General features: G+C 32.3%; 76 protein-coding genes and 2 pseudogenes. 67 read left to right on the forward strand and 11 right to left on the reverse strand.

All coding sequences use genetic code 11. The annotated features are described in order from the left end of the window. Positions 1 to 1,021: 1,021 nt before the first annotated feature. A complete protein-coding gene (locus HF969_RS00005; RefSeq protein ID WP_143406533.1) occupies positions 1,022 to 1,366 on the forward strand; it encodes a hypothetical protein in 345 nt (114 codons plus the stop codon). A gap of 140 nt (positions 1,367 to 1,506) precedes the next feature. Beyond that, positions 1,507 to 1,725 carry a hypothetical protein gene (locus tag HF969_RS00010; RefSeq protein WP_090288716.1) on the forward strand — a complete coding sequence of 73 codons (219 nt, stop codon included), beginning with the start codon at positions 1,507 to 1,509 and terminating at the stop codon, positions 1,723 to 1,725. Positions 1,726 to 1,944: 219 nt separating this feature from the next. On the opposite strand, the gene HF969_RS00015 is transcribed toward HF969_RS00010, so the two are convergent. Beyond that, entirely contained in the window at positions 1,945 to 2,145 is a 201-nt protein-coding gene (locus HF969_RS00015) for a hypothetical protein (RefSeq protein ID WP_143406534.1), read from the reverse strand. 362 nt (positions 2,146 to 2,507) lie between these two features. Then, positions 2,508 to 3,236: a DUF5067 domain-containing protein gene (locus tag HF969_RS00020; RefSeq protein WP_090288718.1), complete on the reverse strand. Its 729-nt coding sequence runs from the start codon at positions 3,234 to 3,236 to the stop codon at positions 2,508 to 2,510. Between the two features lie 30 nt (positions 3,237 to 3,266). On the opposite strand from HF969_RS00020, the gene HF969_RS00025 reads away from it, so the two are divergent. Then, positions 3,267 to 4,202, forward strand: a complete 936-nt coding sequence (locus tag HF969_RS00025) for an MFS transporter (protein ID WP_245694789.1) — start codon at positions 3,267 to 3,269, stop codon at positions 4,200 to 4,202. A gap of 323 nt (positions 4,203 to 4,525) precedes the next feature. Here HF969_RS00025 and HF969_RS00030 read toward each other — a convergent pair whose 3' ends face one another. Next, positions 4,526 to 5,137, reverse strand: coding sequence for an IS30 family transposase (locus HF969_RS00030; RefSeq protein ID WP_090288720.1), 612 nt, complete (start codon positions 5,135 to 5,137; stop codon positions 4,526 to 4,528). Here HF969_RS00030 and HF969_RS09715 point away from each other — a divergent pair. The 26 genes and pseudogenes from HF969_RS09715 to HF969_RS00160 all read left to right on the forward strand — a co-directional run. Continuing rightward, positions 5,092 to 5,339 (forward strand): annotated as a pseudogene (locus HF969_RS09715) (transposase); the annotation flags it as partial. The gene HF969_RS00030 and the pseudogene HF969_RS09715 overlap by 46 nt on opposite strands. A 45-nt stretch (positions 5,340 to 5,384) precedes the next feature. Further along, on the forward strand, positions 5,385 to 5,789 hold the full coding sequence (locus tag HF969_RS00040) for a hypothetical protein (protein ID WP_090288721.1): 405 nt from the start codon (positions 5,385 to 5,387) through the stop codon (positions 5,787 to 5,789). Positions 5,790 to 6,149: 360 nt separating this feature from the next. Beyond that, on the forward strand, positions 6,150 to 6,800 hold the full coding sequence (locus HF969_RS00045) for a response regulator transcription factor (protein ID WP_090288722.1): 651 nt from the start codon (positions 6,150 to 6,152) through the stop codon (positions 6,798 to 6,800). Continuing rightward, complete coding sequence (locus tag HF969_RS00050) at positions 6,801 to 7,661, forward strand: sensor histidine kinase (protein ID WP_090288723.1); 861 nt, start codon at positions 6,801 to 6,803, stop codon at positions 7,659 to 7,661. 50 nt (positions 7,662 to 7,711) lie between these two features. Continuing rightward, on the forward strand, positions 7,712 to 8,392 hold the full coding sequence (locus HF969_RS00055; RefSeq protein WP_090288724.1) for an ABC transporter ATP-binding protein: 681 nt from the start codon (positions 7,712 to 7,714) through the stop codon (positions 8,390 to 8,392). Next, the gene (locus HF969_RS00060) at positions 8,385 to 10,817 is read left to right on the forward strand and encodes an ABC transporter permease (RefSeq protein WP_090288725.1); all 2,433 of its coding nucleotides are present in this window, start codon (positions 8,385 to 8,387) and stop codon (positions 10,815 to 10,817) included. Before HF969_RS00055 ends, HF969_RS00060 begins: the two co-directional genes overlap by 8 nt. A gap of 298 nt (positions 10,818 to 11,115) precedes the next feature. Next, positions 11,116 to 11,748 (forward strand): TVP38/TMEM64 family protein, encoded by a 633-nt coding sequence (locus tag HF969_RS00065; protein WP_168427115.1) that lies wholly within the window; start codon positions 11,116 to 11,118, stop codon positions 11,746 to 11,748. A gap of 125 nt (positions 11,749 to 11,873) precedes the next feature. After that, a complete protein-coding gene (locus HF969_RS00070; RefSeq protein ID WP_090288727.1) occupies positions 11,874 to 12,650 on the forward strand; it encodes an alpha/beta fold hydrolase in 777 nt (258 codons plus the stop codon). 112 nt (positions 12,651 to 12,762) lie between these two features. After that, positions 12,763 to 13,278, forward strand: a complete 516-nt coding sequence (locus HF969_RS00075; RefSeq protein ID WP_090288728.1) for an ATP-binding cassette domain-containing protein — start codon at positions 12,763 to 12,765, stop codon at positions 13,276 to 13,278. Between the two features lie 26 nt (positions 13,279 to 13,304). After that, complete coding sequence (locus tag HF969_RS00080; RefSeq protein ID WP_090288729.1) at positions 13,305 to 13,634, forward strand: S41 family peptidase; 330 nt, start codon at positions 13,305 to 13,307, stop codon at positions 13,632 to 13,634. A 762-nt stretch (positions 13,635 to 14,396) separates the two neighbouring features. Continuing rightward, complete coding sequence (locus HF969_RS00085) at positions 14,397 to 15,350, forward strand: 3-hydroxyacyl-CoA dehydrogenase family protein (protein ID WP_090288730.1); 954 nt, start codon at positions 14,397 to 14,399, stop codon at positions 15,348 to 15,350. Positions 15,351 to 15,751: 401 nt separating this feature from the next. Next, positions 15,752 to 15,949 carry a hypothetical protein gene (locus HF969_RS00090; protein WP_090288731.1) on the forward strand — a complete coding sequence of 66 codons (198 nt, stop codon included), beginning with the start codon at positions 15,752 to 15,754 and terminating at the stop codon, positions 15,947 to 15,949. A 203-nt stretch (positions 15,950 to 16,152) separates the two neighbouring features. Then, positions 16,153 to 16,308: a hypothetical protein gene (locus HF969_RS00095; RefSeq protein WP_168427116.1), complete on the forward strand. Its 156-nt coding sequence runs from the start codon at positions 16,153 to 16,155 to the stop codon at positions 16,306 to 16,308. Between the two features lie 350 nt (positions 16,309 to 16,658). Then, positions 16,659 to 16,958: a DUF2089 family protein gene (locus HF969_RS00100; protein ID WP_090288732.1), complete on the forward strand. Its 300-nt coding sequence runs from the start codon at positions 16,659 to 16,661 to the stop codon at positions 16,956 to 16,958. A gap of 1 nt (position 16,959) precedes the next feature. Further along, positions 16,960 to 17,277: a hypothetical protein gene (locus HF969_RS00105; protein WP_090288733.1), complete on the forward strand. Its 318-nt coding sequence runs from the start codon at positions 16,960 to 16,962 to the stop codon at positions 17,275 to 17,277. 326 nt (positions 17,278 to 17,603) lie between these two features. Further along, a complete protein-coding gene (locus HF969_RS00110) occupies positions 17,604 to 17,957 on the forward strand; it encodes a helix-turn-helix transcriptional regulator (RefSeq protein WP_090288734.1) in 354 nt (117 codons plus the stop codon). A 90-nt stretch (positions 17,958 to 18,047) separates the two neighbouring features. Next, positions 18,048 to 18,620 (forward strand): hypothetical protein, encoded by a 573-nt coding sequence (locus tag HF969_RS00115; RefSeq protein ID WP_090288735.1) that lies wholly within the window; start codon positions 18,048 to 18,050, stop codon positions 18,618 to 18,620. 212 nt (positions 18,621 to 18,832) lie between these two features. Then, entirely contained in the window at positions 18,833 to 19,123 is a 291-nt protein-coding gene (locus HF969_RS00120; RefSeq protein WP_090288736.1) for a hypothetical protein, read from the forward strand. 475 nt (positions 19,124 to 19,598) lie between these two features. Beyond that, entirely contained in the window at positions 19,599 to 19,916 is a 318-nt protein-coding gene (locus HF969_RS00125) for a DUF6442 family protein (protein WP_090288737.1), read from the forward strand. Positions 19,917 to 20,115: 199 nt separating this feature from the next. Beyond that, positions 20,116 to 20,433, forward strand: a complete 318-nt coding sequence (locus tag HF969_RS00130) for a DUF6442 family protein (protein WP_090288738.1) — start codon at positions 20,116 to 20,118, stop codon at positions 20,431 to 20,433. Positions 20,434 to 20,435: 2 nt separating this feature from the next. Continuing rightward, the gene (locus HF969_RS00135) at positions 20,436 to 20,651 is read left to right on the forward strand and encodes a helix-turn-helix transcriptional regulator (RefSeq protein ID WP_090288739.1); all 216 of its coding nucleotides are present in this window, start codon (positions 20,436 to 20,438) and stop codon (positions 20,649 to 20,651) included. 311 nt (positions 20,652 to 20,962) lie between these two features. Next, positions 20,963 to 21,145, forward strand: coding sequence for a 50S ribosomal protein L32 (gene rpmF, locus HF969_RS00140; protein ID WP_090288740.1), 183 nt, complete (start codon positions 20,963 to 20,965; stop codon positions 21,143 to 21,145). Beyond that, positions 21,129 to 21,548, forward strand: coding sequence for a hypothetical protein (locus HF969_RS00145; RefSeq protein WP_090288741.1), 420 nt, complete (start codon positions 21,129 to 21,131; stop codon positions 21,546 to 21,548). The genes rpmF and HF969_RS00145 overlap by 17 nt, the downstream gene beginning before the upstream one ends. Continuing rightward, on the forward strand, positions 21,539 to 21,691 hold the full coding sequence (gene rpmG / locus HF969_RS00150) for a 50S ribosomal protein L33 (protein WP_090288742.1): 153 nt from the start codon (positions 21,539 to 21,541) through the stop codon (positions 21,689 to 21,691). Before HF969_RS00145 ends, rpmG begins: the two co-directional genes overlap by 10 nt. A gap of 9 nt (positions 21,692 to 21,700) precedes the next feature. Next, positions 21,701 to 21,970, forward strand: a complete 270-nt coding sequence (rpsN, locus tag HF969_RS00155) for a 30S ribosomal protein S14 (protein WP_090288743.1) — start codon at positions 21,701 to 21,703, stop codon at positions 21,968 to 21,970. A gap of 420 nt (positions 21,971 to 22,390) precedes the next feature. Next, complete coding sequence (locus tag HF969_RS00160; RefSeq protein WP_483863930.1) at positions 22,391 to 23,266, forward strand: ZinT/AdcA family metal-binding protein; 876 nt, start codon at positions 22,391 to 22,393, stop codon at positions 23,264 to 23,266. 557 nt (positions 23,267 to 23,823) lie between these two features. On the opposite strand, the gene HF969_RS00165 is transcribed toward HF969_RS00160, so the two are convergent. After that, the gene (locus HF969_RS00165; RefSeq protein WP_090288744.1) at positions 23,824 to 24,021 is read right to left on the reverse strand and encodes a hypothetical protein; all 198 of its coding nucleotides are present in this window, start codon (positions 24,019 to 24,021) and stop codon (positions 23,824 to 23,826) included. Between the two features lie 225 nt (positions 24,022 to 24,246). Here HF969_RS00165 and HF969_RS00170 point away from each other — a divergent pair, with 225 nt between their 5' ends. From HF969_RS00170 to rplS, 8 genes are all read left to right on the forward strand, one after another. Then, on the forward strand, positions 24,247 to 24,699 hold the full coding sequence (locus tag HF969_RS00170; protein WP_090288745.1) for a GNAT family N-acetyltransferase: 453 nt from the start codon (positions 24,247 to 24,249) through the stop codon (positions 24,697 to 24,699). 150 nt (positions 24,700 to 24,849) lie between these two features. Further along, positions 24,850 to 25,176, forward strand: a complete 327-nt coding sequence (ylxM, locus tag HF969_RS00175) for a YlxM family DNA-binding protein (RefSeq protein ID WP_090288746.1) — start codon at positions 24,850 to 24,852, stop codon at positions 25,174 to 25,176. Between the two features lie 14 nt (positions 25,177 to 25,190). Continuing rightward, entirely contained in the window at positions 25,191 to 26,666 is a 1,476-nt protein-coding gene (gene ffh, locus HF969_RS00180; protein WP_090288747.1) for a signal recognition particle protein, read from the forward strand. A gap of 91 nt (positions 26,667 to 26,757) precedes the next feature. Continuing rightward, positions 26,758 to 27,030, forward strand: coding sequence for a 30S ribosomal protein S16 (gene rpsP, locus HF969_RS00185; protein ID WP_090288748.1), 273 nt, complete (start codon positions 26,758 to 26,760; stop codon positions 27,028 to 27,030). Between the two features lie 38 nt (positions 27,031 to 27,068). Next, positions 27,069 to 27,341 (forward strand): KH domain-containing protein, encoded by a 273-nt coding sequence (locus tag HF969_RS00190; RefSeq protein ID WP_090288749.1) that lies wholly within the window; start codon positions 27,069 to 27,071, stop codon positions 27,339 to 27,341. Positions 27,342 to 27,509: 168 nt separating this feature from the next. Then, positions 27,510 to 28,034 carry a ribosome maturation factor RimM gene (gene rimM / locus HF969_RS00195; RefSeq protein ID WP_090288750.1) on the forward strand — a complete coding sequence of 175 codons (525 nt, stop codon included), beginning with the start codon at positions 27,510 to 27,512 and terminating at the stop codon, positions 28,032 to 28,034. Beyond that, entirely contained in the window at positions 28,024 to 28,752 is a 729-nt protein-coding gene (trmD, locus tag HF969_RS00200) for a tRNA (guanosine(37)-N1)-methyltransferase TrmD (protein WP_090288751.1), read from the forward strand. The genes rimM and trmD overlap by 11 nt, the downstream gene beginning before the upstream one ends. Before the next feature lie 125 nt (positions 28,753 to 28,877). Next, positions 28,878 to 29,225 carry a 50S ribosomal protein L19 gene (rplS, locus tag HF969_RS00205; protein WP_090288752.1) on the forward strand — a complete coding sequence of 116 codons (348 nt, stop codon included), beginning with the start codon at positions 28,878 to 28,880 and terminating at the stop codon, positions 29,223 to 29,225. 107 nt (positions 29,226 to 29,332) lie between these two features. On the opposite strand, the gene HF969_RS00210 is transcribed toward rplS, so the two are convergent. Then, complete coding sequence (locus HF969_RS00210; RefSeq protein ID WP_090288753.1) at positions 29,333 to 30,454, reverse strand: tyrosine-type recombinase/integrase; 1,122 nt, start codon at positions 30,452 to 30,454, stop codon at positions 29,333 to 29,335. 183 nt (positions 30,455 to 30,637) lie between these two features. On the opposite strand from HF969_RS00210, the gene HF969_RS00215 reads away from it, so the two are divergent. Then, complete coding sequence (locus HF969_RS00215) at positions 30,638 to 31,429, forward strand: hypothetical protein (RefSeq protein WP_090288754.1); 792 nt, start codon at positions 30,638 to 30,640, stop codon at positions 31,427 to 31,429. Here HF969_RS00215 and HF969_RS00220 read toward each other — a convergent pair. The 4 genes from HF969_RS00220 to HF969_RS00235 form a co-directional block, all read right to left on the reverse strand. Beyond that, on the reverse strand, positions 31,418 to 32,098 hold the full coding sequence (locus tag HF969_RS00220; protein ID WP_090288755.1) for a hypothetical protein: 681 nt from the start codon (positions 32,096 to 32,098) through the stop codon (positions 31,418 to 31,420). The two genes, HF969_RS00215 and HF969_RS00220, sit on opposite strands and share 12 nt — an antisense overlap. A 215-nt stretch (positions 32,099 to 32,313) precedes the next feature. Continuing rightward, on the reverse strand, positions 32,314 to 33,723 hold the full coding sequence (locus tag HF969_RS00225; RefSeq protein WP_090288756.1) for an SNIPE associated domain-containing protein: 1,410 nt from the start codon (positions 33,721 to 33,723) through the stop codon (positions 32,314 to 32,316). 95 nt (positions 33,724 to 33,818) lie between these two features. Further along, positions 33,819 to 34,226, reverse strand: coding sequence for an ImmA/IrrE family metallo-endopeptidase (locus HF969_RS00230; RefSeq protein ID WP_090288757.1), 408 nt, complete (start codon positions 34,224 to 34,226; stop codon positions 33,819 to 33,821). Positions 34,227 to 34,238: 12 nt separating this feature from the next. Next, positions 34,239 to 34,556: a helix-turn-helix domain-containing protein gene (locus HF969_RS00235; RefSeq protein WP_090288758.1), complete on the reverse strand. Its 318-nt coding sequence runs from the start codon at positions 34,554 to 34,556 to the stop codon at positions 34,239 to 34,241. Between the two features lie 310 nt (positions 34,557 to 34,866). Here HF969_RS00235 and HF969_RS00240 point away from each other — a divergent pair, with 310 nt between their 5' ends. Continuing rightward, the gene (locus tag HF969_RS00240; RefSeq protein WP_090288759.1) at positions 34,867 to 35,112 is read left to right on the forward strand and encodes a hypothetical protein; all 246 of its coding nucleotides are present in this window, start codon (positions 34,867 to 34,869) and stop codon (positions 35,110 to 35,112) included. On the opposite strand, the gene HF969_RS00245 is transcribed toward HF969_RS00240, so the two are convergent. Next, the gene (locus HF969_RS00245; RefSeq protein ID WP_090288760.1) at positions 35,070 to 35,381 is read right to left on the reverse strand and encodes a hypothetical protein; all 312 of its coding nucleotides are present in this window, start codon (positions 35,379 to 35,381) and stop codon (positions 35,070 to 35,072) included. The two genes, HF969_RS00240 and HF969_RS00245, sit on opposite strands and share 43 nt — an antisense overlap. Before the next feature lie 64 nt (positions 35,382 to 35,445). On the opposite strand from HF969_RS00245, the gene HF969_RS00250 reads away from it, so the two are divergent. The 3 genes from HF969_RS00250 to HF969_RS00260 all read left to right on the forward strand — a co-directional run bounded on the left by HF969_RS00250 (position 35,446) and on the right by HF969_RS00260 (position 36,251). Further along, positions 35,446 to 35,637, forward strand: coding sequence for a hypothetical protein (locus HF969_RS00250; protein WP_090288761.1), 192 nt, complete (start codon positions 35,446 to 35,448; stop codon positions 35,635 to 35,637). 132 nt (positions 35,638 to 35,769) lie between these two features. Then, positions 35,770 to 36,069: a hypothetical protein gene (locus HF969_RS00255; protein ID WP_090288762.1), complete on the forward strand. Its 300-nt coding sequence runs from the start codon at positions 35,770 to 35,772 to the stop codon at positions 36,067 to 36,069. Then, complete coding sequence (locus HF969_RS00260; protein WP_090288763.1) at positions 36,069 to 36,251, forward strand: hypothetical protein; 183 nt, start codon at positions 36,069 to 36,071, stop codon at positions 36,249 to 36,251. Before HF969_RS00255 ends, HF969_RS00260 begins: the two co-directional genes overlap by 1 nt. Here the strand turns inward: HF969_RS00260 and HF969_RS00265 are convergent. After that, positions 36,240 to 36,590 (reverse strand): hypothetical protein, encoded by a 351-nt coding sequence (locus HF969_RS00265; protein WP_090288764.1) that lies wholly within the window; start codon positions 36,588 to 36,590, stop codon positions 36,240 to 36,242. The two genes, HF969_RS00260 and HF969_RS00265, sit on opposite strands and share 12 nt — an antisense overlap. A 184-nt stretch (positions 36,591 to 36,774) precedes the next feature. Here HF969_RS00265 and HF969_RS00270 point away from each other — a divergent pair, with 184 nt between their 5' ends. The 25 genes and pseudogenes from HF969_RS00270 to HF969_RS00385 all read left to right on the forward strand — a co-directional run. Further along, positions 36,775 to 36,978, forward strand: a complete 204-nt coding sequence (locus HF969_RS00270; protein ID WP_168427117.1) for a helix-turn-helix domain-containing protein — start codon at positions 36,775 to 36,777, stop codon at positions 36,976 to 36,978. 99 nt (positions 36,979 to 37,077) lie between these two features. Beyond that, the gene (locus HF969_RS00275; protein ID WP_090288766.1) at positions 37,078 to 37,293 is read left to right on the forward strand and encodes a hypothetical protein; all 216 of its coding nucleotides are present in this window, start codon (positions 37,078 to 37,080) and stop codon (positions 37,291 to 37,293) included. Positions 37,294 to 37,343: 50 nt separating this feature from the next. Further along, a complete protein-coding gene (locus tag HF969_RS00280) occupies positions 37,344 to 39,344 on the forward strand; it encodes an AAA family ATPase (protein ID WP_090288767.1) in 2,001 nt (666 codons plus the stop codon). 4 nt (positions 39,345 to 39,348) lie between these two features. Then, positions 39,349 to 40,242 (forward strand): recombinase RecT, encoded by an 894-nt coding sequence (locus tag HF969_RS00285; protein WP_090288768.1) that lies wholly within the window; start codon positions 39,349 to 39,351, stop codon positions 40,240 to 40,242. Positions 40,243 to 40,244: 2 nt separating this feature from the next. Continuing rightward, the gene (locus tag HF969_RS00290) at positions 40,245 to 40,949 is read left to right on the forward strand and encodes an MBL fold metallo-hydrolase (RefSeq protein WP_090288769.1); all 705 of its coding nucleotides are present in this window, start codon (positions 40,245 to 40,247) and stop codon (positions 40,947 to 40,949) included. Continuing rightward, on the forward strand, positions 40,950 to 41,915 hold the full coding sequence (locus HF969_RS00295) for a phage replisome organizer N-terminal domain-containing protein (RefSeq protein WP_090288770.1): 966 nt from the start codon (positions 40,950 to 40,952) through the stop codon (positions 41,913 to 41,915). Positions 41,916 to 41,928: 13 nt separating this feature from the next. After that, positions 41,929 to 42,324, forward strand: a complete 396-nt coding sequence (locus HF969_RS00300; protein ID WP_090288771.1) for a DUF1064 domain-containing protein — start codon at positions 41,929 to 41,931, stop codon at positions 42,322 to 42,324. 8 nt (positions 42,325 to 42,332) lie between these two features. Further along, positions 42,333 to 42,863, forward strand: coding sequence for a single-stranded DNA-binding protein (gene ssb / locus HF969_RS00305; protein WP_090288772.1), 531 nt, complete (start codon positions 42,333 to 42,335; stop codon positions 42,861 to 42,863). Between the two features lie 131 nt (positions 42,864 to 42,994). Next, entirely contained in the window at positions 42,995 to 43,123 is a 129-nt protein-coding gene (locus HF969_RS10015; RefSeq protein ID WP_281241357.1) for a hypothetical protein, read from the forward strand. Between the two features lie 10 nt (positions 43,124 to 43,133). After that, the gene (locus HF969_RS00310) at positions 43,134 to 43,550 is read left to right on the forward strand and encodes a DUF722 domain-containing protein (RefSeq protein ID WP_090288773.1); all 417 of its coding nucleotides are present in this window, start codon (positions 43,134 to 43,136) and stop codon (positions 43,548 to 43,550) included. Positions 43,551 to 43,935: 385 nt separating this feature from the next. Continuing rightward, the gene (locus tag HF969_RS00315) at positions 43,936 to 44,172 is read left to right on the forward strand and encodes a hypothetical protein (protein ID WP_090288774.1); all 237 of its coding nucleotides are present in this window, start codon (positions 43,936 to 43,938) and stop codon (positions 44,170 to 44,172) included. Positions 44,173 to 44,337: 165 nt separating this feature from the next. Then, a complete protein-coding gene (locus HF969_RS09795) occupies positions 44,338 to 44,553 on the forward strand; it encodes an HNH endonuclease signature motif containing protein (protein ID WP_281241367.1) in 216 nt (71 codons plus the stop codon). Positions 44,554 to 44,656: 103 nt separating this feature from the next. After that, positions 44,657 to 44,986, forward strand: coding sequence for a P27 family phage terminase small subunit (locus HF969_RS00325; protein WP_090288776.1), 330 nt, complete (start codon positions 44,657 to 44,659; stop codon positions 44,984 to 44,986). Continuing rightward, entirely contained in the window at positions 44,970 to 46,619 is a 1,650-nt protein-coding gene (locus HF969_RS00330) for a terminase TerL endonuclease subunit (protein ID WP_168427118.1), read from the forward strand. Before HF969_RS00325 ends, HF969_RS00330 begins: the two co-directional genes overlap by 17 nt. Before the next feature lie 14 nt (positions 46,620 to 46,633). Further along, positions 46,634 to 47,833, forward strand: a complete 1,200-nt coding sequence (locus tag HF969_RS00335; protein ID WP_090288778.1) for a phage portal protein — start codon at positions 46,634 to 46,636, stop codon at positions 47,831 to 47,833. Positions 47,834 to 47,965: 132 nt separating this feature from the next. Beyond that, on the forward strand, positions 47,966 to 48,772 hold the full coding sequence (locus tag HF969_RS00340) for a head maturation protease, ClpP-related (RefSeq protein ID WP_090288779.1): 807 nt from the start codon (positions 47,966 to 47,968) through the stop codon (positions 48,770 to 48,772). Next, entirely contained in the window at positions 48,772 to 49,977 is a 1,206-nt protein-coding gene (locus tag HF969_RS00345) for a phage major capsid protein (RefSeq protein ID WP_090288780.1), read from the forward strand. Before HF969_RS00340 ends, HF969_RS00345 begins: the two co-directional genes overlap by 1 nt. Before the next feature lie 11 nt (positions 49,978 to 49,988). Continuing rightward, positions 49,989 to 50,249: a hypothetical protein gene (locus HF969_RS00350; protein WP_090288781.1), complete on the forward strand. Its 261-nt coding sequence runs from the start codon at positions 49,989 to 49,991 to the stop codon at positions 50,247 to 50,249. Positions 50,250 to 50,264: 15 nt separating this feature from the next. Then, on the forward strand, positions 50,265 to 50,543 hold the full coding sequence (locus HF969_RS00355; RefSeq protein WP_090288782.1) for a hypothetical protein: 279 nt from the start codon (positions 50,265 to 50,267) through the stop codon (positions 50,541 to 50,543). Then, positions 50,533 to 50,895, forward strand: coding sequence for a hypothetical protein (locus HF969_RS00360; protein WP_090288783.1), 363 nt, complete (start codon positions 50,533 to 50,535; stop codon positions 50,893 to 50,895). The genes HF969_RS00355 and HF969_RS00360 overlap by 11 nt, the downstream gene beginning before the upstream one ends. Further along, positions 50,867 to 51,238, forward strand: a complete 372-nt coding sequence (locus tag HF969_RS00365; RefSeq protein ID WP_090288784.1) for a hypothetical protein — start codon at positions 50,867 to 50,869, stop codon at positions 51,236 to 51,238. Before HF969_RS00360 ends, HF969_RS00365 begins: the two co-directional genes overlap by 29 nt. Beyond that, a complete protein-coding gene (locus tag HF969_RS00370; RefSeq protein WP_090288785.1) occupies positions 51,238 to 51,624 on the forward strand; it encodes a hypothetical protein in 387 nt (128 codons plus the stop codon). The genes HF969_RS00365 and HF969_RS00370 overlap by 1 nt, the downstream gene beginning before the upstream one ends. A gap of 19 nt (positions 51,625 to 51,643) precedes the next feature. Then, complete coding sequence (locus HF969_RS00375; protein ID WP_090288786.1) at positions 51,644 to 52,222, forward strand: hypothetical protein; 579 nt, start codon at positions 51,644 to 51,646, stop codon at positions 52,220 to 52,222. 20 nt (positions 52,223 to 52,242) lie between these two features. After that, positions 52,243 to 52,605, forward strand: coding sequence for a hypothetical protein (locus tag HF969_RS00380; protein WP_090288787.1), 363 nt, complete (start codon positions 52,243 to 52,245; stop codon positions 52,603 to 52,605). Between the two features lie 204 nt (positions 52,606 to 52,809). Further along, positions 52,810 to 54,753, forward strand: a pseudogene (locus HF969_RS00385) (phage tail tape measure protein); the annotation flags it as partial. Positions 54,754 to 55,363: the final 610 nt, after the last annotated feature.

A 55,363-nucleotide genomic window follows, 5' to 3' on the forward strand; every position in this document is an offset into this window, starting at 1 on the left:
GGGCCTCAATGGTCACTGAAGAAGTGGGAGGTCTTAAACGCTATTGATCAAGAGCTGGAGAGAAGGGGATCTTATCAGGGGATGCGGAGTTAATCCATTAAATTAAGGCAGCATGAGGTTAGATAGTAAACCTTATGGTGCTTTAATTATTAAAGGTTTGAAGATTATATTTAAGGGTACAGTATACACCATTTATGTTTGGCAAATCCTATTTACCATTCTTACTATACTCATATAAACTGATATACCTACTGTTGCTAAAATAATCACTAAACCTATGACAAAATCATCTGAAAATAGTGTAATGATAAAACCTATACCTAAACATAAAATAGCAGTTTTATAGGTATCTTTTGTTATTATCTCACCTTTATATTTTTTTATAAAACACCTTTCTTTACTTTTCAATATTACTATAAGTATAGTATACCAAATTTAAAGTAAAATTTCAGAGTATTTGATACATATATTGGTAGTAGGAATCAAAGAAATGGGTATTTAAAGATAATACATCTGATAAAGTGGATGTAACATTAATATATATAGATCCAATAACTAATTTAATAAAATTAAACCTAATATAAGAAGAGGAGTAAAATGGATGAGATGGAATTTAATGAGAAAGTTTTGTCCAAAATATATTGAATATTACAAACACTTATTAGTATCAAATCAAAAGTTTATAGATAAAAACATATAAACTCAAGTGGGATATTTCCGTGAAAGGACGATAGAAATAAAATCTATCGTTTTTTTGTATCTAAATAAAGAGGTAAAAATTAATAGGATAAAAAGTTTTACTAGATAAAACTAAACGGATAAGCCGTGTTTATAACTAATACGTGTCTTGTATGCATTTAATTGAAAAATACCCGTTTAAATGATAAGATTAATATAATATAAATTTTAGAAGGTGAATTTTTTGTTAAAAATACTGTTGATAATTATATTCATAATAGGTAGTATTCATAATTTTTATATTGCTAAGGAGAATGATGTCTATATTTCGAGGAAAAAGATTTTGACAACGCTATTAATTATCTTTGGACTTGTATCTTTCTATCTTTGTTATACATTAGACAATACAATTCTAGGCTATATCACTGTAGCATCAGCAATAACTTACTTAATTTCTTTTACTTTTACTCCAGGAATAGGGAAAGATGGGGTGACTATCATGATGGGATCTACAACATTAATAAAAAATGCTAAGTTTAATGATATTAAGAATATAAAATATAAGGAAACTGATAATGAGGATTTTAAAGTAATAATCAATGTTTTTGGAAATGAATATCATCAATTTTATAAAAACAGAGATAAAAATAAAGTAGTTGAATTACTCAAAAATGTAAAACGAATCTAATTTTTTAAAAGCTAATTTTATGAATCATTAATAAGAGGATAGAAGAAAATCATGATATATTTTCAGGTTTTTAAAAACAGCTTACTATAAACGTTAAATTCCAGTTTGTTGCGTATTTAATTAAAGGAGATAATATATATATGAAAAACACAGGTAAATGTCCAAAGTGCGGTAGTGAAGATATTTTTATGGTCCCTGGAGCTTCTGGAGCGTATGGTAGAGGCAACAATATTCCTATTGGATCTACTGTCTTCTCGGCTGTTTTAGTAGACAGATACGTATGCGGTAATTGTGGTTTTACAGAAGAGTGGATTGATACGAAGGATATTGAGAAATTACAAAAGAAGTATAGAAGATAATGTTTCTAATTTAATAAAAAAACTATCAAACAAAATTTTGAGCACTTATCAAAAAGATAGGTGCTTTTTGGTAAGCAATTTATTGAATAGTATAGTCGCAGCAGCCTCCTATGGTAGTGGCAAAAGATAGATTTAATTTAAAATAATCTTTTCGAAGTTTAAAATATAAGAGATGATAGCTATTTTTAACAACGACTTTAAAAAGAATTAAAACTAACATCATTTCTCATCTTTTTTTTCATATTTCTTTTTCTCCTGACGCCATACAGCATATTGAGTGCCTAAAATAGCACCTATATAAACAGGTATCGCACCTCCTATTTCACCTTTAAAAAAATAAAATACACATTTACCTAAGAGATAACCTAAAGTCGCCCCTAAAAAAGATTTTAAATGAGGTTTAAAATCATATTTATTCATAAACATTTTCCCCTCCATCAACTTAATTATTTATATTTTAACACAGTATAAAAACGTTTTCAAAAATCTTATATCTTTGAATAAAAAGTTTAAAATTAAATTTAGAACGATTGGAAAATACTCAAAAAAGAAAAGAGCGGTGACAGTATCGGTTTATCATTAGAAAAAAATTTATGCACCACGTGAACAAGTATTCGGACTTCAATGGTCATTGAAAAAGTGAGAGGTCTTAAACGCTATTTATCAGAAGTTAGAAGAAGAGGCGACTATCAGGGGATGCGGAGTTAATCCATTCAACTAAGGCACCATGAGGTTAGATAGTGAACCTTATGGTGCCTTAGTTATATTATTTAAATGATAAATTATTCAACAATTTGATACATTTGACCGTTAAGGTCTTCAAAATCATTCCAATTCGATTGAGATTCCAGTGTCAGTATGACTTCTTCGTATTCATTGATGACTTCAATTTGTTCTTCTTCAGTTACTTGGTAATTGATGTTTTCTAATTTAATTGCTTCAACATCATTTTCATTGAGCTTTTCTAATTGAACATTTGCTTCTTTAGATAATTCAAAATCAGATGGATTTTGAATTTCAAGGTCTAATTGATTCACTAAATCTTGGCTTGGGTTTAATACATAAAGGGTATTAAAGTCAAAAAGGTATCCTTGGTTACTATCATTTAAATAAAGAGCGCTTGGGTTAGGTAACTTCAGTAAATCTTCGATTTTGAGATCGAAATCAGAAATCGTTTCATTTTCTGCAATTGATAGGGTCAAAGGCGATTCGGTGTCCATCAATTGATAGTAAGCTGTGACTGTTGTTTGTTCGCCAGAATCTACTTCTTCATACTTAGGAAAAACTTCTTGATCAGGATCTAATTGGTAGTTGGCTGGTTCTAGTTTATTCATTGAATCTTCTTTAAATTGAGAGAAGAAGACTTGTTGATCCCAAGCGTGAGCATAATCCATTACTTTTTGATCAGAAGTATTTTCGAATTCATATTTGACAACCAGCATTGGTAATACTTGGTCTTGATTGCCAGCAGTAGCAGGTGCTAATAATGAAACATATTTAATAGAAAACATTTACTTATTTTCTCTGACTTAATTAGTTTTATATCGTGTCTTGTCTGTGCTTTTTTACTTAATGACTATGTCGAAGACAAGTTAATTTTAATCACTACAAGTTCAGTCTTGAGTTTGTCTATGGCAATAAATTCACCTTCAGCTAAAGCTGTTGTACCTAATGTTATCTCTTCTGAAAATATTGAGTCTTTCAATTCTTTGCAAAACACGTTATCAAGTGCTATTAAAGTTGTTTCGCCATTAGTTGGAGCATTATTATTATCTGTATTTAACAACTTTAATGTTTTTATTCTTATTAATTCTCTTTCTTTTTTAATTTCAGCGATTCTCATATCAACAGTTCCTTACAATAATATCAAACAAGACTCTAATAAACAGAATTTTGTGAAAAGATTGGTTTCAGGGTTAAAATATGTAATAAATAAAAGAAAGATATTAGGAATCCTAATATTTATTTCTTTTTTAAATTTTATTATGATCTCATATGATCTAGCTTTACCATATATAATAAATGTAATTTTAAATAAATCTGAAGATTTTTATAGTCTTACAATAAGTTTGGAAGCGATTGGCGGGATTATTGGTGGAATTGTTTTAACTTATGTGAGTAAAAGAAGGAAAGACAGTAATTTTGTTTCAGATATTAAGTATCTATGTATGATATTGTTAATAGCTGGTATTTTTAAAAACATCTATTTTATTTTTGGATGTGCTCTTATAAATGGTTATTTTTTAGTTCAAATAAATGCTAAAGTATTTACGATAATTCAAAAGGAGACGAGTCAGGAATATTTAGGCCGTGTTTTTTCAATTCTATTTATTTTCAGTTCTTTATTAGTATCTCCTTCTAATATTATTTTTGGTAAATTAGTCCCAGTTTTAAGTTGGAATATTTTTATTTTTTGCTCTTTTAGTATTTTTGTGATGTCATATATTGTGAATAAAAACTTTATTAAGGATAATTAACACGAAAATATAATACGCACTATTGACTTCAAAATAAGCTAACAAATCAGTTTTTAATATTTTGTTTTAGTTTTTTATAATTACACAAAGTAATTAAAGTCAAAGTTATTATTAATTTATAAATTGCAAATAGAACTTAGCCACCTAGAACAAAGTAGGCCTCGCTCATGAGAAGTGTGAGTTCAATGATCCATGTAGCTGTTTAATCTTTCTGTGAGGGCTTTATAAGGAGCTGAGCCATGGTAGCCTGATGGGCTGAGCGGTTTATCTGGCGTTTACGCTAGGAAACCATGGCGAAGGAGGCTCCTTGTCAAGCCCTCACGTCAAGCTGTTTTCTGTTCATTCTTCCATGCCTTAACAAACACTTCGTGAGCCGTGGCGTAACCTAATAGCTTCCGTGGCCTATCATTCATCCATTGTTGAATGCGATCAATATCTACTTGTGTATACCTAGCTAAAGACTCCCCTTTCGGTATATAACGTCGAACGAGACGGTGTTGATTTTCACTGGTGCCACGCTCCCAAGATGAGTAAGGGTGAGCGAAGTTGACCTCAGCTACAGAGGAGACAGCTTTTGTGAGTGAACTGAACTCTGAACCGTTATCACTTGTGAGAGTCTTAAAGAGTCGCTCAGCTTTATCTCCTAGGGAGTTCATGAGGTGAGTGATCGCTTGATGAACGGCCTGACTGGTCTGATTCTTAATCAAAATAAGCCACTCAAACCGTGAGTGACGCTCAACTAACGTCAATAAGGTAGGTTCCTCTTCACCATGCGGACCTACCACAGTATCGATTTCCCAGTGTCCCCATTCCTCACGATCTTCCACTTTCTGGGGGCGTTCTTCAACCGATTTGCCCAGGATTTTGCGGCGTCTGGGTCCATGTTCAAAAGCCTTGCGAGATTCAGGATAATGGCTTCGAAGATGCTTTTCAATACACCGTAGTGGGTAAAAGTCACAATCGTTAAATAGAACTAAACTTTTGGAACGATTGAACCAAGAAGTGCGCCGAAGAGAAAAGATTATTCGCATTTTCCCTAATCGTGCGTCAGCCAATCGATTAATTGGTGCCGTCCTGATGGACACGTATGACGAATGGCTCAGTTCCTCAAGAAAGTATATCAAATTTAATCAATAAGTGAGCGTAGAAATATTGTAGAGTATTTTACACAAGATTTTGGACTTGACTAGTTGGAAGGAAACTTCAAATAAAATACAAAGTTTAATAGATATATTTAATATTAAAGAATTAAACAAAGGACTTGTAATTACATTTTATCTCTCAGCTGCTAAAAGGTATTTAGAAGATCATGATATTGAAAATGGTTCGGAGTATGCAGAGCGAGTTTTAAATGAGTTAATTTTAATGAAGGAGAAAGACTTTGTATTAAAGGGAGATGATTATTTTAATCTCGTTGATGATTGGATGGATCAAAATATTATTGTAGGTAAGAAGGCTAATAGAAGTGATAAAATGATTGTACAATCTGTTCTTAATATTTTTTCTAATGACGAAATATTTGAGCAAATTAGAAAAAATAGTAATTTAAAGGATTTACACGAAAAGCTAAAAAAGAAATACGAATGAGAATATAAGAAAAATTAGGACTTAGGACGATAGAAATATACTGGCCCCTAAACTCGAACAATAATTAGAAACACTTTGCGGAGAAAATGGTGAGAATCTATCAATTAGTCAAAATAAAGATTATCTATTGATCGAGCACTCATTCGAAAACGACCTATTTTATTATTGACTCTTAAAACAAAATATCATAGTAGTAATATTATGATATTTTTAAAAAAAATATGAAAAACTATATCAAATAGCCCTAAAAGTGTGTTTATTAACTTACACTTTTGAGGGTTATTTCATTCTAAAAAGATAGGGTATCTTTATGATTTATAATTTGTATAATTATTTATGAAAAGATGGGGGGATTTAGCAGTGAATAAAGTCTTGATTATTGAAGACAATATAGAAATAGCAAATCAAATTCAAAATTATCTACTGAGCCATGACTATCTTGCAGACATCGCTCATTCCTATTATGAAGCCTTGGAAAAAATAAATATTACTTATGATGTTGCTTTATTAGATATCAATTTACCAGACAAAGAGGGGCATCATTTAGTTGAACAGTTAAAAGTTAAAGATATTCGTGTCATTATTACAAGTGTGAAGAATGATGAGGATTTTATTATACGATTGTTAGATAGTGGGGGGGATGATTACTTGATTAAGCCTTTTTCTTTGGCCATACTTCGGGCAAGACTGGATGCCGTTTTAAGAACGATTCCTTTGACCGAAAGTAAAACTTTAGCATACAAAGACATTGAAATTGACCTTACAAGATCGCAAGTTCATTATCATCACCAGTCCGTTAATCTAACAGCGCTTGAATACGAGATTCTTCTATTGTTTTTGAAAAATCCACACAGGGTTTATACAAGAAGTCATCTGATGCAAATGTTTTGGGAGGATAGGGATAAATACGTTAATGACAATACATTGACATCGACCATTAAGAGAATCAGAGAAAAGCTTGATAAGGATGTAATTACTACAATTAGAGGCATAGGATATAGGATGGATTAAATGATATATATACTTTGGATTTTCAGTCTACTAGGCCTATATTTTTGGCTTGAATATAGAAAGAAGCAAAGAATCAATGAATTGCTTCAATTAATCGAAAATATGAACAAAAAAAATTATACCATGCCTATGAAGCAAGATGATTTTTCGATGTTAGAAGATGCTCTATACAAATTATTTATTGCTTTGGTGGAAGCTCGGGAACAGACTGTCGATAACGCTCAAAGGCAGATAGAATACCTTGAAGATATTGCCCATCAAATTAAAACACCTATAACAAGTATGCAGTTTTCTTTGGAAACCATAGAAGTCCAAGAAGCCAGTAAGTCGGAACTTTTAATTTTAAAAAGACAATTGTTAAGACTGAATACACTTTCAGATATTTTATTAAAGCTTTCGAGTCTGGATGCAAAAGAAGACCCCATGAAAAAAGAAACGATAAATTTAGCAGAATTAGTGGAATATGCTTCAGAAACAGTTGATTTTAGAAGGAATGTTCATTTTGAAGTGAGTGATTCTCTCGAAACTCTCTTTATAGAGGGTGATTTTTACTGGCTGGCTGAAGCCGTGACGAATATTTTGAAAAATGCCTATAATCGTCCCCTATGTAATCATATAAAGGTTGATTCAAGGAGAAATCCTTTATTTACCTCGCTTACTATTCAAGATAATGGCGGTGGGATAGCTAGAGAGAACTTGAAAAAAATCTTTAGAAGATTTTATAAGACCCCTGATTCCAATGGGTTTGGAATTGGATTGGCCATGGCTAAGAGTATCGTTGAAAAGAATAAAGGAGAAATAAATGTCTCAAATATTGAGAATGGGGCAAAATTTGAAATTAAATTCTATAATGTCACCTAATTATCACATTGCCAGACTATTATTAATTTACTAACTAATAGGAGGCTATTATGGAGATCTTAAAAGTAGAAAACTTGAAAAAAGAATACGGAAATGGAGATAATCTTGTTCAAGCTTTAAAAGGGGTCAATCTAACCATTGACAAAGGAGAATTTGTGGCGATAGTTGGTCCTAGTGGTTCAGGCAAGTCTACTTTACTCCATATTGTGGGTGGCGTCGATTTTCCAAGTGAGGGCAAAGTTTATATAGAGGGAAATGATATCGCTAATTACAGCGCGAAAGAATTAGCCTTGTTCAGACGGAGAAAAGTTGGTTTAATCTATCAGTTTTATAATCTCATACCCAATATTTCAGTCAGACATAATATAGAACTCCCCTTAAAATTAGACGGAAAAGCAATTGACAAGGGGGGTTTTAAGGATATAGTTCAAAAATTGGGAATTGAAAATAAGTTAGACAGTTTCCCTAGTGAGCTCTCAGGTGGCCAGCAACAAAGAGTCGCTATTGCTAGAAGCTTAATTTATAAACCTTCGATTATACTTGCAGATGAACCAACAGGTAATTTAGACCGTAAAAATTCGCAAGAGATTATCGATATTTTAAAATTCTTTAACAAAAGTTTAAAACAAACGATCATAGTCATTACCCATGATGAGGAAATCGCTCTTCAAACCAATAGAGTGATTACAGTTGTCGATGGTAAAATTGAGGGGGATGAGCGCAATGAATAAAAGAAATTTCCCTATTTTTATTTCGCTGTTTATTGTGAGTCTATTTTTTTCGGTGGTCATCTATTATGGCTACAACAATCTCTTAATTCATTATAAGTCTACTATGGCTCAGAATTACGCCGATGCTGTGATTAAACAAGAATTAAACAGTCAAGAAATTAAGCAACTTCAATCGATAGAAACAGTAAAATTAGCTGGTGGAACATCAGTTCAACCAGATTCAGGCTTATATGAAAAGGATATTTTAGCTATCAATTATCAAGATGAATCAATCAATCAAATGCGAAGCTATTCAGAGATGATTGAAGGACACTTTCCTGAAAATGATTCACAAATAGTCCTTTCCAAATCCTTTATTGATAAGCATCAGCTTAAATTAGGGAATAGACTATCAATTAAACTGGGTAGTCGAGTGGTTAATCAAAAAGAAGTAGGTCCGTTAAGTACGGTAACTAATGAAGAAACATTTAATGTAATAAATACTAAAGAGTATGAAATCGTAGGTGTTTATGAAGATGTCTATAATAAATATAGTAAAATTACCTATGCATTGACCTATGCCATTAGTGATCAACCACTGCAAGCTTCAATTAAATTTGATTCTTTTGAAGAGGCTTATAAAAATAGAGAGACTCTACAAGAACAAATGAGTCAAACATTAGATCGCGCTCTAGATTTAGAGTTTAATGAAAGACTGATTGCATATTTCGGGGTTGAAAATGATCCGATACAACAATTTATGTCAAAAGCTATGATCATTTTTTCCTTAATTGTCTGTTTGGCTCTATTTATCTTTTTCATCAAAAATATATTCTGGGTATGGGGACTTAGAAAAATAAAAGAGCTTTCAGTGTATAAGTCGATTGGAACTACCAATTTACAAATATATAAGCTGTTAGTGAAGGAAGCTATTTGGCTATCTATCATCCCAATTTTAATTGGGCATTTCCTGGGATTTGCAATCTTATCTGATTTATTTATTAATATTCAAAAAGCACAAGAAGTGACAAAAATAGAATTAATCCAAATTAATCCTCTTTTAAGTCTGGTCATCTTATTGATTACTTTTTCAGTGGTCTTATTTGCAGTCATAACTCCAACAAGAAAAATCACTCAAATCAGTATTATTGACGGAATAAAGGGTAATATTAGCTTGGGTAAAACAAGTAAAAAAAAAGCTGATAATCTTTGGCAAGAGCTAAGATTGAATAACCTAGCAAGTATAAAATCGCAGACATATATTTCAGCTATAGGTATTATAATCATTTCTTTATTCATTTTGGTTGTGTCAATTTCGCGTTATTATACTAATTTTGGCTACTTTGATGAAGGGTATAATATTATCGTTGATTATTATAGTAAAGATAATGAAATTCCTGTAGTCTTAAAAGATATCTTAAAAGAAATACCGCATAATAAAGGGTATATTTCGAAAGCGAAGTACTTATCTATTGAAAATAATTTAGCCTTATCCAACCAGGCAGAGGAAGTTGGTTTAGGCAAAAAACTAAAACAAGAACTAGAAAAAATGGACTCAGATTATCTTGAAGGCTTCTTGATTGCTTTAGAAGAAAAAGATTTAAAAAAGATGGGAGGAGAGAAGGGGCAATTCATTTTAGACAATCGGGTTCAAGAGGATCCTCAAACACCAATTGCCAAGGCAAAAAAAATCCCTTATTTCAAAAATGTTGAAAAAATGGATATATTCATTGGTGAAAACTATCGGTCAAAAATTAAAATCGCTACCACCATTAATGATCCTGGTATGTATGAGTCGCGGACGCTGCCCTTTCAAGTTAAGCTTTATACTGATTTTGCTAATTATCATCGCTTGATGGAGGATGCTAATTCGGAAGTCGCTCGCTATCCCTATAAATTAAAAATAAATGTCGCTGAAGCAGAAGTGAATGATGTGAAGCATTATATTGAAGCGATGATTAATCAACAGGTAGCTTATGATGATCAATACGAGATCATCTCAGGAGAAGAAGTCAAAATAAATCGAGCTCAGAGTCTAAACTCCTTAATAAAAATTATTGTGGCGATAGGTTTGATTATATTTATCTTAAATTTAACCAATGGCTATTCATCCATTAATATGAGTTTAATGAATAGGAAAAAAGAAATTGGCATGCTTTATTCTTGTGGAATGGATTCAAAAGAATTAAAAAAACTCTATCTAAAGGAATTTTTCTTCGAACAAATAAAATCGTTTATGCTTTCAATTTTTGTGACGCTTAGCGTTATGATTTGTATTTCATTATTATCTTCCACTCTAAGTCTGGGGATTCTGATTAAAAACTATTACTATTTACCATTTTTAGGATTTTCCTTGGTTATATATCTAATTAATTTACTGATCTATTACCTCTCATTAAAAAGAATTTTAGATAGACCCATTATTGATTTAATTAGAACGATCTAAGTTTAACATTATATAGATGTGCTAGACATCCGCATGGTTTTCTAGCACATCTTTTGTTGTGTCTAAAAATAGCAAAAATACTCAAATAAAAAATAAACGATTGAAAACTTCATCTATAAAAGTTAGGAAATTAGCCTATTTTAATGAATTTTAAGACTAATAAATAAATTTAAATCTCCTTAAATACATTATTCCCACTCAAAAATGTCACTTTCTTATCACTTTGGAACTCTATACTAGCTTTAAGTAATCAGTTGGATCATATAATAAATATAGAAGCAAGGAGGGTTTATTATTTATGCTAGAGTCAGATTTACGCTCACGATTAAAAAAGTATCGGAAAATAGTTCAGATAATTACCCTTGTCGGTTTAATTCTTTCAATGATTATTATTTATTTTATTTTTTGTGGCACGTATTTTAAGCCTGAAAATCAAGGTGGAATGTTTACCGTTCACCTGCGTCAATTAGGTTTTTGGGGGCCGCTCTTCTTCATTGGAGTCCAAATTTTTCAAGTAGTTATACCAATCATACCAGGTGGGATGACTTCAGTAGCAGGAAATTTTGTCTTTGGAACTTTAATTGGTTTTATTTATAATTATATAGGGATTACCATTGGATCGATTATTGCTTTCTTTCTGGCACGTAAGTACGGCAAATTTTTTATACTCTGCTTTATTTCGGAAAAGTGTTATAAGAGATATATGGCTTGGACATCAAATGTTAATCGTTTTGCTTGGATATTAGGAACATTATTCTTCTTACCAGCCGCGCCTGATGATATTCTATGTATGATTGCTGGGCTGACTTCTTTGTCTTTTAAAAAGTTTATTTTAATTTTTATCCCAACGAAAGCTGTTTCTACTTTTGTGTTTACTTGGCTAATGCATGAGGGAATCTTATATTCTATCGATTGGCTGACACACTTATAAAATTATATTAATTAAAACGGTACAAGGAGAAAATAAGGTGAAAGTCTCTACTAATTTAATAAGATTTAGTTTAAAATCTAAATGATATACTTCCTACAAAATAGAAGTAAAGAGGGTACTGAAATATGAAATTTCATGAATTTGGCGATCGAAAGTGTCCACATATATTATTGGTACATGGTGGAGGTAATTCTTGGTGGAATTATCTTCGCCAAGCGCGTATGTTATCCGAAAACTACCATGTCATTTTACCAACCCTTGATGGTCATGGAGAAGAATATCAGAAAGATTATATCTCGACTGAAAATTCTGCACAGCAAATTATGGATTATATAAAAAATAATTGTGATGGAGAATTGTATGCTGTAGGTGGTGTTTCTTTGGGTGGGCAAATTGTTATGGAGTTATTATCATTAGACAGTGAAATAGCACAGAAAGCAATCATAGATGGAAGTCTTTGCATTCCTCAGGCAAAATTAGCAAGAGTTAGTACGATAATTGTAAAACTTTTTGGTAAACTTATGTTTAGTAAATTAGCTAGTAAAGTTCAACTTAGTTTAATGAAAAAAATGTATCCAATTATGGCTTACCCAGCAGAACTAGAAAACTATTATATGGTAGATATGCCAAGACTTCCCATGAAAACATTAATCACAATGTATCGAACATATATGGGAGGATATAAGCTAAAAAGGTCTATTATAGATAGTAAAGCACAGGTTTTATATATTTATGGTGAAAAAGAAATGCGCTGTGTCAAGGAATCAGCGAAGCTATTTCGAAAAATGCATCCTAATTGTACTCTCTATGAAGCCAAAGGTTATAGTCATGGCTACCTATCGGCATATCTTCCTCTAGAGTGGATGGATCTGGTTAAACCATTTTTAGAAAATAATGTTTAATTTAAAGATTAACTAGATTTAAAACACACCTATGTGTATCATTAAAAATGATAGCGCTTTATTATAAGGGCAGATAATTTTTATCTGCCCTTATAACTAATAGGAGGAAATCATGCTCTCATTACAAAATGTATCAATTAGTACGAGGATTTCAGTATTAGAAAACGTATCATATAATTTCTTAAATGGGTTTATCTACGGCATAGTTGCTCCGAATGGGGCAGGTAAGACAACTTTATTTCGATGCATCTCAGGCTTAAAAATAGTTGATAAGGGTGAGATTAGTTTTAATAACCAAGCAGTAAATAATCAGAGAAAAAATTTCTTTTATTTGGAAGATATTGAATGGTTAGATCAAAATTTAACTGGAATGGACTATTTAAAAATAGTTAAATTTAAGTGGAAATCTTCATTGAAGATTGAAGAGATTATTAAAACATGTCGACTAGACAATTTTGTAAATGTTCCAATTCGAAAGTATTCAAAAGGCATGAAACAAAGATTGATCTTTGCACTATATTTAATGAGTGATGCAGAATGTTATTTAATGGATGAAATATTGAATGAAAGTGCTATTTCAATTACTGAAGAATTTAATGTCGACAATAACATTCAGCTACAATTGTAGGAGTGGAGACAGACCAGTGGCTTGCTGTGAAGAAGGGACCTCAAGAGATATACATTCTTACTGACTATGATTGTGGGTCTGCTGGTGACAGCTTTGTCAATATTGCAAGAAAATCAGACAAAGTCACCATCATAGGTCGACCTACACGTTGTATTATTGATGTCTTTAATGTAGTTTCAGTAGATTATGAAGACTATACATTTTGGTATGGTATCTCTCGTGTGAATAAAGAATATTTTACCTATGGTGAGGGCTATGCTCCTGATATTCATATTCCATGGACCAGAAACCATTTATTTGAAGATGTTGATATGATGTACATAGAAGACAATCTCATCAAATCTACAATTAGGTAATTAAATGAAGTTAGAATACACTAAACTCTATACAGACTTAAAATATATCATGATAAAAACTAGAACTTTAATGAAATACATTCGGTAACTTGACTACGAGAATGTGCGCAGCTAAAAAACAAATTAATAGGTTTTTGCAAAGAATAGATGATGGAAATAATAATTAAAAATTACTCTACTACCTATCTCCTAATCGAAAAGGATGAATAAGTTGATGTTCCTTTTAAGTGGGATATTAGTTAATAGATAAGAATAAAAAGAGGATATGGTATAATTTTTTTTAATTTTTTTTTTTGCTATCAATAGCATACTTTTTTTAATTGTAAAAATATTTTATTTTGAATGTTTAAGAATCTTTGGGCTTCACAATATCGATGATGTTCGAAGACGAATACATTAAATAATCTCCTTCATTCGAAAATTGAATGTTTTAAAACGAATATTACCGCAAAGACAGGAGTAGTCTACTTTATCTTTGTGGTAAACTTCTCTTTTTAAGATAAAAAACGAAAGAAAGAAATTCGGAATTCTTGAAAAAGCTCTATTTTTATTCTATGATGAAAAAGTAAACAAAGACTATAAATAGAAGGAGTATTGATGAAAGGATGAATGTTTGATTGGATTAGGAAGGGGGTACTGAAAAAATTAAGTATGACTATTGAATTCAATCTGTTTGTTTACTCTACAATATACCAAACACTCTTATTTATGTCTGTTTAATAACTTATAACTGTGGATTCTAGGTATGTAAAGGAGATTATTATGGATAAAAAAATTACAGTAATTGCTGGCGGCGTGATAGGTAGCTCATTTCCAATTGTTTTTGCTTTAGGAGGCTATAATGTTGTTTCCTATAATAAATGGAAAGAAGAAGAAGAAAAAGTCAAAGAATATATAGACAATGCTTTAAATACGCTCGTTAATCAAAAAATTTTTACCTCAGAAGAAAAAAATTCTATTTTAAGTAGAATTTCATACACAGGAAATATTGAAGAAGCTTTAGAAGATGTTTATTATGTTCAAGAGTGCTTACCAGAAAAATATGAAATAAAACAAGAATTTATTAAAGAGTTTGAAAAATATGCACCTGACGAAGCGGTAATGGGTTCTTCAACTTCAGGCTTATTGATTAGTGAAATAGCGAAGTATGCTGAAAAGCCCGAACGAATCATTGGTGCCCACCCATATAATCCACCTCATTTGATTCCTTTAATTGAACTAGCTAAAGGTGAAAAATCAAGTGATGAAGCAATTAAAATAGCCAAAGAAATCTTTGAAGCTTCTAATAAAGAACCGATTGTTTTGAATAAAGAATTAAAAGGATTCGTTTCGAATAGAATTCAAGCGGCTGTTTTTAGAGAGGTTATCTCTATGGTATTAGACGGTGCAGTATCGATGGAAGATGCCGATAAGGCGGTTACTTTTGGACCAGGCATTCGCTGGGGCATCATGGGACCTGGCCTCATCTTTGAACTAGGCGGAGGAGAAGGCGGAATTGAAACGCTCCTCAAACATATCGGTCCATCGTTAGAAAGCTGGTTAGAAGACCTTGCTACTTGGACTGAAATCCCCGAAGAAGCGAAAGAAAAAATTCCTGACATGGTTGCAGAATCGCTAAAAAACAGACCAAAAGAAATTGGGAATGATCGGAAGTCCTTATTAAAATACAGAGATGAAATGTTATTAGATATCCTTAAACTCCATGATAAATTTTAACTAAAAATAAGAATATAGAATGATGGATCCCTTCACCCGTATTTGGATGAGGGGAATTCTTATTTTAAAGTTATCATTTATTATAGGTTTAAGTAGACCTGTTTATGATAAAACGTTGGAGGATAGAATGAAGACGATCCTGGTAATTAAATTATAAACAGGTAATCGAATAGTAACAATTATTGAATACGACAAAGTGATATTACCTTTTTATATCAGTGGGCACCTTAATTAAAATAAATTAAATTATTTGAAACTTTAATTTTTGAAGTAGCCCTGCTATAATGATAATGAAACCGTTTAAAATAAGACAAATATTTATAAAAAAATTTAGGTCAATTTAAATAATTTCAATTCTACTTTTAAAGGTTAAATGGACGGATTCATAGAGGAGGGTATTTATGAAAAACAAAAAGTTTGATACTTCATTTTGGAAAAACTATAAATTTTTTATCATTTTAATTCAAATTTTGTTGCTTTATTTTTTGTTTCAATATTTAAATTTAGAGAATTTAATTGATATTATTGTATTGATAGGATACACTCTTTTAATCCTAAACTCTCTAATACACGCTTTATTCAAGAAACAAGAGAATTAAGGATAAATTCAGTCTTAAGTAAATAAAGAATATATAATAGAATTATATTTTTTTGAATGGGTTTAAAAAATTTCAGATAGTTAGTTGTTAATATGGAATTTTACCTATCTTGCAAGGGAAAATCTATTAAGATTATCCTTTTAAGAATGGTTAGTGTTCAAGCGACTCAGGCTGTAAAATGTTAGAAAAAAGAAAGGAGTAATATGAAAAAGAATAATAAAAAAGTCGTAATGAAATTAATCGTTTTCGGTTTTGTTTTGTATATTTTTAGTGCGATGGTTGATGGTCTATTAATAACTTTATTTGATACAACAATCGCAGAATATTTTGCTGAGAATTTATTTTCTCTAATCAATTAGCAAAGAGTTATGAGTTAGTATGACTAGCTTTCTTAAATCAAATATAAAAAAGGAGTAAGTTATGAAGTGTTATAACTTACTTTTTTTTTAGCAATAATGAATTTGTTTTTTTAAGTTACTGATATAATAATTATTTCAAGCTAGTAGTTAAACATTCTACTAAAATAAAAGCTTTTTTAAAATTAATTCCCAAATAGCATTCTCAATAGAATGAATAGATAATTAAGTGTCCTTTTATCATTTAGAACAGGTAAAAATGACCTACTATAAATAATGTGAAAGTATAAAATGTAGATTGACTTTAATAATGTTAAATGTTATCTTTAATTTAGTTAAAGAAGGAGGATGAAATGAAAATTAATATAATTCCTGAATGGATGGCAAATCTCGAAGAAGAAGATTTATCTTTTATCAAAAGATTTATATTAGCATCTGGCTCTTTAAAAGAAATCGCTAATCAATATGAGGTTACCTATCCGACAGTTAGATTAAGGTTAGATAGGCTTATCCAAAAAATTAAAATGAGCGATGATATTGCAAATGAACCTTATATCTCTTTAATTAAACGATTGGCTGTTAATGATAAGATTGATTTTGAAACAGCTAAAATTTTGGTTTCAGAGTATAAAAAGATGAAAGGAGTTGAATAATATGGGATCTGTTTTGATTATGTTTATTGTATATGGGGCATTAATTATTATCTTACAAATATTATTATCAAAAATGAAAAACAAATGGTTTGGCTTGATACTACCCTCTATTAGTTTTGTCTATTCTACGTCTTTATCACTTGTTTTGAACATCACCCCCCTCCAACAATCAGATAACATGAAAAGTTTAATGGATTTTGTATCTACATTCTTAGTAAACAATATACCTACCTTTATTTTATTAGCTATACATTTTAGTATTAGAAAGAAAAGAAATATTTCTTCTCAAATTGAAAAAATGAAAATTAGAGATTTATAATAAGATAATGTTTGAAATTATAAAAAAACTATTGATTGTAATTTAAATAATCATTTGCTTTTTTTAGGCAGAACATCCTGACAAAATATAGTTAACTAAAAAAGAGACGCGTTCGGGTCTCTTTTAAATATAAAGTTCATTTTATTTGCAATAATTCAATAGGACAGTTGAAAGTCTTAGCAATTCATTTAAATGATATAAATTCATAGCAATTCTTGAAATACTAGCCATGCAAAAAAGATTTGCCAAAATATAATCAAGTGCAATTTCTAATTGCTAGGAGACATCTTCAATATATATTATCCTAAATTTAGGAGGTAAAGACGATGCTAAATGAGATTTTAAAGGAAAAGAGAAAAGAACTTAATCTTACTCAGCAGCAAGTTGCTGATCAGTTGAATGTCACACGGCAAACGCTGTCTAATTGGGAAGTCGGAAAAAGCTTTTCTGATATTCCAACCTTGATTAAAATTAGTAATCTTTATCAATTATCTTTAGATTATATGTTAAAAGGAGATGTTAATTTAATGAATAAAATTAAAAAAAATACAAATGAATTAGAAAAATATCAAAAAACAACAGCGATTTTAAAAATGATCGTTTATGGGTTACTGATTGTTGCTTTTGTCTATTGTACTGGCTATGCCATTGGTAAAGGGTGGGCTTATTACATTAAGTAAATCACTTGTGAGAATGAAGTTTAATTTGTCACAAAAATTGATTAAAAACTATTCAATCGTTAATTTAAAATAAATATGGAGGTATTTGTTTTGCAAACGTTCTTTAGAACACTATTTTATTTTCTAGGCATAGGTTTAATCGTTGTTTTATTGAGATATCGTACTAAAAAGTTTTCATTTATCAATGATGAGGTATTAAAAGAATATCCAATAACGAGATATAAAGTCGGTACTTTTATTTTGTGCTTATGGCTGATTATAATTTTATTTGGAATCTTTCAAGAACTCGTACTAAATGAAACCATAAATTCTAAAATCTTTTTAATGCCTTTTATCATTTCTGTGGTCTATTCTTTATTTGGAGCGACTCCTACAGTGGCGAAATCAACATACAAGATTAATTTAACTTTAGATATAATAAATAGTGGATCACTTGGAATGGATTTGTTGGGTTCCTGGGTAGGAGAATATAACAATGGTTTAATAGTTTATTTTTATTTAATAGATTACAATTCTATTGAGCTATCAAAACTAACTAAAGAAGAAATAGTTTTCTCAGGAATAGAAAAACAAAATAATATACCAATCAATGTCACTTTAAAAAGTAAACCAAGTATCCATTATTTTTATCCCTTACTGAATAATCTTAAAAAGTCAAAATAATAGGTTAGCTGATCTTAAATTATTCAATGAATTTTAAGTTTTTAAAAACAAACACTCCTTAATACTAATTTTTAGACTCAGGGAGTGTTTGTCTTTATATACTTAATTAGGTAAAATAAGGAAAATTGGTCAACTTAAGTTTTCATAAGAAAATTATGAGTTAGAAAAATGAACAAGGAGAAGCTTATGAATAAAACAAAAGAAAACTATTAGTGATCAGCTTTTTGACGATAATGGCTATCGTAATCTTTCTACAATTACCAGAAGATTTATTGATACAGCTTTTATTACCTGCCTTAGTAGGACTTATCTATTCCCCGCGAATGGGTGAACTATCTAGTCCTGTATTAACCGAAAAAATGATGAGCCTTTTCATACTACTTTTACCTTTTATTGCTCTACTTATAGTAATGCCTTTGTCTTCAGCTTTCGCTTATTTAGGCGGAATTCTAGCTAGTAGATTGTTCAATGAACTAATGGTTAAAAGTAATCTATCTGTTTAAAGGAAGAACTAATGAATAATCGAACATTGACTCAGGGTTAATAATGAAAATCCTGATTCAACAAACTTAATAAATTGGTTGTAGAAGAATAGAGTTAGTTTTAGCTCTGTTCTTTTTATTTGTCTTCAAATTAAGCAATTATAAAGAGAATATAAATGAATTAATTAAAATAGATACAATAACTGAAGAATAAAATAACTAACTATTAGTAGATTAACTTGGACCGATCGATCTTGTTGGAATTGTAAAAATGAAATTTATAAGAGAATACCCTTATATGAAAGAGTATGAGCAAACAATTATTCATCAATAGCAAGTCTTAAGAGCGCAAATTAGAATATTTTAATATATTAAAAAATAAAATTCAGTATATCTAGAACATAAAAGCAATGTAACTTTACATAATGACAATAAAACTTTACATGCGGATTGTCAAATGTTATAATTTAGTTAATATTTAAAGGAGGAGCAGACTATGATAAAAGAGGACATTTTAAAAAAGGTTCAGCTAGAACAAAAAGATGAAAGAGAAGATGTAATCATCACCAAATCCTTTCGTGCCGGATGGTTGGGAGTAACAATTGTTATGGTAGTACTTCTTTTACTGAGAGCATATTTTCAGCAATCAAGTGAAGATATTATTATAATTTTGGCGGCTCATCTTTCAGCTTCTTCATTTTATCAATATACAAAAATGCCAGATAAAAAGGCCTATTTAATATTTGGGATAATAAATTTGGTATTTTTAATAATTCAATTCTACACTTTATTAAGTGATTTCGGAGTTTTTTAAATATGTTAAAAATAAATATTAGGTATACGAATTATTAAAAGTTGTTAGAACAGAGAATAATTTGACTCAAGAATAATTAGCTGAATTAGATTCAAGAAAATTTAAAGTCAAAAATAACCCAACTTTACATTGTGACTGTAAAGACTTACATATTTTTAAAGTTAGTTTTTAATAATATTTAAATGAGGAAGTGCAAAGTATGAAAAAAGAGGACATTTTAAAAAAGGCTCAGATAGAACAGAAAGACGAAAGAGAAGAAGAGATTAATACTAAAGCTTTTCGTATAGGATGGATAAGTGTATCAGTTGTGATGTTACTTCTTATTTTCTTGAGGTCTATCTTCAATGAGTCAGCCACAGATATTCTTATCATATTAATGGCTCAAGTTGCTGCAGCTTCATTCTATCAATATTCTAAAATGCCAGACAAAAAGATCTATTTAGTAGGAGGGATAGTAGCTATATTAGCTATTATATTAAGCTTTGCCTCTTTATTAAGCAGCTATGGAGTTTATTAATCATGAGTAAGAAGGAAGAATTAGTTCTACAAAATCGATTAAAAGTGGCTAGAGCAGAGAAAAATTTGACTCAAGAAGAATTAGCAAAATTGGTGGGGGCTTCTCGACAAACTATTAGTGCTATCGAAAAGGGGCAATTTAACCCTTCAGCAAAATTAGCGCTCATTATTTGCATCGCTTTAGATAAAAAATTTGAAGAGTTATTTTATTTTGATTAATTTAAGCAAGGTTCTTCTTGGCTAAAAGAATCAAATCCCGGATTAATCAAACAGAATAAAGTGAACATTAAAGGATAGGGTTAGTTTTAAACTCTATTCTTTTTAATGTTTAACTGAGTTTATTTTCACATTTAATCGTTAAAAAGAATAAGGCAGGAACACTAGTGAATCGTAAGCTCAAAGGCAAGTAATTTATGATATATATAGTTGATAACTTCCAATGATACTATCAAACAATGGCTAAAAAAACCTTGACATCTCACTTTTTTCTTTTAAAATAGTAATTATTACTTTTTGAAAGAGGCGTAGTTATGGCTGTTCCGAAAAGGAAAACTTCTAAAGCCAAGAAAAGGAGTCGTAGAAATCACAAGGGTTTGAAGGTGCCACCCATCGTGTTTGACAAAGCTTCAGGTGAATTTAAACTTTCCCATCATATAACTCCAAATGGTCAATACAAGGATCGGAAAATAACTAAAGATGAAGATTCAAATTAATTACTTTTTATATCTTGAAATTATTAATCAAGTTCATGAACAGTTTCAATCCAAGAAAGCAGAAATAAGCTGCCAGGACGTTTATTTAAATCTTATTGACAGAGGTATTATTTATACCAATGGTCGAGCTTGTAAAGAAGCTTTAGATTGTGGACTGTTAGAAGTTCACACAGAAGAACCGGGTTTCTCGTTTTCAGAATTTTTAAAAGTTTATCCAGTCTTTAAGCGCTATCCTTCGAATTACTTTAGAAAAATTGATCATTTTTGGGAAATAGAAGAGGAATTATGGAATAAAGTTCAACTTGATCGCCAATTTCATCGTTTTTCACAAGAAGAATTAGAACAGCTGAACCGTTATTTTGTTAACCGGAAATTATCAAAGGAGAATTATAAATGCGAGTAAATATATTATTAGAATGTACAGAAACTAAGGAAAGAATTTATTTAACCAGTAAGAATAAGCGAAACAATCCTGATCGGATCGAATTAAAAAAATACTCTCCAAAAGCAAGAAAACGTATGCTTTTTCGCGAAGTAAAAAAATAGGAGAATTACATGGCAAAGAAATCTAAAATTGAAAAATTTAAAAAGCAAAAAAGTTTGGTTGAAAAGTATGCAAAAATTCGCCAGGAACTTAAAAAAAATAAAGATTATACCGCTTTATCCAAATTACCCAAGGATTCGAACCCGAATCGGATGAAAAATCGTGATTTAATCGATGGACGCCCTAGAGGATACATGCGCAAATTTGGTATGTCACGGGTTAAATTTCGTGAAATGGCTCATAAAGGGTTAATTCCCGGGGTCAAAAAAGCGTCCTGGTAAGCAAGTTTTCTGCTTTCCCCCATTAATAAGATTTACTGATTTTTAAAATTTTCTATGGCTCGATTACTTTTTGAGGATGTCCCTTCAGGGTGTCGGATTATACAATTTATAAGCGTTTAATTTTAGCTTTGTAAACTGGATAAGCTGGAATTTAAAAAAACAGATATGCAATCAGATTCATTTTGAATAAAAGATAGTGTAGCCGCAGGAGTTTCGTGAATTATTATTCTTGCTAACTTTTCTTGTCTTCTTCATTGAGAGAAAGAAGAGGGAAAGTTAGCCAATTGAGCTTCAGAAGCTAAAATAGCATACTTTGATTTAGATAAGGATGATAAGGCTAGAAAAGTTATCAGTATGGAGATAGGGTTTAAAAAAATATGAAAACAAAATTGTACTATTTATAATTAAGGAGAGGTCTATATGAAAAAGAAATTAATGAAATCAATGGTGATAGTTGGTTTAAGCTTAGGTGTTGGTTTAAACTCTCAGCATTTATTGCCTGTATTCGCTGAATCTACTTTAGAAGAAGAGGTTAAACATGACCATGAGCATGACCATGAACACGATGAACATAACCATGAACATGACCATGATCACGATGTTGAATTTGATGCTGAAAAAGTTGTAAAAAAAGATGGAAATAATTTTATTATGAGTCACGGGGACCACTACCATAAGATCTCAATAAAGGACTTAACTCAAGAACAAGTTGAAGCGGCTGAATCTTATTTAGAGAGCCATCCCAATCTGTCAGAAGAATATGACACAAAACAAAATATTCAATCAGGATATTTTGAAGATGAACAAGTTAAAGACCGTGAATTGTCTGATTGGGCAGGAGAATGGCAATCGGTTCTTCCTTATTTAGAAGATGGTACTTTAGATACTGTTATGAAAATGAAGGCCGAGAAAGAAGAGGCTACTATGAGTGCAGATGAGTATAAAGAATACTATATGACGGGTTATGCTAGCGATGTAGACAAAATTAAGATTGAAGATAATCAGATTATTTTTACTGTGGGTGAGGAAACTGCTGTAGGGACTTATAAGTATGAGGGTTATAAAATTTTAAATTATGAAAAGGGTAACCGAGGCGTTCGATATTTATTTACTAAAGAATCAGGAGATGAATCAGCTCCTGAAACAATCCAATTCTCTGATCATAATATCTATCCTACTTCTGATTTAACCCATTTTCATATCTACATGTCAGATGAAAGTCATAAAAATTATTGGAAGAAATGGATAATTGGCCAACATTCTATCCGAATGATTGGAAGAGTGGGGAGATTTTAGCGGATCAATTAAATCATTAATATGAAAGAGTGTTTTATTTACTTGAATGGATAGCTCTGGACAGACTCTTCAAGTTTTAAAAGTAGTTTTTGGCGCTTGATGATAATTTTATTAGAAGCGGAACCATTGATAGATCGTTTATGAAATAAACTTTGTCCGAATTTAAATTCAGTCAAAGATGACCTAGCTATTCAATCTGTTTTTGCGTCAAGAAGTTCTCTTTTAAAAGTAAAAATAAAAGTTCTAAAATCACTCATAGGCAATTTTTAGCTTGTAAGTGGAAATAGATAAATACTGATCCTGATTTAAGTGTCATTAAAAAGATTTCCAATGACACATAGGAATAAAAGAATCGAAGTCTTTTGCTTCATCCACCCTTAGAGATTGAATCTTACCATTCAACTCTAAGGGTATTTATTTATCAGTAAATGATCTCTCCTAGATTATCAGCTAAAGGTGACAGCAGAATATAGACTAAGAAAGAGAGCTGTCAAGTTAGAATAACTTGTATTTAGACGTATAAATTAGAAAGTTAATGTATATTTCTAGTTAGATTCTTACTTTTTGCGTATTTTTTTTAATAGCAATTTCGCTAAGAAATAGGTGGCTGTAAAAATGATTGAAGAGATGAGGAGTTCTTTTAGGAAAAAAGAAAGTGTCAGTCTACCGTCTTTGAATGCTAAGAGAAGACTGACTATATTGTAGGCAATAAAGGCTGAAAATAACCCATAAAATTCTTTATTGTATCTTTTCATGTGTATCCTCCTTTTAAAAACGATGAAATATGCATAAAAGTAATACTTTCACGCTTTAATACATATTATACTGGATTCTTTCAATTGTTCCTATTCAGAATAGTTATACAATTAAAATTCAGAAAGTTCTTTTATTAACTTATAAAAAGCCGTCATAGTCCGATTTAATTTGCTATACTGTTGTGGAAGATTAGCTACGGTCACTGAATGATGAAGGAGAGAAAAATGGTAATCAAAGAACTTTCAAAAGAAAATGTTGAGGATTTTATCATTTATTTGAAAAAAGCATTCGCTATAGAACCGGATAGAATGACAACGGATCATATAGATGAAGAAACCATTATCAAAGCAGTTTCTAGTAATCCCAACGAACTGAGTCGCTCTTTATTAGCTTATGAGGACGATCAGATTGTGGGCAGGTTGGAGTTTCATTCTTATTTATGCATCCAAGATGCCTATAGGATGGCTTATGTCAATTGGGTCTATACACTGCCAGCCTATCGACATAGAGGAGTAGCTCAATCATTATTTAAAGCATTCGAGAAAATTTGTTTACAAGAAGAAATTAATCAGTACTTTTTAATCCAGGCAGATAATCAGGCGGCGAGTCGCTTTTATAAGGCCTTTGAACAAGCAACTTCTAGCAAAGAAATAATTTTAAGAAAGACGATAAAGTAAATTTTAATAGCCAAAGTAAATCATTAAAGAAATCCTTAGGTTTTTTTATTAGTCATCAGTTTGTCGATTTGTGAGCTGTGTGAAATCATGCTAAAATAGGGAGAGTAAATTTATTTTAAGGTATAAAACTAAGAAACAGGAGAGATAAAGATGTCACTTGAAAAAACAATCTATCTCAATCAATTACTTTCCTACTATGGTTCTCTCCTCACGGATCGGCAATTATCCATGATGCAATCTTACTATGAAGAAGATTTATCTTTATCAGAGATTGCAGATTATTATGAAATTAGTCGCCAGGCTGTTCATGACAATATAAAACGATCAGAAAAATTATTAGTAAGTTATGAAGAAAAGTTACGTATTTTAGCAAAAAGTAATGAGCGTTTGAAACACTTAAAAGAAATTCGACCCATGGTGAAAGGTCAAAGTGAAATCTTAGAAAAGATTGACTATTTAATTCAATTAGAAAGCTAAAAAGGAGCAATATTATGGCATTTGAAGCATTATCCGAACGATTACAAAATTCCATTTCATTTGTAGGTAAGGGAGAAAAAATTACCGAAGCCGACCTTAAACAAATGATGCGTGAGATCCGACTTGCTTTACTGGAAGCGGACGTTAACTTCAAGGTAGTAAAGACCTTTGTTAAGAAAGTAAACGAAAGAGCGCTCGGATCAGAAGTCCTAGACTCACTGTCACCGGCTCAACAAGTTGTTAAAATTGTTAATGAAGAATTAACGGAATTAATGGGTGGCGAGCATACTCCGATTAACATCTCTAAGCAACCGCCAACCGTGATTATGATGGCTGGTTTGCAAGGGGCCGGTAAAACAACTACGGTGGGTAAGTTAGCCAAACATTTAAAAGAACAAGGACTTAAGAAACCCTTACTTGTTGCTGGGGACGTTTATCGGCCAGCTGCGATTGATCAATTACAAACGATTGGTCGACAACTTGGTTTTGATGTCTTTAGTCAAGGAACCCAAGCAAATCCAGTAGATATTGCTAAACAAGCGCTAGATCAGGCTCGTCTAAATGGAAATGAAGTTGTATTGATCGATACGGCGGGTCGTCTTCATGTGAATGAAGAATTAATGGAAGAGTTGCGTCAAATTAAAGCAGCTGTTCAGCCAGATGAAATTCTCTTGACCGTCGATGCCATGACCGGTCAAGATGCTGTAAATGTAGCAGCAGCCTTTAACGACTCGCTAGACATTACCGGTGTGGTTATTACCAAATTAGATGGTGATACGCGAGGCGGAGCTGCGCTTTCTATTCGAGCTATTATTAATAAACCGATAAAATATACCGGACAAGGTGAGCAATTAAGTGCACTGGAGCCTTTCCATCCTGATCGTATGGCAGGCCGTATTCTTGGTATGGGGGACATGATGACCCTGATCGAGAAAGCCCAACAAGATTTTGATGAGGAACAAGCCGCCAAGATGGCTGATAAGATTAAAGATGCTTCCTTTGATTTTAATGATTTTATTGATCAAATGGATCAAGTTCGGAAAATGGGTCCTATTAAAGATTTGCTTAAAATGATTCCTGGCATGAATAAAATTCCAGGACTCGATGAACTGAATATTGATGATAAAGAAATGAATCAAGTCAAAGCCGTCGTTCAATCCATGACTCCTTATGAACGGTCTAATCCAGATGTCATCTCCCAAAGTCGACGCCGAAGAATCGCTGCTGGTTGTGGTCAATCATTAGACCAAGTTAATCGCTTGATCAAACAATTCAATCAGTCACGTGAAATGATGAGTCAAATGTCCAAGGGTAAAATGGGTAGCATGAATAAAATGATGAATCAATTGCAACAAGGTGGCCAAAAGGGTGGCATGCCTAATTTAGGAATGCCTGCCATGGGCAAAATGCAATCACCAGAACAGCTGAAAAAAGAACAAGAACAGAAGAAAATTGCGCGATTGTTAAAGAAAAAACGTAAGAAAAAGTAAAAATTTTAGTCTGTAAAGGGAAAAACCTTTACAGACTATTTTTTTTCTGTTATTATTCATAACTGTGATATAAGTTTTGGAGGTGAAATACATGGCAGTTAAAATTCGTTTAAAGCGTTCTGGAGCTAAAAAGCGTCCTTTCTACCGTATTGTGGTAGCTGATGCGCGTTCTCCACGTGATGGTCGTATTATCGAAAAGATCGGTATCTACAATCCTGTCTCAGAACCAAGAGAATTAGTAATTGACGAAGAAAAAGCATTAGAGTGGTTAGCAAACGGTGCTCAACCATCTGATACAGTTCGCAACTTACTATCAAGTCAAGGAATCATGCAAAAATTTCATGAATCTAAAAGTAGCAAGTAGCCTGATCAATAGCGTCAAAAGATAAGGATGTGCTCTCAATGACAGAACAAATCGAAAGTTTAATTCGGACCATTGTGGAACCTTTAATAGATCATCCAGAGGAGTTTGAAATTGAACTTCATGATACTGAGGAGTTTATGGAGTATCATTTAATCTTACATCCTGATGATGTGGGACGAATTATTGGTAGAAAAGGCCGCGTTATTCGAGCAATTCGAACCATTGTTTATAGTGTTCGTTTGCGTGATCAAAAACGCTCACGCATTGTAATTGCTGATGACCTAAATGAAAACGAAAACGAAGAAGAATAAGTAACTAGGTTTTATCGTTATTTTTCTATTTAAAGGCACTAAACTAAGTTCAACTTAAGTTAGTGCCTTTTTGTATGCTAGTTAAGAAAATTTAAACTTTAACCATTGGACAGGGAGTTTATAATTTAATACTATTTACTTACGAGTGAATAAACAGGAGGATCAACTATGCAATATTATCAAGTCGCCAGAATTGTCAATACTTTTGGAATTAAAGGACAAGTAAAAGTTTTGATGGATACCGATTTTATCGAAGAAAGATTTGCTGAGGGTAATCGCTTATTTATACTAAAAGATGGAAAGAGTATTCAAGAAGTGACAGTTCAGTCGATTCAAGACCATAAAGGATCCTACTTGGTGAAATTCAAAGAGTATAATAATATTAATGAAGTAGAATTTTTTAAGGGGCTAACCTTGGCAATTTCTGCTCAAGACCAACAAGAACTAGAAGAGGATGCTTATTACCATCATCAAATCATTGGCTTATCAGTTTATACAATGCAGAATCAAAAATTAGGAACGATAAAAGAAATCATTTCATTAGGATCCAATGATGTTTGGGTGGTTAAAGCTGATAAAGCGAATCAAAAGGATATTTTACTTCCTTTCATTAACGATGTTGTCAAAGAAGTAAATTTAAATGAAGGAATTGTTCGTGTAGAACTAATGGAGGGACTTGTCGATGAAAGTTAAGGTATTAACACTTTTTCCGCAGATGTTTTCACCTATGAATGAATCGTTAATGAAGACGGCACAAGAAAAAGGCATACTTGAGTTTTCAACCTATGATTTTCGTGATTTTGCTATTAATAAACACGGTCATGTAGATGATTATCCCTATGGGGGAGGCGCGGGAATGTTACTAAGGCCAGAGCCAATAGTAGAATGCCTTGAAAGTCTTAGCTTAAATGACAAGACACCAATTATTTTAGTAGACCCCATCGGTAAGCCGTTTACGCAATCAATGGCTCAAGAATGGGCGACCAAAGAAGAATTAGTCTTTATTTGTGGTCATTATGAAGGGTTTGATGAACGAATTCGTTCTTATGTTACTGAAGAAGTCTCATTGGGAGACTATGTCTTAACTAATGGAGAGTTACCAACCATGGTGATGATAGATGCCACCGTGCGGTTAATTCCCGAAGTTGTAGGAAATGCTGAATCGATCGTCAGTGAATCTTTCCAAGATCATTTGTTAGAGTACCCTCAGTATACGCGACCGCAAAATTTTCGTGGTCAGGAAGTTCCGGATGTCCTATTAAGTGGTCATCATGAGCGAATTGACCAATGGCGCAAAAAAGAAAGTTTTAAGCGTACAGCAAAAAGAAGACCGGATATCTTAACAAATCGTTCCTTAAGCATCGAAGAAGAACAATGGTTAGAAGAATTCAATAATTCAACTCAAATTTAAAAATTGAGTCTTTACAAGTTTTATATTTCTTGTATAATTATTAAAGTGGTCAAATGACCCGAATTAACGATATTCCGCTAAATAAAAAGACTATTTAAGAATATTTGTTGGAAGGAGAAATGCAAATGAGTAATTTAATTGATAAAATTACCCAAACTCAATTACGTGATGATGTCCCTGATTTCCGTCCTGGAGATAGTGTACGTGTTCATGCCTTGATCGTTGAAGGTGAACGTGAACGTGTACAGATTTTTGAAGGCTTAGTGATTAAGCGTCGTGGCGCTGGAATTAGCGAAACATATACGGTTCGTAAAATTTCTAATGGTGTTGGTGTAGAACGTACTTTCCCTGTACATTCACCACGTGTAGCCAAATTAGAAGTAACACGTAAAGGTAGAGTTCGTCGTGCTAAATTATACTATATCCGTTCATTATCTGGAAAAGCAGCACGTATCAGAGAACGCGGACGTTAGAAAACACTCGGGAAGCCTATTGTATAGGCTTTCTTTTTTTATCTAAAAATTAGTTTTGATTTAAGAAATTCAGATAAACTACCATAAGGGGCAAAAAAGGGGCAGAATTAAAAATTAAATGACAATTCATCAATTGCAGACTTCAACTCACTTTTCATCGAATCACTAAAATGATAGTAAATATCTTCAATCATTCTTGTATTTTTATGTCCAACATGTTCTGCAATTAAATGGAAAGGAATTTTATTCTCAATCATACGTACTATGAATGTATGCCTAAAATAGTGTGTAGTGACTTCTTTCTCTAGTCCTGGTGTTTTCTTAATAATCCGATTTAAACTGCCTGGATCTAAAATTTTGCCGTTTTTAGTAATGAATAAGAGAGAGTTGGTTGGTTCTATCTGTTTGTATTTAATCATTTTTAATTTGGTGCAACGGATTTGTTCATGAAGTAAATTAATTGCTTCTTGATTGATATTAATGATTCTGGAACTATCGTGCTTTGGAGGTCCAAATTCTTTTAACGCATGGTTAAAGTTTCTATTAATGTTAATAGTTTTATTTTTAAAATCGATTTGTTCTTTAAAGTCTATTGACAATAATTCATTGATACGTGTACCAGTCAATAGCTGCAATTTGATAATTCTAGCCATTTCACTTCTGTTTGTTGTTTCTAGGTAGTTAATAATTGTATCTATTTCTTCTTTCTCTAGATATTTATCAGGGTTGGTTTTTGAAACATTTAATTTTTCAATTTGAAGTTCTTCATGTAAGTTTTTTTGAAAATAGCCTAGTTTCTTCCCGAATTGAAGAATTAATGACAAGGTATTTTTATAGCCAGCTACTGTAACGTATGCTAAGGTTTTTTCAGTTAGGGATAAAAGGTAGTTATTTAAAACGGATGTTGTAATTTTGTCAGTTTTTATATCGCCTAACACTTCTTTAAATTTATCTGTGTGGACCTTATGAACTATCTTCGTTTGTCCTACTGATTTCTGCTCGTCAATAAGTAGCCATTTATCAATTAACTCTGAAAAGGGAATAGAGCGCACGTCCAATTCGTTGAGGCTTTTCTTTATTTTATCTTGGAGTTTAATAAGCATTTGTTCTCTAATGGCTTTAGTGTTCTTCAAGTTGGTTATAGATACTTTTTTTATTTTTCCCGTTAGGGGATCCTCGTATCTCTCACAAAATTTGTACTTACCATTGGGTAAATCTTCAACCCACATAGTTATTTCTCCTTTCTTTTGCTATAATAGGGTATGAAAAAGAGAGCCTTTTAACAGGCTGCTTTTTTGTATTAATCAAATATTAAGTGATTAGCTACATTAGCTTATACTTCTTTATTTAAAAAATTTTGTTTCTATTGTATAATAAAAGCGAACAAACGTTTTGTATAGGAGGGTTATAATATGAGAAAAATAATGAAAAATATATTTTTATTATTGTTAGTATTAATTCTAATTTATTATTTCATTGGTGAATCTCTTTTATTTTTTAATAATTTTTCTCAATTTACTTTACCCGATATTCTTATAAATTTTACTGAACTTGCTAGTCTTGTGTTTTTAATTTTCAACTTCGTTTATAAAAATATAAATACAATTTTTGAAAAAGTTGAACGTCTCAAAATGTATTTATTAAATCCTACTGTCGATTGGGATATACAAACTATATATCACATAGATGAATTAGATGAAAATTTTATTAATAAAGTATTTGAAAAACTTTCAAACGAATACGATACTTTTAAAATGCCGGATAGTTATCTAGAAAATTTATCAAAATATTATATTGATATTGAAAATAATCGTTATACTTTGTCAATTGAAAATATGCCTATAAGTGATTTACTTGAAATAAGATTCATGCAGAATTATCGTATTTCCTATCGAGAATCGTATAAGAATTTGCATTATGAATATTCTAAAATTGAACAAGACATACGTATGGTTTTTAGTAATACAAAATCAATAAAATTTTTGTTAACTATTAAATTTGATGAGTTAAACCCTTTTTACAAAATCACTCTAAAAACTTATAATAAGTTAACAAAATTCACTTTTAATATGAAGTATACTATTGAAGGTTGCGATGTGAGAGTGAAAAATAATGAAATGACAATTAGTTCTGACTGTTTAAAAAAAGTTGAGGATATATCAAAAAAATATATTGCTCTTTCTAATAATAGTTTATTTAATTAAGCTATTATAAATTCGTATGAGTAATTTTAATTGATTTTCAGGAGCCAATTGATCATCATATAAAACTATATTCCCTTTTTTTGAAATACCACAGTAAATTTCAGATTTATCAAACTTGTAAATGAAAGTTACATAAGTTGCTTTATTACGATCTATCGCTTCGATAACATCAGTTTCATCGTCAACTTTTATGCCGTGGTAGCTTTCAGTGTTTACACCAGTTTTTTCTACATTAATCCAAGCTGATTTTAATTCTCCAACTTTTGATAAAATTTCTTTTATATTTATGTTCAAAATATCAAAATCGAAGTGTTGATAATGTTCCTTCAATTCTTTTAAAAATTCCTTTGCAACATCTTTTTGAGAACGAATGATAATAATATTTTCATTCTTTAAATAGTAAAGGTTGAATTGCTTTGGTTCATAATAGTAATTGAAGAATCGGTCAAATACCTTTCCCTTCTTGTTTAATTTATAATCAAAATCAATTATATAGTTTCTAATCAATTTGTTCTCTTTAAAAAACTCAGTTTCAAATACCATACTTGTTTTACCGTCTCCCTCAGTAACTTGAACTTCTTGTTTATCAGTAAATGCAAGTTGTTCAGCAGGAGAGATTTTAAAGTCATCTTTAAAGTTACTCACTTTTGCTATTAAATAAGAATTCAATGTATTCACCTACTTATTTTGATATAATTAATGTAGGCATATATAAATGTCTTTTTCATCCTGCTTCTCAATAAGTAAGTTTTGGAGTGGGACTTTATCAAACAGTCATAATTTACTCTTGGCGGGGTGGGTTGTGGCTGTTTGTTTGAGTATATATTTTAGTTTTCATTAAAAATATTTGGTGAAGAAAGATAGTTTAATTATTTTAAGATTATTTAAGCTTGTTTACGAAGTGATTCTCTATATTCAAGAGCTTCTGGTTCTTCATAAAAAGTTACTGTCTTGTCAAATTTTTCATGAATTAAGGATTTAATTTCACTTAAATTAACATTGAAAAATTCTTTTCTAGAATTCACTTTGTTAACTTCTCTATTTCTAAAGTGATTATGCAAAAGGGTTTCTAGTGCAGGGGCATCTTCGCTAAATATTAAAGCATGAACATCAAATTTAAATGGAACAGAAGCGCTTCCTAATTCATTAATTCTATCCATTGGCTCTAGACGTCTAGTCATACCAATTTTAAAAATATTTTCTCCAAAAGAACCTATGTTTGAAATGATATAAACAAAACCTGCTCTTGTATTTGTCTGTCTTTGACGAACATTCTCTTTATCAGTCTCAAGTTTTTTGAGTTTATTTTCTAAATCTTTTATCTTTTCAGCATAAATTTCTCTTTCGACATCACTATTAGATTTATTTAAATAAGACATCATTTTGTTAATTTCATTATTGAATTGCTGTTCTTCTTTTTCTAGCTTTCTTCTCTCATCTTCAAGTTCTTTCTCAACACGTTGTTGCTCTCTAATCTCCTCCTTTTGAGCTCGTAATAATTCTCGTTCAGTTTCTTTCTTGATTTGATATTGATATACAATAGAAAGATGCGATAACTTTAATTTCAAATAATCTTTATCGAGTTTAACTCCGTCAACTTCAAATAATTTATTAAGATTTTCATAAGATTTCATTATTTTATCTCTATATCTATCAATATTTTTAGAAGAAACATTGCTAATATAATAATCTGTTTCAGTATTAAAGCTTCTAATCAATTGCTTCAATTGTTTATTGGTTTCTGTATTATTATATTTTTTACTAAAAACTAAAGCTTTAACAGCATCTTTTTCTTTCAATTTGTGCATGGCTAACTGATTTTTTATTTCGTCTGATGTTACATTATCATCAAACTCAACAAAAGTTTGTTTTTCAAGATATTTATCTGTGTTTTCATTGATAAAATATTGAATTTCTTTCTTCTTCTTATTTAAAAATTTAATTTCTGATTTAATAATATTTTTTGATTCTTCTAATTCTAGTCTGTGTTCATCATTTAATTTTTTTAATTCCTTTTTAAAGTCCGATATTTTGACACTTTGTTCTTCTTTTAAGGAATTTAGATTATTATTAAAGTTTTCGATTAATGATTTATGTTTTTCATCAAGCTGTTCAACGCTTTGATATTTGCTAATGTATTCTTCGAATTTATTGCGATTCAAAGTGGAATACTTTTTCTTTTTAAGAATTACCAAAATAATAGCGATTATTAAGGAAACTCCATACGCTGGCCACAAAGCAGAACAGACTATTATAAACCAGTCTTTAAAATAAAAAGGGACTTTTTCTTTCATTTTTTTCCTCCTAAAATATGATATATTATTATTGTAATATTAAACCCTTAGGGTAGCCACTTACTAAGTCACCAGCTTATGAGTGGTTTTTTATATTAAATAACACCTTTTCTTTTGTAATTATCGATTGCTTCTTCAATAAACTGCTCGTCGACACCAAATTCTTCCGCTAATTCATAACGCATAACAGCGTCTTTCTTCGCAATAAACTCCAATAACTTTTCTTTAGGCACTAACTTCCTATGCCCCCATTCACGCCCCTTTCGTTCTAATTTACGATTAAACAATATGGATTGATCAGTAATGTCAATTCCTTTAGGTAATGTTTTATAATGACCAATTTCCTCTGATAGAACACATATAGCTTTATCAAAAGGTAAAATGTTGTTTAAGTAGACGGTATGATCACAGATTAATCCTGGTAATTTATCTGGAATATTTTTATCGAATACAAAAGTTAATTCATTATCAAACTCTGCCAACAATTTTTCAAAGGCATTCATATAATCACCAACTTATTTTCTGTGTTTTGATTTTATAAACTCAATGTAATCTTTAATATCTTCCATTTCCTCTTCAGTAAAATCTCCATCAATATGTGCTGCTAGTAAAAAGTTGTCATCATCTTGGATATTAGGATTGTCAGTTCTTCCTAATAAATAGTCTATAGAAACATTAAAGTAATCAGCAACTTTTTGAACGTTTTCTGTTTTTGGTGAAACGTCATCCCATCTTCTAAGTTGACCATTTGATATTCCGATTTTCCGTTCTAATTCAGCAAAAGTAATTAGCTTAGAGTCACATAACGTTTTAATTCTGTCAACTAAACCCATTAATATCAGCCTTTCTAAGGAACGCTAAGAATTCCGATAACTTTTATGCTAATTTTAAGTTGACAAATAGCATCTAAATTATTATACTTAGCATGTAAGTTAATTCGTTAGTTAAACAGTAATTAAATTACGCCCAAAAAATAACTAATGATCGTTCCCCAACGAAATAATAAGCTAAGTTGTAGGCTTTTTAAGTCTTGTTTAACTACGTCTATACAATAGCACAAAAGTTATTAACGGTCAACATTAATAACAAATAAACTAACGAATTACCTTACATTATTAAATGATTGAAAGGAGGAGATAAGAAATGAATTACTTGAATAACAAAATTTTCTTAAATGAAATAGAGATATTAATTGATTTAAGAGTAAAAGCTTTATTAAAAAATTCAGCGACCTATGATGAGGCGATAAAAAAAGCCAAGTCTCACAGACTTGGGTATAAGTACGGTGAACTTGGCTCAGTTATTGATGAAGAAATAAACAAAAAAATTGTTGAAGTAAATACGAATCAATCGATTAATTCTATTTTAACTACAGCTTTAGAGGAATAGATTAGTGTTTCATCATTTTTTAAATAGAAGTAGGGATAATTTTCTAGCACTTCGACCATAGCAGGAAGTATCCCAGCGTCAACATGAAGATCAAGGTCAAGATAGCTGATTACTGAGGCGGTCTTTGGAAACATGAATTGTATTTTTTTTGTGGATTCCTCGTCACCATATAAGGCTTCATTTTTTGAAAATCGAATTCCAAAAAACTCACTTTCTGTAGAAACAATAAGTTCACTTTTATCTGAAAAAATCAATTTAGCCTTGTCCAAAGTATTTTCACATCCTTTCTAAGGAGAGTATACCAAAAAAACTATAGAGAAAGGAGTTGATTTAATGCCAGAAACAATCGAAGCAAGACAACGTGTTTTAGATTACAAAGATCAAAACAAAATATCTTATGAACAATTAGCTGTCATGACTGGCTATAGCAAACCAGAGATATTTAATGCTTTAACTGGCAAGTCAAAAACACCAAAGTCTAATCAGATCATTTTGAAACTTATTCAGATGTTTGGACTGGCTTAGAAAGGAGAACTAATATGAACTGCCCAGCATGTCATATAAAAATGGTAAATACAAAAGAAACCAAAAAGACAATTACTTATTACTGTTCTGTTTGCAATAAAGTTAGATGTAAGAGAAAGGAGAATACAAAAAATGGAGATAGTGAAAGTAAGACCAGTTATCCAAATGTGGCTTTATAAAAAAGATGTTGAACAATTAATCGGTAGAAAATCTACATCTGCACATAATTTCTTAAGAGATTTTGAAAAGTTTTGTAGATCAAGACCAAATTACTTCAAACCTGTAAAACCATTTCAATCAGACAGTCACTCAACTACTCAATATAACTATTATGCAATTGTTCATTTTTTTGAGAATAGAGAATTGCTTATGGCTGGAACAAGGTCAATTAACTTTAAAAATGATCTTGAAAGATTAAAGGAGGCCTATTAATGAATAAATTATTTAAAAATATCGCCCTAGTCACTACAGGATTGGTAGTCGGTGTAGTGGGAGGGCGAAGAGAAATAAAAGAATCTAAAAGTAATACCATCAGCGAGGTGGATCTATTTAAACAAAGAATTTATTCATTAGAACTTATCGTTCAGGATTTGTTAGATAGATTAGAAAAATAAATCTAAATACTTTTCAAATGTTTCTCTATTAACTTCTGAACCATATTTTTCTGAAACTACTTTATCATTTTTAACAATCCAATGATCGATATCTTCTTTTTTAAAATTAATTTTCACTTCATTATCATATTTTGATGCTTTTAAATAATTATCATTATAAGTAATCGAGTTAGATCCCGGATATATTGACGCTTTAGATGTATCTATTTTACCGGCAACTTCCCTATAAATCTCATTAAGAAAATTACTAAAATCAGCTAATTTATCATCTAACAATGCATCTTTAGAAGTATATCGAGCATCTTGTAACATATGTTGTGCGAAATCTTCTACTTTCATTTTATTCACCTCACTTTCTATATATTTATTAATAACTGAAAACGTGGTGAGATGGTACACACCAACGTCTCATATAATTCCGTGAGATCAATTATTAACAAATCAAATTTATCACAAGACAGATACATAATCAACGAGATATGGTTAATGCTTAGTACGACACAATATTTGGGGGTGTGACACTTTGGATAGATTAAAAGAATTGATAAAAAAAGATGGACGAAGTCTTTATCAAATTGCTAAAAGTTCTGGATTAGCTTACTCATTAATTCATAACGTCGTGAATGGAAAGACAAAGAACACAATACAATTAGACACTGCTTTTAAATTAGCAGACGCATTAGGAGTGGATGTAAATGAATTCAGAGAGGAAAAAGAAGATGAATAAACAACAAAACATAATTTTTGCAGTACTGTCTTCAATAATGGCATTTATCTTAGCTTGGCCAATGATCGCATACGTACTTTATAAATGGGGGGTGTACTAATGGAAAAAGTATTAATACAGGCAATTATATTAGATAAAGAACTGTGTGAGTATCTTAGAGGAATTTTCAAAGAAGGGTGTTTATTAAATCATCAAATTTTATCAACTATTCATCGAGGTAAGAAACAAATTATCTCACGCGACCTAATGTTCAATCAATTGAAGATGGAAGAGGAATATCAAAAAGAAAAAGCCTCCGCTGGCACGGAAGCTTAGAAAATTTAATTTCATAATTATTATAACATAAAAAAGAAAGGAAGAGGTAAATGTTAATTCAGTTAGAAGAAATGAAAATCAGGAACTTTAAAGGGTTTAAAGATTATACATTTAAACCAAATGGGAAAGATGCGGATGTATTTGGAGATAACGGAACAGGAAAAACAACTTTATATGATACTTTTCTATGGTGTCTATTTGGCAAGAATAGTATTGATCAATCAGATATTAAGTTTGATTGGAAACCACTTGATAGCGAGGGTAATGAAGTTCATAACTTAGAAACGGAAGTCATTTTAAAGCTTTCAATTGATGGTGAACAACGAGATTTCGCAAGGAATATTACCGAAAAATGGACCAAAAAAAGAGGATCCATTGAACAACTGTTTGATGGTCACACTACTACTTATTATATTGACGGTCTCAAGGTTAAGCAGAAAGAGTACAAAGATCAAATTGATTCATTGATTAAAGAAGAAAATTTCAAGATGCTGACAAATTTAAATTATTTTCCTGAAGTAATGACTTGGAAAGATAGAAGAATCATGTTGATCGAAATAGCAGGAAATATCAGTGATGAAGATGTTATTAAAGAAAATTCAAAATTAAGTCCTTTGTTAGATTTAGATGAAAAACTTTCTATCGAGGATCATCTAAAACTTACGAGACAAAATAAAAAGCAAGTCAACCAGCAAGTGAACGCATTACCTGGTCGGATTGATGAAGTAGAAAGAAGCTTACCAGACATTAGTATTTTAGATAAAAAAGTTATTGAAGAAGAAAAAGCTAAGATTATTGAAGAAATCGAAAAAGCTAATGAAGAGAAGCAAATGATAAAGAATGGTTTTTCAGATATCCAGATAAAATCAGAACTTTCAGAAATAAAAGGTTTTTATCGAGATTTAGATATTAAACATAGTGAATTAATTGAGGAAGATTTAATTGATTTAAAAGATTCTATAGAAGTTAAAAAAGAGAAACTCACAAGTTTAGAAGATCTTCAAAGACAAAGAGAAAAAGACCAATTCGAAAGAGAACTTAAAATATCAAGTTTAAAAAATGATCAGGCTATCAATTCTGAAATCAAAGGGAATTTAATGCAGAAGTTTTATGAGTGTAGAGATGAAACGATACCATCCTTTGAAGAACATTCTGAAATTTGTCCGACTTGTGGCCAGGTATTTCCAGAAGATCAAATTCTAGAACTTCAAAAGAATTATGAAAAAAAGGTTAAGAAATTTAATCTTAAAAAAGCTAATAAATTAAGTGAGATTCAAGAGAAAGGTAAAGCTGTCGCTGCAAAGATTGATCAGTTAAATAAAGAGATTAGGTCATTACAGAACAGTCAATCAGAGACAGTTTCTTCCGAAAAGATTACTCAATTACAAAAAGAATTGTCAGAATTAAATCTTCAGTTATCTGAAAGAAAATCAGATAAACGTAAGTTTGATGAAACAGAAGAAGCCAAAAATATTATAAGACAGATTCATGATAAAGAAGACGAATTAAACGGTGGCCAAGAGATAGCCAAAGAAAGAATAGTAGCTATTGACAGTAAATTAAAAGAGTTAAATGAAATGGTAAGTAATAAAAATAATTTGCTGTATCAATTTGATTTATACGAGAAACAAAAAGAACGCATGAATGAACTTATTGATGATCAAAAGAAATTAGATAAAGAATATGGCAAGTTAGAGCAACTTGAATATCTAATCGAAGACTTTATCAAAACTAAGGTCGATATGTTGACAGATAGTATCAATAGTCATTTTAAAATCATTAAATTTAAGTTATTTGGTGATGCAATTAACGGTGGTTTGATTGAAATGTGTGAGCCAACTGTTAATGGTAAAAATTATTCTACAGGATTGAATAACGCTGCAAGGATTAATGCCAGTCTAGATATTATAAATACTCTGATGAAATTCAATGATGTTTATCCACCAGTGTTTGTTGACAATGCGGAAGGAATCAATGAATTGATTGACATCGATACTCAACTAATTACTTTGAATGTTTCTAAAGATCAAGAATTAAGAATAGGAGAATAAAAATATGGCAAATGAATTAGCAATTTTACAAAAAGATATCACAGATTCCATTAATAACAGAGTGAATGAAATGCAAAGTGAGGGGTTAGCACTACCAAAGAACTATAACTTCTCAAATGCTTTGAAGAGTGCCTTTTTTAAACTTCAAGAAACCTATGATAAAAATCGTAAGCCTGCTTTAGAATTTTGTACAAAAGAATCAATTGCTAATACGTTATTAGACATGGTGACACAAGGGCTAAGTCCAGCCAAGACGCAATGTTACCTTGTGGTTTATGGTGATAAATTACAATTGCAAAGGTCATATTTTGGCACTCAAGCAGTTCTTAAGCGATTAAGTGAAGTCAAAGATATATGGGCAAATGTTATTTATGAAGGTGATGACTTTGACTATGAAATTAAAGATGGTCGAGAACGCTTTTTAGCTCATAAGACAGAATTAATTAATCGTAACAATCCTATAGTAGGAGCTTATGCGGTTATTAGGACAAGCGAAGAGGAAGAATTATTGACAGTAATGACCATGAAAGAGATTCAAACTTCATGGAGTCAATCTAAAACATCGCAAAATGTTCATAAGAAATTCCCACAAGAAATGGCAAAACGGACAGTTATTAATCGAGCTGCTAAAGTCTTTGTTAATACTTCTGATGACAGTGACTTGTTAGTAGAGACTATCAATCGAACTACAGAAAATGAATATGACAGTGACACACCATCTATTAAAGATGTGACTAATGAGATCCAAGAAAAAGCGAATAAAGATGTTCTTGAGTTTGATCCAATTGAACCTAAGAAGGTTCAAGAACCTCGTGAAAATATCATAGATGCTTCAGATGTTAGCGAAGTTCAATCAGAACATAGTGAACAAATCAATATTCTCGAGCCAGAGTTCTAGTTATGAAAATTACTAGTTACGGATCAAGTAGTGCTGGCAATTGTTACTTTATCGAAGATAAGGGGCAGTTGCTTATGCTAGAAGCTGGAATTAATCTTAAAAATATTAAGCATGATATTTCTGAAATTGATGGATTACTTATCTCGCACGAACACAGTGATCACGCTAAATATACAAAACAAATTATTAAAAGATGCGCTAGTAATCTTTATTGCACAAAAGGAACTTATGAAGGAATACAAGATAAGCCCGATAGTTTCCGCTTTATGCAAGTAAAAAGTAAGCAAGCTTTCAATATCAATAAGTGGCGCATATTACCTTTTGATATAGAACATGATGCATTAGAGCCAATTGGCTTTTTAATTGATACACCAGGAAATAAACGTATCTTATTCGCTACTGATACTTATTATGTACGATATAAGTTTAATAATGTGACTCACTTAATGATCGAGTGTAACTATCACTTGCCTGGTTTACAGCATAATTTTGAGCTTGGTCTGATTGATAGAAAAAGATATACAAGATTACTTACTAGTCATTTTGAATTAAATAACGTTATTCAATTTTTAAAAGCTAATGATTTTAGTCAACTTGAAGAAGTTTATTTATTACATTTATCTGATTCAAATTCTGATGCTAATTTGTTCAAGGAAAAAATAATGGAAGTGACAGGAGTACCAGTTTATATATCGGGGAGTGATTAAATGGCAGATATAAAGTGGATTAAGTTATCCGTCAATATGTTTGATGACGAAAAGATAAAACTCATTCGCACTATGCCAGAAGGTGACTCTATCAGCATGATATGGATTCAAATGCTTTGCCTTGCTGGCAAGATAAATGACGGTGGGATGATCTATATGGGACAAAATCTAGCATATTCTGATGAAATGTTAGCAACTATTTTAGGTCATCCAATTAATATCATGAGGGCCGCTCTCAAAACCTTAGAGCAGTTTTCTATGATTGAAATTAATGATGACGGAATGATAGACATTGTGAATTGGGAGAAACATCAAAATATTGAAGGTATGGAAAGAGTTAAAGCTGGAGATGCAGAAAGACAGAGAGTCAGATATTATCGAAAAAAAATTAAGGAACTTGGGTATGATCCTTTCTCTGATGAATTTCCAAAATCATCTGAGGCGTTGAAAGAAGTATATAGCAAGCTAATCAATAATACTCACGTGAGGCTAACGGTGCCTCACAGACCAGAAGAAGATAAGAATAAGATAAGAGAAGATAAGAATAAGAATATAGATATAAATAATAACAATCTTCAAATTGTCGTTAATTTCTATCAAGAAAACATCGGTCAAGCAAGTTCTTTTGTTGTTGATTCCTTACGAGACTGGTCAGAGATTATAAGTCCTGATGTAGTTATGGAAGCTATTAAAGTAGCAGTCGAAATGAATATTAAAAACATGAAGTACATCAATGGAGTATTAAAGAACTGGCTTAATCGGAATGTTAAGACAGTGGAAGATGTTAAAGCTCTAAGAGTAGAGCATGAAAACAAAAAAGCTAAACAGAACTATAATCAGCAAAAGAAAATTGAACCAGTTCCATCTTTTATGACGAATAAACAAGAAGTGAAATCAGAAGTTGTTAGTGAAGAAAAACAACAAGAGATAAAGAAGAAGTTAAATAACTTACTTAAGAAAGAATAGGAGGCAATATTAATTGACATTCTATCCAAAGAAGAAGCATAAATACAGAGCAAAGAAAGTAGTTATTGATGGAATTACTTTTGATAGTAAAGCAGAGGCTATGTATTACAACCACTTGAAATTTTTAAAGAAGGCTGGAGTCGTTAAGAACTTCAGTCAACAAGTGGAATATATACTTCAAGACAAATTTGAACATCCTAGTACAGGAAAGACAGTAAGAGCTATTAAATATGTTCCTGATTTCTTAATTGCATACACCAATGGTAAGAGCGAAGTGGTAGATGTAAAGGGAATGCAGACTAAAGAGTTCAAACTTAAAGCCAAGCTATTTATCAATAAGTATCAAGTGCCCTTAACATTGGCAAAATACGATTACAAAACTGGTAAATTCATTCATGAATATTTTTAGGAGGGATTATTATTAACACAGTCCAATTAATAGGGCGTCTAACTAAAGAATTAGACCTCAAACATACTCAATCAGGCACACCAGTTGGAAGCTTTACTCTAGCGGTAAATAGAAGTTTCACTAATGCAGATGGTGAAAGAGAAGCTGATTTTATAAGATGTGTCATTTGGAGAAAAGCAGCTGAGAACCTAGCTAACTTCACACGTAAAGGATCCCAAATAGGTATAGAAGGATCCATTCAAACAAGAAACTATGATGATGATCAAGGAAATAAAGTTTATGTCACTGAAATTAATGTGAGGAATTTCCACTTGTTAGAATCTAAAGAAGTCACAGAGCAACGACCAGTAGCAAATAACAACAAAAGCAATAACCAACAACAATATACTCCAAATCAACAAACCAAGACACAAGGAAGCTTTTCAACTAATGAACAATATAATCAACCAACACAGCAACAACACAGCTCACAGATACAAGATTTCACTCATATGAGCATGGAAAAGACTGAAATTAATGAAGATGATCTTCCATTTTAGAATATAAATAATGAAAGATAGAAAAGTTACTTTGAATGAGGAAAAAGGGAGGATAACTGAATGCACCTAATCATCCTAATAATTTTAGTAATAGCGACAATGACTGCAATATATCGAAAGGACGAGCTTGAGTGAAAGAAAGCAAAACTTATGACTACTTTGACGCAAAAAATAATGAAGAATCTATGCGAGAAGCAAATTTGAAGTATGACGAAGTGCTGGCGGTCGAAGAAGTAACATCGAGAATGAATCTGATTTAGGGGTGATTGAGTGAGAAAATCAACTTTTGTACAAATCGAATGTACGCTGAGTGAGTATCCAGATTATGAAAGACTTTTAAGAGAAAGAAAAAATGAGATACTTTATCCTTACAATGAATTTCAAGATGAAAATATTGGAGGTAGTAGGTCGCCAAAAATTAGCAACACAACTGAAAGTAAAGCTCTGTCTCTTGTAAAGGATAAACAACTTAACCGTATTAAATTTCAAAAACAGGCGATTGAAAAATGCTTAGATCATTCTGGAAGGGGTGTTAAAGAGATTATTAAAATGTACTACTTCACTAAACCGCGAGTGAAAACGTGGGAAGGGATAGCGCAGGACGTCAACTTCAGCAGAAGACAATGTATTAATTTAAGGAATAACTTTTTCAGTAGGCTTGCTGATGAACTGGGATTCATTAAATGATTGCACTATCGTTGCACTTTAGATGGGTAAATACGTGTTATATTTGTATTGTGGAAAGTTGAAAGAAAGACCACACTTCATTCCTTTTCTATTTTAATTCCAGTTGATGCAGTTCGCCTATGAGCGATTGGAAAACTAACAGACTGGTGGCTATTATGGTCAGTATATAAAATAAAAGTCTATGTGTTGAGTTATAAAATATTTAAAGATAAATGGCTTAGCAATCGATTGGATATTAGCAAGGTTCGATACCTTGCCGATTGCATAGCGGATTGTGATTAGTCCGCATATTCGAACAACCAGATCACCTCCTTTCTTAACCACCCTATACGACGAGGGTGGTTTTTGATATATTTTATTTATTAAATAATGAGGAGGTGATAATATGCTGATGAGTCAATTAATAAGATTAGAATATGAACATAACCATTTCTTAAATATAAGACTTAATATTGAAAATGAGATGAATGATAAAGATGTTCTTATTCAAGTAAAGCGAAAAATTGACAGAAAAGTTGTTGAGATTTGCGAAGATGAAAGCGGACAACAAATTCTAATAAATTTTTCTGAAGTGACAAATGCAAAAATTGTTCCAAATAATGGAAGATTCACTGGATTCTAACCATACCAAAGACACCCCATCAGGTGTCTTTTTATTATGCATAAGACCAAAGGATAAATGCACATGAACAAACAGTTCCTAGCTAAACTAAACAGATGGATTGCAGAGGACAATCTCATAAGGTTCTATCACTCCACACAGTGGCGCAAGGTTAGAGCTATGCGAATGAAGATAGACAACAATGAGTGTCAAGTGTGCAAGGCAGAAGGCAAGCATACGCCGGCAGAGATGGTCCACCACGTAGTCCATGTGAGAGACAATCCGATGCTTGCATTATCTTTAGAGAACTTACTGAGCTTATGCAATATATGTCACAACAAAGAACATCCAGAGAAATTATTGTTAAATAAAAAGAGATTCACAAACGAGGAGAGATGGTAGACCCCCGGGTCGATTTCAAATGAAATCAATTCGGGGAACCAGACAACGGGGAGGGGGGAAGACTCCGGAAAAATATTCGCGCGCGCGTGAGAGGGGGTATTAAATGGCGAAAAAGAAAACAGTTAATAAAATCCGAGAAGATTTAACTCTATTTCTTGAAGATGCGGGTATTTACGGTGAGCATTTCTATAATCTTGTGGACGACTATTGTAGGCTTTATGAAATTAAAGAAATGCTTTGGAATGACATTAAGGAACGCGGTGTTGCGGTTGAATGGCAGAACTCTGAAACTTCTAAAGGAGTTAAAAAGAACGAATCTGTTGGAGAATACAATAAGGTGAACAGTCAAATGATGAACATCCTAAAACAACTTGGCATCACGTCAGAAACATTGCGAATGCTAGGCGGTGATGAAGATGGAGATGAATTCTAGTTATCATCCTGCAATAGATAAATACATGAACATGGTCGAGTCCGGTGAAATCGAATCGTGTAAAGAACAAAAGCTGTTAATGAAATACCTTCGAGAAAAATTAAAGGATGCAGTTATAAAAAGTGATTTGATTGATAAAGCTATTCGTAGAATGAACCAGTATTTTGAAGGCGAATTGATGCCGTGGCAAGAGTTTGTAACAGCATTCGTGTTTGGCGTGTATGATCAAAACGATATGATTATGTTTAATGAATTCTTAGTCATGATGGGGAGGGGTGGCGGTAAGACAGGTTTTATGTCAAGGCTAGAAATGGCTTTAGCAACTACTGAACCAGTGAAGAAATATCATATTGATATTGTCGCCACTTCCGAAGACCAAGCAAAAGAATCTTTTAATGAATTTTGGGAAATACTCGACGATGATAAGCAAAATAATCAAGAAAAAAAATTCAGGAAGCACTTCTATTTCACCAAAGAACAATACATTTTTAAAAAAACAAGAAGCCGCGTTATGTATCGGACTAATAATCACAAAACAAAATATGGTGGACGACAAGGGGCTGTCATCTTTGATGAAATACACTCATACGATGATGAAAAATCAGTCAAAGTGTTCATATCAGGTCTAGGGAAGAAAGATAACCCTAGGCGTTTTTATTTTACGACTGATGGATACAATCGTGGCGGTTTCCTAGATATGTTGAAAGATGAATCGGTTTTAATTTTAAACGGAGATCGGCCAAATCGAAAGACATTTCCATTTATTTGCAAATTAGATGATGCGGAGGAAGTTCACGACAAAACTAAATGGGAGAAAGCCAATCCATCGCTTAGATACTTCCCTACTCTTAGGCAAGAGATGGTTGATGAATACGAAAAACTTGAAGACCGTGGTTCATCTAAAATTGAATTTATGACTACAAGAATGAACATTCCTATGAATGATAGTCACGAGTCGGTAACCACGTGGGAGAATCTCTTAGAAGCTAACGATGAAGTTATTAATTTAGATGGAATGAATTGTATTGGAGGTATTGATTATGCAGATACAACGGACTTTGTTGTTGTGGGCTTGCTGTTTAAAGTTGATGACATCTATTATTGGAAGTCACACACATTTATCTGCCATCGATCTCTACAAGGACGTAATTATAAGGTGCCAATTGATGTGGGTGTGAAAGAAGGAAGAATAACAATCATAAATGATGATATTATATCGCCTAGCCATGTAGCAGGTTGGTTTATTAAACAATCTAAGAAGTATCGCATCAAAGATATTTGCACTGATATGTATCGTATCAGTTATTTGTCTGACGAATTCGAAAAGAATGGATTTAATAAACTAACATTATCTCGAAGCGGATCAAGAACCCACACAGAATTAGAGCCGTTCGTCAATGAGATATTCGCTTTTAATCGTATCAAGTGGGGCAAAGATTTTATGATGAATTGGTATACATGGAACACTTATAAACATCGAGATGGTAAAGGGAATATGACTTATGAAAAGATCGAACCGAAGTTAAGAAAAACAGATGGATTTATGGCTTTACTTCACGCTTTGCAGCATAGAGATAAGCTTAATGTTCTAGTTGTGAAAATTAGAAAAAGTCTCAAAACCTATACATATTAGAAAGGTGGTGAAACATGGGAATATTTGACATTTTTGGGTGGAGTGGATCGCATAGTAATCCACAAGTTAGAACCAGCTTATCAAGGAAACAACTAGAAACACTTATTCAAACAACTTCGAATAGCGTTCACTTCCATAGGTATGCTATTCAATTGTGTGTCAATAAATTAGCTAGTGCATTAAGTCTTTGTAAATTTGAAACCTACAAAGAGTACGAGAAGATTGAAGATCATTACTGGTGGAAGTTTAACTTTGAACCGAATAAGAATATGAACATGCACGATTTCTTATATCAGTTAGTGCATGAGATGGTATATGACGAACGCGGGGCTTTAGTCATTCAAAATTTAGAAGGCGATTTTGTGGTGGCAGAAAGTTACGAGGTTGTAGAAGGTAGCTTTATTGGAAATATTTACAAGAATATCCATTTATACGGCGGTATCGTTTTAAACGAGTCTTATAGAGAATCTGATGTGCTTAGGTTCCAATTACCAAACAAAGAAGTAAAGGCGATTGTAGACGGTCTATACCGCGAGTATGGCCGATTCTTATCCGTGGCATCAGAAGCATATATAAGAGATCGTTCGTTAAAGCTAGTTCTTAATATTGGATCAATGTTTAATCAACAGCCGACTGAAGTTGAAAACGAAGATGGAGAAATTGAAGAAGTCGATCCAGTGGATGAATTGATGCAACATCGATTTAAGAATTTATTTAAAGGTGGCGATACTTTAACGCCCTTAGAAGAAGGGTTAGAAATCGAAACGCTTTTCGAAGGAAAAGGGGATGAAAAACAGCAAGCAGAAATTTATAATTTGTTTGATTCAATCATCAATTTTACTGCAGATGCTTTTGGCATTCCACGCGGACTGCTCAAAGGGGATGTAGCTGATGTGGAAGCTATGACAGAAAACTTTGTGACATTTACTATTCGACCACTTGCAAAAGAAATAGAGACTGAATTAAACCGCAAACTTTATAAGAAAGAAGGTTTAATAAAAGGTTCTAAAATTAAATTAGTTACAGGAACTATCCAAACTTACAATGTAGTATCGTTTGCTGCTGCAGCAGATAAATTAATAGCAGCAAGTATCGCGACACCTAATGAAATGCGTGAGGCATTAGAATGGGAGCGAATTGAACAAGCTAAGATGGATGAAATAAAAGTAACTAAGAACTATGAACAACTGGAGAAAAGTGAAGATAAGGAGTAGTGATCCAAGTGTATCTTGACTAGCAAAGAGCTTAACCAAATATAAATTTTTCAGACGGTCAAATGACGGTCTTTTTATTTTGTCCTGAATATGACATTAAACTTTTCCATCAACTAAGAAAGGAGGACGCGAATGAATAAGAAGTTAAAAAACATACCTTTCCAATTTAAAAATGAAGTAGTCAATAATAAGACTGTTTTAACACTATCTGGAGTGGTCGGCAAACCATATCCGTGGGAAGATGAAACAGACACTATAAATGAGAAATTAATCGAAAATGCGTTATCTGGAGTTGATGGCGATATTAACATTCGGTTGAATTCCCCGGGTGGAGATGTTTTTGAAGGTATTTCAATATGTAACTTATTAAAGTCTTTGGATAATCACGTTACCATTGAAGTTACTGCATTGGCTGCAAGTGCTGCATCAATTATCGCTATGGGTGCTGATAAGGTCATTATGGATCAAGGGTCAAGCATGATGGTGCATGAAGCTTCCACGATGGCATGGGGCAATAAGCAAGATATTCAAAAAACACTTAATGCTTTAGAAACTATCGACAAATCATTGATTTCTATTTATCAGACTAAAACAGGTCTTGATGAAAAGACAATCAGTGATTTTTTAACTGCTGAAACTTGGTTGACCGCTCAAGAAGCTGTTGAAAATGGATTTGCTGATGAAGTTGGCAACGTAGACATTGAAGATGAAATTGAACCAGAACCAGAAAAAGTTGTAGATACTGAAGATGAAAAAGGTACAAAAGCAAATGGTGGATTAATCGGATTAGATGGCATTACTTTGGTGTCTAACGAAATAATTGCTGAAGTAGCTGCAAAAGTGCAAGAGAAGTTAGAGGATCAGTTGAAAGAAAAGAAACAAGAAGAACCAAAACCACAAAAAAATTTACTTAAAAACTTTTTAGGAGGAATTAATTAATGAAAAATTTTGAAGAAAAAACAATCGATTTTGAAGCATTAAAGAAAAATGCTTATGAAGCAATGGCAGAAGGCAAAGAAGAAGAAACGAAGGAAGCATTTAGTGCTTTGTTTGATAATATGGCTGAACAAGCTAAAAAAATGGCACAGAATAAAACAAGTGAATTATATTCAGCAATTCAGGACGATCAAATTTTAGTAGCACGTGGCGTTCGCATGCCAATCACTTCTAAAGAAATGAAATTCTTTAATGAAGCGGTAGAGAAACAAAAATTAGATGGTCTAGAAGCTGCTTTCCCAACAACAATTATCGAAAATGTCCTCTCCGATATCACTAAAGAACATCCGCTTTTATCTGCAATTGATACGCGATATACAGAAGCGGTTATTAAATATATCTATGCAGACCCAACTGAAGTAACCGCCTACTGGTCAGAAATCCCTGCAGATATTAAGCAAATTCTATTACGCACATTCAAGAATTTAGAAATGACGGTAGTTAAGCTACATGGTTTCATTGCCTTGCCAAAAGGTTACTTCCAATTAGGTCCATCTTGGTTAGCTAACTTCGTGACTACAAGCTTACGTGAAGTTATGACTGCTACATTAGAAGCTGGAGTAATAAACGGTGACGGTAAATTAAAACCAATCGGTATGATGCGTAAGTTATCTGGATCAATAGATGGAGTCTATCCAGAGAAAACACCGGTATCCATTACTGAATTCACACCTAATTCATTAGGCGGAGCGCGAGCTTTATTAGCTAAAGAGAAAACTTTAAATGGACAAGTCGCTTTAATCGCAAACCCGGAAACAATTGCAACAAAAATTGATCCTGCTCTATTCTTTAAGAACGAGATTGACGGTTCATGGAAACAAGTTGGATTGCCTTATGGTGAAACAATTATTCCTTCTTATGCCGTGCCAGTTGATAAAGCAGTATATGGTGTACCTAAAAACTATTTATTAGCAGTTGCAGGACAGTTAGATATTCGTAAGTACGAAGAAACACTTGCTATTGAAGATATGGACCTTTATATCGGAAAGATGTTTACAAATGGTGTCGCTAAAAATGCTAATGCTTTTGTGGTGCTAAACTTAGCAGGTATTCAAGGCATTACCCCAGTTGCAGCAGATCCAAAAGCTGAAATTGTAAAGCAAGACTCAATTAGCCCGCAGAAAATAGAAGCAGCCCCTTCAGTATAGGAGTGAATTATATGTATAAAGTAATCAAAAATTTTCACGACGCAGAGGATAATGAATACTTAAATAATAAAAGTGATCAATACCCTCGAAATGGATTAAAGCCGACAGAAGAACGCATTGAAAAACTGATTAAATTAGGTTTTATCAAAACGTTAAGTAAAAAGGAGTTAGAATCCAAGGCAAAAAAGGATCTGATTGCTTTACTTGAGGATAAAGATATTTCACATGATGTGAAAATGACTAAAGCTGAATTAATAGACCTTCTTGTATAAGGGGGTCTTTTAATTATGTCGAATGAAGAAATCTTACCCATTGTAAAGCGACACTTAAAGATTACCTTTTCTTATATGGATGATGAAATCCTAGAATTGATAGAAGAAACTAAAACTGTCATAAATTCAATCTGTGGGCTGTCTGAGTATAAGTACGGTTCATTAGCTATGAAACTGTTAAAAGCTCATGTAAGGTATGCAATTAGCGCTTTGCCAAGCACATTTGAATATGATTATCGTCACGATCTCTTAAAGCTTCAAATAGAGAATGGAGTGAATCGAAGTGGTAAATAAAATGGAAGAATTGCTTAAAGACGGTAGGCTATTCTTTGGAGAGATCAAAACAGAACGTGACGCTCATCGAAAAGTAACTGGAGAGAGGTTTATCCGAACGGGTAACCTCTTTTTTAATTACGTTTCTATCAATCAACGGTTTGATGAATATCATGTTGGTCATATATCAGAAGTATTAATGAAAGTAAAAGTTTATTTCACAAAAGATATTCACACTTCGCATAAGGTAGAAATCGAGCAAACTATGTACGAAATTCTAACAATGGACCCCGACAGAGATCGAAAATATATTTATCTATTTTTAAAGAAAGTGGGTGAATTAGATGCAAATGACCGTATCGAGTCAAATTAAATTAGACCGCATTATAAAAGCTATGGAAGATAGAGAACATCCTGTCTTTGCGATTGATTTGAATAAAGACGAAATCAATAACTTTGATTCTTTCTTCATTTATAACGATAAGGGGAACATCTTCCGTGCTGAAGGAGCCAACCAATATAGGATGAATTTTACAGTCTTGTACATTTCTAAAACGCATGATGATATTGATGAAATAACACTTATTGACGAATTAATTAGATATGGCCTTACCTTTGTAGACTCATCACGTGAAGAAGCAAAGTTCAAGGAGACGGATCAAACAGCATTAGTCATCACATTGAATTTCACTCAAATTTTTAGGTTGTGTCGGTAATGGTTAAATTCAGTATTGAATTTGAAGATAACGAAGAGCTATTAGAAGCATTTCAAAAAGTACCAAATAAAGCTGAAAAAGTGACCAATAATTTTCTAGAGTCTAAAGGCGCTCCAGAAGCTATGCGAGCGATTATTGGTTTAATGCCAGTTAGTCGAGTTAGTAAGCGTCACGCAAAAGATAGTTCTTCTTTAAAACAGAAGATGGAAAATTTAGGCTTTGAAATAATGCCTAAGAAAAAATTTAATTACTTAGTTTTCCCGAATGACGGGGTTGGATCAAAAAACTTAAAAGAACAAATTTTCTTCCAATTAGGTTTGAAACAAGTAGAAGGATCAATAACAATACAATTAACAGATGTGCTGCTTAAAGCTGCAGAATTATAAAACAGGAGGAATATTAAATATGTTAGGAACAGAACAATTTGACCATTTTGAAATCACAAACGGAATGTTTCGTAAAGCTTCAGAAGGTCTTTTACTAGCGGCTATGCCTATCGGTTGTACTGGATCAGTTTCAATCGAACCAGAAACAAGACCAATCATTAAACGATGCGAAGGTAAAGTTGTTAAAGAAGTAACTATTATCGAAAAGCTAACAGGAACATTTACCGGACATTTAACTCTAGCCATGGCAGAAGTTGTATTCGGTTTATCTGGAGACGGATTAAAAGAAGGAGTTAAAGGATACGGACGCAATTCTTACGGTGGATCAGGGTCAGCAACATGGGATGTTTATGATATTGCACGAGAAAATCGTAAATTAATTGCATTGCCTAATATGTCCTGGACCGGTGGACTAAAACGTGTCTTTACAAATGGTGAGGATGAAATTGCGGAAGTAGAAATCGATTTCTCTGCTTTAATGGATAAAAACGGTTATTGCTACTATGAAATGATCGTGGAAAGTACATCTGATCAAGCAATTGTTAATGCTTGGAACGCACAATTTAGCGAAGATTTAGTCAAAGCACAATCAGTTTAATGTCAAGGAGGAATGGCGTCATGAATATAAGAGAAATTAAAGAAATTGAGTTAAGCAACGGTGAGATCGTTCCAGTTAAAACGAAAGTATCTTTAGGAATGGTTAAGAAATATCAAGAGGATGAAATTATTCCGAAAGATTTTATCAACAAGATGCTAACAAATAATGTTGCTGCTCAGAATTTAAAAATTGAAGATTTATTAGGTGTGGCATTTATGTCTTACAAAAATGCTGGTGGCAAAATGTCATTCAAAGAATTTGAAGATGAATGCCCACTTGATATGGATGTGTTAGCTATGATCTTCGTAAATATGATTATGGGCGGAAAAGCAGGACAAAAATCACAGTTTAAAGATGCAATAACTAAAGCAACAAAAAAGTAAAGGACGGTTCCAACAAAAGAACTCCCCGCATCGATTATAGCGTAATAACCATCATAGAATTGATCAGTTATTACGCTTTTTTATTTGATATAAATTTGGAAACCGTTTTAACTATCCCTTTTGTTGAATTGGAAGAATTGGCATACAACAAAGTAATTTTAGAAGCATATAAACATAGTGAATAATTATGAAAGGAGGCAATAAATGGCTGAAAAAGAAGTAAAAGTTCGCTATAAAGTCCTGAACTCGGAATTTAATAGCGGTATCAAAGACATCAATTCAGGTCTAACCACATTGAATAAAGAGTTCAGACTTCAAAAAGAAGAAATGCGATTAACTGGTTCTGAGACAGATAAACTTGAAGCAAGTTTATGTAAGTTATCGCAAGAATATGATTTAGCTAAACAAAAAACCGAACTAACCGCTCAAGCATTCGAACAGGCAAAACAGATTATGGGCGAGAATTCAAAAGAAGCACAGTCTTGGGGCAATAAGTTATTAGACGCTCAACGTAACGAGGAACGGTTAAAGAATTCTATTACCGAAACCACGCAAGCGCTTGATAAGTCCAAAAGTGCTATGAGTGAATCAGCACAAGAAAGCGAACATAACAAACAAGCAATTGCAGACTTGCAAAACGAACAAGTTCAATTAGCTGATGAGAGCAAGAAGTTAAACAGTGAATTAAAGCTTCAACAATCGTCTATGTCTGAAACAGCGACCGATGCAGAAAAATTAGAGATGGCTGAAAAAGGCTTAGCCCAGCAATCTGAACTGGTTGGTAAACAAGTTCAAAATTTAGAAAAACAACTTGAATTAGCCAAAAAAGAATATGGTGAAAACTCAAGAGAAGTCATGCAACTTGAAACGGCATTAAATGAATCCAAGACAGCATTTAATCAAGTTGAGAACGAAATGCGTGATATAAAGAGCGCATCTGGTGATGCTCAAGATGGCATGGATAAGCTGAATACAACAATGAAAGCTGATTTACTGATGGAGTTTGGCGATCAATTGCAGAACATTAGTGAGAAGCTTATTGAAATGGGTCAGCAGGCTTTAGAAGCGTTTAGAGAAGTAGATGCTGGAATGGATATCATCACTACTAAGACAGGCGCAACAGGCAAGCCTTTAGAGGAAATGAAACAACAAGCAAAACAGATTGCTACTGAAATACCCGCTGACTTTGAAACGATTGGTAACGCAGTGGGAGAAGTAAACACGCAATTTGGTTTAACTGGAGACGCTTTGAAGGAAACTTCCAAAGATATTATTCGTTATTCAGAAATCAATGGATCACATGTTACTGATACATCCATTATGGCCAAACAAGCACTAGAAGCTTACGGGTTATCTGCTGACTGGTTAGGCGACGTATTAGATTCCACTACAATGGTGGCACAAGGAACTGGTCAATCAGTTGATGATCTCATGCAAAAAACAATTGAAGGTGCACCACAAATTAAGGCCTTGGGTCTTGAATTTGGCGAAGGTGTGGCTCTGATGGGTCAATTCGAACAAGCCGGAGTAGATTCCAGTCAAGCATTAAGTAGTTTAAGTAAAGCATCTGTTATTTATGCGAAAGATGGAAAGACTTTACAAGAAGGTCTAAAAGGTACAATAGATGCAATTATGAATACTAGCGATGAAACTGAAGCGCTAAACATTGCTCAAGAAGTATTTGGTACAAAAGGTGCTGTACGTATGGTTGATGCTATAAAACGTGGAACCTTTAGCATGGAAGAATTATCTAAAGCATCAGAAGAAGCAGCGGGGAAAGTAACAGATACTTATGAAGATACTCTTGATCCAATTAAAGAATTTGAAATGGCACAAAACGCTCTTAAATTGGTGATGAGTGATATCGGAGAAGAAATTGGCAAGGTACTGGCACCAATCTTAAAATCATTAGCGGGATTGTTGCAAAAAGTCGCGGATTGGTTTTCCGAGTTATCTGAACCCACTAAAGAATTCATTGTAATTATCGGAATAATAGTAACGGTGTTAGGGATGTTAGCGCCTATCATAGCCGTTTTGATTGCAGCTTTCTCTGTGTTTGGTTCAGTTATTACAACTATTATTGCACCTATCGCACTAGTTATCGGCGTCATAGTAGGCCTTGGACTTGTTTTAAAACACCTATGGGAAACTAATGATCAATTTAGAGAAAACGTTATAAACACATGGAATGCAATCAAAGAGTTCATGGAACCTATCATTCAATCAATTAGTGATTTCGTAATGAGCATTTGGGGTACATTGACGAGTTGGTGGAATGAAAACAACGAACTAATAAAACAAACGATTAATACAGTATGGGGCTGGATAAAAACGTTTATCTTCTTAATAATGGATCAAGTTTTTAATAAAGTTGCCTTAGTTTGGGGCTTAATTCAAGGAGTCACTCAAACTATATGGCCAATTATTCAAGGCATTATCCAGGGAGCGCTAGATTTTATTCTAGGCATTGTAAAAGCGACAATGCAATTGATTAATGGCGATTGGCGTGGCGCATGGGAGACCGTAAAACAAACGGTATCTCAAGCGTGGGAACGTATTAAATCAGGAGTATCACAGGGAGTTGAGGCATCTAAAGACTTTATGATTAATGGTTTTATTTCAGCTAAAGATAAAGTGGCTTCTATATTTTCAATAATAAAAGATACAATCACCGATAAAATCAACGGAGCTAGAGATGCGGTTAGAAATGGTATCAATCGTATCAAGAGCTTCTTTAATTTTAGTTGGTCGTTGCCTC

Source organism: Facklamia miroungae (assembly GCF_012396555.1).
In the GTDB taxonomy this organism is placed as follows: domain Bacteria; phylum Bacillota; class Bacilli; order Lactobacillales; family Aerococcaceae; genus Facklamia; species Facklamia miroungae.

Coding starts and splice junctions, on each gene's coding strand:
- HF969_RS00090 (WP_090288731.1), top strand. CDS start 15,752: ATGAAAAACAAAAAGTTTGATACTTCATTTTGGAAAAACTATAAATTT.
- HF969_RS00280 (WP_090288767.1), top strand. CDS start 37,344: ATGTTAATTCAGTTAGAAGAAATGAAAATCAGGAACTTTAAAGGGTTT.
- HF969_RS00275 (WP_090288766.1), top strand. CDS start 37,078: ATGGAAAAAGTATTAATACAGGCAATTATATTAGATAAAGAACTGTGT.
- HF969_RS00190 (WP_090288749.1), top strand. CDS start 27,069: ATGACAGAACAAATCGAAAGTTTAATTCGGACCATTGTGGAACCTTTA.
- HF969_RS00010 (WP_090288716.1), top strand. CDS start 1,507: ATGAAAAACACAGGTAAATGTCCAAAGTGCGGTAGTGAAGATATTTTT.
- HF969_RS00015 (WP_143406534.1), bottom strand. CDS start 2,145: ATGAATAAATATGATTTTAAACCTCATTTAAAATCTTTTTTAGGGGCG.
- HF969_RS00210 (WP_090288753.1), bottom strand. CDS start 30,454: ATGTGGGTTGAAGATTTACCCAATGGTAAGTACAAATTTTGTGAGAGA.
- ffh (WP_090288747.1), top strand. CDS start 25,191: ATGGCATTTGAAGCATTATCCGAACGATTACAAAATTCCATTTCATTT.
- rpsP (WP_090288748.1), top strand. CDS start 26,758: ATGGCAGTTAAAATTCGTTTAAAGCGTTCTGGAGCTAAAAAGCGTCCT.
- HF969_RS00335 (WP_090288778.1), top strand. CDS start 46,634: ATGGGAATATTTGACATTTTTGGGTGGAGTGGATCGCATAGTAATCCA.
- HF969_RS00380 (WP_090288787.1), top strand. CDS start 52,243: ATGAATATAAGAGAAATTAAAGAAATTGAGTTAAGCAACGGTGAGATC.
- HF969_RS00265 (WP_090288764.1), bottom strand. CDS start 36,590: ATGAAAGTAGAAGATTTCGCACAACATATGTTACAAGATGCTCGATAT.
- HF969_RS00125 (WP_090288737.1), top strand. CDS start 19,599: ATGATAAAAGAGGACATTTTAAAAAAGGTTCAGCTAGAACAAAAAGAT.
- HF969_RS00130 (WP_090288738.1), top strand. CDS start 20,116: ATGAAAAAAGAGGACATTTTAAAAAAGGCTCAGATAGAACAGAAAGAC.
- HF969_RS00110 (WP_090288734.1), top strand. CDS start 17,604: ATGCTAAATGAGATTTTAAAGGAAAAGAGAAAAGAACTTAATCTTACT.
- HF969_RS00345 (WP_090288780.1), top strand. CDS start 48,772: ATGAAAAATTTTGAAGAAAAAACAATCGATTTTGAAGCATTAAAGAAA.
- HF969_RS00250 (WP_090288761.1), top strand. CDS start 35,446: ATGCCAGAAACAATCGAAGCAAGACAACGTGTTTTAGATTACAAAGAT.
- HF969_RS00075 (WP_090288728.1), top strand. CDS start 12,763: ATGCTCTCATTACAAAATGTATCAATTAGTACGAGGATTTCAGTATTA.
- HF969_RS00375 (WP_090288786.1), top strand. CDS start 51,644: ATGTTAGGAACAGAACAATTTGACCATTTTGAAATCACAAACGGAATG.
- HF969_RS00135 (WP_090288739.1), top strand. CDS start 20,436: ATGAGTAAGAAGGAAGAATTAGTTCTACAAAATCGATTAAAAGTGGCT.
- HF969_RS00060 (WP_090288725.1), top strand. CDS start 8,385: ATGAATAAAAGAAATTTCCCTATTTTTATTTCGCTGTTTATTGTGAGT.
- rplS (WP_090288752.1), top strand. CDS start 28,878: ATGAGTAATTTAATTGATAAAATTACCCAAACTCAATTACGTGATGAT.
- HF969_RS00355 (WP_090288782.1), top strand. CDS start 50,265: ATGTCGAATGAAGAAATCTTACCCATTGTAAAGCGACACTTAAAGATT.
- rpmG (WP_090288742.1), top strand. CDS start 21,539: ATGCGAGTAAATATATTATTAGAATGTACAGAAACTAAGGAAAGAATT.
- rpsN (WP_090288743.1), top strand. CDS start 21,701: ATGGCAAAGAAATCTAAAATTGAAAAATTTAAAAAGCAAAAAAGTTTG.
- HF969_RS00100 (WP_090288732.1), top strand. CDS start 16,659: ATGAAAATTAATATAATTCCTGAATGGATGGCAAATCTCGAAGAAGAA.
- HF969_RS00050 (WP_090288723.1), top strand. CDS start 6,801: ATGATATATATACTTTGGATTTTCAGTCTACTAGGCCTATATTTTTGG.
- HF969_RS00340 (WP_090288779.1), top strand. CDS start 47,966: ATGAATAAGAAGTTAAAAAACATACCTTTCCAATTTAAAAATGAAGTA.
- HF969_RS00230 (WP_090288757.1), bottom strand. CDS start 34,226: ATGAATGCCTTTGAAAAATTGTTGGCAGAGTTTGATAATGAATTAACT.
- HF969_RS00260 (WP_090288763.1), top strand. CDS start 36,069: ATGAATAAATTATTTAAAAATATCGCCCTAGTCACTACAGGATTGGTA.
- HF969_RS00295 (WP_090288770.1), top strand. CDS start 40,950: ATGGCAGATATAAAGTGGATTAAGTTATCCGTCAATATGTTTGATGAC.
- HF969_RS00085 (WP_090288730.1), top strand. CDS start 14,397: ATGGATAAAAAAATTACAGTAATTGCTGGCGGCGTGATAGGTAGCTCA.
- ylxM (WP_090288746.1), top strand. CDS start 24,850: ATGTCACTTGAAAAAACAATCTATCTCAATCAATTACTTTCCTACTAT.
- HF969_RS00235 (WP_090288758.1), bottom strand. CDS start 34,556: ATGGGTTTAGTTGACAGAATTAAAACGTTATGTGACTCTAAGCTAATT.
- HF969_RS00330 (WP_168427118.1), top strand. CDS start 44,970: ATGGAGATGAATTCTAGTTATCATCCTGCAATAGATAAATACATGAAC.
- HF969_RS09795 (WP_281241367.1), top strand. CDS start 44,338: ATGAAGATAGACAACAATGAGTGTCAAGTGTGCAAGGCAGAAGGCAAG.
- rimM (WP_090288750.1), top strand. CDS start 27,510: ATGCAATATTATCAAGTCGCCAGAATTGTCAATACTTTTGGAATTAAA.
- trmD (WP_090288751.1), top strand. CDS start 28,024: ATGAAAGTTAAGGTATTAACACTTTTTCCGCAGATGTTTTCACCTATG.
- HF969_RS00285 (WP_090288768.1), top strand. CDS start 39,349: ATGGCAAATGAATTAGCAATTTTACAAAAAGATATCACAGATTCCATT.
- HF969_RS00365 (WP_090288784.1), top strand. CDS start 50,867: ATGCAAATGACCGTATCGAGTCAAATTAAATTAGACCGCATTATAAAA.
- HF969_RS00160 (WP_483863930.1), top strand. CDS start 22,391: ATGAAAAAGAAATTAATGAAATCAATGGTGATAGTTGGTTTAAGCTTA.
- HF969_RS00065 (WP_168427115.1), top strand. CDS start 11,116: ATGCTAGAGTCAGATTTACGCTCACGATTAAAAAAGTATCGGAAAATA.
- HF969_RS00105 (WP_090288733.1), top strand. CDS start 16,960: ATGGGATCTGTTTTGATTATGTTTATTGTATATGGGGCATTAATTATT.
- HF969_RS00070 (WP_090288727.1), top strand. CDS start 11,874: ATGAAATTTCATGAATTTGGCGATCGAAAGTGTCCACATATATTATTG.
- HF969_RS00215 (WP_090288754.1), top strand. CDS start 30,638: ATGAGAAAAATAATGAAAAATATATTTTTATTATTGTTAGTATTAATT.
- HF969_RS00020 (WP_090288718.1), bottom strand. CDS start 3,236: ATGTTTTCTATTAAATATGTTTCATTATTAGCACCTGCTACTGCTGGC.
- HF969_RS00290 (WP_090288769.1), top strand. CDS start 40,245: ATGAAAATTACTAGTTACGGATCAAGTAGTGCTGGCAATTGTTACTTT.
- HF969_RS00315 (WP_090288774.1), top strand. CDS start 43,936: ATGCTGATGAGTCAATTAATAAGATTAGAATATGAACATAACCATTTC.
- HF969_RS00350 (WP_090288781.1), top strand. CDS start 49,989: ATGTATAAAGTAATCAAAAATTTTCACGACGCAGAGGATAATGAATAC.
- rpmF (WP_090288740.1), top strand. CDS start 20,963: ATGGCTGTTCCGAAAAGGAAAACTTCTAAAGCCAAGAAAAGGAGTCGT.
- HF969_RS00225 (WP_090288756.1), bottom strand. CDS start 33,723: ATGAAAGAAAAAGTCCCTTTTTATTTTAAAGACTGGTTTATAATAGTC.
- HF969_RS00240 (WP_090288759.1), top strand. CDS start 34,867: ATGAATTACTTGAATAACAAAATTTTCTTAAATGAAATAGAGATATTA.
- HF969_RS00325 (WP_090288776.1), top strand. CDS start 44,657: ATGGCGAAAAAGAAAACAGTTAATAAAATCCGAGAAGATTTAACTCTA.
- HF969_RS00370 (WP_090288785.1), top strand. CDS start 51,238: ATGGTTAAATTCAGTATTGAATTTGAAGATAACGAAGAGCTATTAGAA.
- HF969_RS00145 (WP_090288741.1), top strand. CDS start 21,129: ATGAAGATTCAAATTAATTACTTTTTATATCTTGAAATTATTAATCAA.
- HF969_RS00095 (WP_168427116.1), top strand. CDS start 16,153: ATGAAAAAGAATAATAAAAAAGTCGTAATGAAATTAATCGTTTTCGGT.
- HF969_RS00255 (WP_090288762.1), top strand. CDS start 35,770: ATGGAGATAGTGAAAGTAAGACCAGTTATCCAAATGTGGCTTTATAAA.
- HF969_RS00165 (WP_090288744.1), bottom strand. CDS start 24,021: ATGAAAAGATACAATAAAGAATTTTATGGGTTATTTTCAGCCTTTATT.
- HF969_RS00170 (WP_090288745.1), top strand. CDS start 24,247: ATGGTAATCAAAGAACTTTCAAAAGAAAATGTTGAGGATTTTATCATT.
- HF969_RS00055 (WP_090288724.1), top strand. CDS start 7,712: ATGGAGATCTTAAAAGTAGAAAACTTGAAAAAAGAATACGGAAATGGA.